The sequence below is a fragment of the Rhodococcus sp. 1R11 genome (assembly GCF_004563845.1).
Taxonomy (GTDB): domain Bacteria; phylum Actinomycetota; class Actinomycetes; order Mycobacteriales; family Mycobacteriaceae; genus Rhodococcoides.
Genome location: NZ_SPNG01000001.1, coordinates 397660 through 453882 on the forward strand (window position 1 = coordinate 397660; position 56223 = coordinate 453882).

At 64.9% G+C, this 56223-nt stretch carries 60 protein-coding genes and 1 pseudogene (2 of these 61 cut by a window edge); 26 read left to right on the top strand and 35 right to left on the bottom strand.

Going from position 1 to position 56223, the window contains the following annotated elements; all coding sequences use genetic code 11:
• The 3 genes in view from E4P29_RS01975 to aspA are tightly spaced (at most 4 nt apart) and all read right to left on the bottom strand, a layout consistent with a single transcriptional unit that may run on beyond the window.
• A protein-coding gene (locus E4P29_RS01975) for an asparaginase (protein ID WP_135041444.1) crosses the window boundary here: on the bottom strand, positions 1-141 show its 5' portion. 780 nt of this gene lie to the left of the window's left edge; 141 of the gene's 921 nt are visible here — the first part of the coding sequence; its start codon is at positions 139-141; its stop codon lies beyond the left edge, outside the window.
• The gene (locus tag E4P29_RS01980) at positions 134-1567 is read right to left on the bottom strand and encodes an amino acid permease (protein ID WP_135041446.1); all 1434 of its coding nucleotides are present in this window, start codon (positions 1565-1567) and stop codon (positions 134-136) included. Before E4P29_RS01980 ends, E4P29_RS01975 begins: the two co-directional genes overlap by 8 nt.
• 4 nt (positions 1568-1571) lie before the next feature.
• Entirely contained in the window at positions 1572-3011 is a 1440-nt protein-coding gene (aspA, locus tag E4P29_RS01985) for an aspartate ammonia-lyase (RefSeq protein WP_135041448.1), read from the bottom strand.
• A gap of 102 nt (positions 3012-3113) precedes the next feature.
• On the opposite strand from aspA, the gene E4P29_RS01990 reads away from it, so the two are divergent.
• Together E4P29_RS01990 and argG are read left to right on the top strand one after the other, a co-directional pair.
• Complete coding sequence (locus tag E4P29_RS01990; protein WP_135041450.1) at positions 3114-3821, top strand: FadR/GntR family transcriptional regulator; 708 nt, start codon at positions 3114-3116, stop codon at positions 3819-3821.
• 73 nt (positions 3822-3894) lie between these two features.
• On the top strand, positions 3895-5310 hold the full coding sequence (gene argG / locus E4P29_RS01995) for an argininosuccinate synthase (protein WP_135041452.1): 1416 nt from the start codon (positions 3895-3897) through the stop codon (positions 5308-5310).
• Positions 5311-5384: 74 nt separating this feature from the next.
• On the opposite strand, the gene ligD is transcribed toward argG, so the two are convergent.
• Both ligD and E4P29_RS02005 read right to left on the bottom strand, forming a co-directional pair.
• The gene (gene ligD, locus E4P29_RS02000; RefSeq protein WP_135041454.1) at positions 5385-6332 is read right to left on the bottom strand and encodes a non-homologous end-joining DNA ligase; all 948 of its coding nucleotides are present in this window, start codon (positions 6330-6332) and stop codon (positions 5385-5387) included.
• A gap of 72 nt (positions 6333-6404) precedes the next feature.
• Positions 6405-7871, bottom strand: coding sequence for a helix-turn-helix domain-containing protein (locus tag E4P29_RS02005; protein ID WP_135041456.1), 1467 nt, complete (start codon positions 7869-7871; stop codon positions 6405-6407).
• A 150-nt stretch (positions 7872-8021) separates the two neighbouring features.
• On the opposite strand from E4P29_RS02005, the gene E4P29_RS02010 reads away from it, so the two are divergent.
• Genes E4P29_RS02010 through E4P29_RS02025 form a run of 4 tightly spaced genes read left to right on the top strand, consistent with a single transcriptional unit; the run spans position 8022 to position 11247 of the window.
• Positions 8022-9065 (top strand): amidohydrolase family protein, encoded by a 1044-nt coding sequence (locus tag E4P29_RS02010; protein WP_135041458.1) that lies wholly within the window; start codon positions 8022-8024, stop codon positions 9063-9065.
• Position 9066: 1 nt separating this feature from the next.
• Complete coding sequence (locus E4P29_RS02015) at positions 9067-9846, top strand: iron-sulfur cluster assembly protein (protein WP_245154110.1); 780 nt, start codon at positions 9067-9069, stop codon at positions 9844-9846.
• Positions 9847-9851: 5 nt separating this feature from the next.
• Entirely contained in the window at positions 9852-10877 is a 1026-nt protein-coding gene (locus E4P29_RS02020; protein ID WP_135041894.1) for an NAD(P)-dependent alcohol dehydrogenase, read from the top strand.
• Between the two features lie 46 nt (positions 10878-10923).
• Positions 10924-11247 (top strand): putative quinol monooxygenase, encoded by a 324-nt coding sequence (locus E4P29_RS02025; protein ID WP_032382260.1) that lies wholly within the window; start codon positions 10924-10926, stop codon positions 11245-11247.
• Positions 11248-11256: 9 nt separating this feature from the next.
• Here E4P29_RS02025 and E4P29_RS02030 read toward each other — a convergent pair whose 3' ends face one another.
• Positions 11257-12159, bottom strand: a complete 903-nt coding sequence (locus E4P29_RS02030; protein ID WP_135041462.1) for an alpha/beta hydrolase — start codon at positions 12157-12159, stop codon at positions 11257-11259.
• Between the two features lie 34 nt (positions 12160-12193).
• Positions 12194-12982 (bottom strand): RsiV family protein, encoded by a 789-nt coding sequence (locus E4P29_RS02035; RefSeq protein WP_135041464.1) that lies wholly within the window; start codon positions 12980-12982, stop codon positions 12194-12196.
• 112 nt (positions 12983-13094) lie between these two features.
• Between E4P29_RS02035 and E4P29_RS02040 the strand changes: the two genes are divergently transcribed.
• The gene (locus E4P29_RS02040) at positions 13095-13448 is read left to right on the top strand and encodes a VOC family protein (protein WP_135041466.1); all 354 of its coding nucleotides are present in this window, start codon (positions 13095-13097) and stop codon (positions 13446-13448) included.
• Between the two features lie 115 nt (positions 13449-13563).
• Here E4P29_RS02040 and groL read toward each other — a convergent pair whose 3' ends face one another.
• Complete coding sequence (gene groL / locus E4P29_RS02045) at positions 13564-15189, bottom strand: chaperonin GroEL (protein WP_008713461.1); 1626 nt, start codon at positions 15187-15189, stop codon at positions 13564-13566.
• A 406-nt stretch (positions 15190-15595) separates the two neighbouring features.
• Between groL and E4P29_RS02050 the strand changes: the two genes are divergently transcribed.
• Positions 15596-17077, top strand: coding sequence for an amino acid permease (locus E4P29_RS02050; protein WP_135041468.1), 1482 nt, complete (start codon positions 15596-15598; stop codon positions 17075-17077).
• A 68-nt stretch (positions 17078-17145) separates the two neighbouring features.
• Here E4P29_RS02050 and E4P29_RS02055 read toward each other — a convergent pair whose 3' ends face one another.
• The 3 genes from E4P29_RS02055 to E4P29_RS02065 are packed head-to-tail and all read right to left on the bottom strand — an operon-like array spanning position 17146 to position 18828.
• On the bottom strand, positions 17146-17493 hold the full coding sequence (locus E4P29_RS02055) for a hypothetical protein (protein WP_135041470.1): 348 nt from the start codon (positions 17491-17493) through the stop codon (positions 17146-17148).
• Positions 17490-17864: a helix-turn-helix domain-containing protein gene (locus tag E4P29_RS02060; RefSeq protein WP_135041472.1), complete on the bottom strand. Its 375-nt coding sequence runs from the start codon at positions 17862-17864 to the stop codon at positions 17490-17492. Before E4P29_RS02060 ends, E4P29_RS02055 begins: the two co-directional genes overlap by 4 nt.
• Before the next feature lie 46 nt (positions 17865-17910).
• Positions 17911-18828 carry a serine/threonine-protein kinase gene (locus E4P29_RS02065; RefSeq protein WP_135041474.1) on the bottom strand — a complete coding sequence of 306 codons (918 nt, stop codon included), beginning with the start codon at positions 18826-18828 and terminating at the stop codon, positions 17911-17913.
• Between the two features lie 263 nt (positions 18829-19091).
• Between E4P29_RS02065 and E4P29_RS02070 the strand changes: the two genes are divergently transcribed.
• A complete protein-coding gene (locus E4P29_RS02070; RefSeq protein ID WP_135041476.1) occupies positions 19092-20957 on the top strand; it encodes a BCCT family transporter in 1866 nt (621 codons plus the stop codon).
• Positions 20958-21006: 49 nt separating this feature from the next.
• Here the strand turns inward: E4P29_RS02070 and E4P29_RS02075 are convergent, their stop codons facing one another.
• Entirely contained in the window at positions 21007-21336 is a 330-nt protein-coding gene (locus E4P29_RS02075; protein ID WP_135041478.1) for a helix-turn-helix domain-containing protein, read from the bottom strand.
• A 79-nt stretch (positions 21337-21415) separates the two neighbouring features.
• On the opposite strand from E4P29_RS02075, the gene E4P29_RS02080 reads away from it, so the two are divergent.
• A complete protein-coding gene (locus E4P29_RS02080) occupies positions 21416-21763 on the top strand; it encodes a DoxX family protein (protein ID WP_027498451.1) in 348 nt (115 codons plus the stop codon).
• On the opposite strand, the gene E4P29_RS02085 is transcribed toward E4P29_RS02080, so the two are convergent.
• The 6 genes and pseudogenes from E4P29_RS02085 to E4P29_RS25830 all read right to left on the bottom strand — a co-directional run bounded on the left by E4P29_RS02085 (position 21743) and on the right by E4P29_RS25830 (position 26772).
• Positions 21743-22345 (bottom strand): DJ-1/PfpI family protein, encoded by a 603-nt coding sequence (locus tag E4P29_RS02085; RefSeq protein WP_135041480.1) that lies wholly within the window; start codon positions 22343-22345, stop codon positions 21743-21745. The genes E4P29_RS02080 and E4P29_RS02085 overlap by 21 nt on opposite strands.
• A gap of 7 nt (positions 22346-22352) precedes the next feature.
• Positions 22353-23030, bottom strand: a pseudogene (locus tag E4P29_RS02090) (GPP34 family phosphoprotein).
• An 80-nt stretch (positions 23031-23110) separates the two neighbouring features.
• Positions 23111-23455, bottom strand: coding sequence for a UBP-type zinc finger domain-containing protein (locus E4P29_RS02095; RefSeq protein ID WP_032382254.1), 345 nt, complete (start codon positions 23453-23455; stop codon positions 23111-23113).
• Positions 23452-24885, bottom strand: coding sequence for an ATP-binding protein (locus E4P29_RS02100; RefSeq protein WP_135041482.1), 1434 nt, complete (start codon positions 24883-24885; stop codon positions 23452-23454). The genes E4P29_RS02095 and E4P29_RS02100 overlap by 4 nt, the downstream gene beginning before the upstream one ends.
• On the bottom strand, positions 24882-26537 hold the full coding sequence (locus E4P29_RS02105) for an FAD-dependent oxidoreductase (protein WP_027498456.1): 1656 nt from the start codon (positions 26535-26537) through the stop codon (positions 24882-24884). Before E4P29_RS02105 ends, E4P29_RS02100 begins: the two co-directional genes overlap by 4 nt.
• 97 nt (positions 26538-26634) lie before the next feature.
• A complete protein-coding gene (locus tag E4P29_RS25830; RefSeq protein ID WP_167735339.1) occupies positions 26635-26772 on the bottom strand; it encodes a hypothetical protein in 138 nt (45 codons plus the stop codon).
• A gap of 198 nt (positions 26773-26970) precedes the next feature.
• On the opposite strand from E4P29_RS25830, the gene E4P29_RS02110 reads away from it, so the two are divergent.
• The 6 genes from E4P29_RS02110 (at position 26971) to E4P29_RS02135 (ending at position 32730) form a co-directional block, all read left to right on the top strand.
• A complete protein-coding gene (locus E4P29_RS02110) occupies positions 26971-27798 on the top strand; it encodes a DUF1206 domain-containing protein (RefSeq protein WP_135041484.1) in 828 nt (275 codons plus the stop codon).
• 187 nt (positions 27799-27985) lie between these two features.
• Positions 27986-28450, top strand: a complete 465-nt coding sequence (locus E4P29_RS02115; RefSeq protein ID WP_135041486.1) for an SRPBCC family protein — start codon at positions 27986-27988, stop codon at positions 28448-28450.
• A gap of 87 nt (positions 28451-28537) precedes the next feature.
• A complete protein-coding gene (locus E4P29_RS02120) occupies positions 28538-28807 on the top strand; it encodes a GlsB/YeaQ/YmgE family stress response membrane protein (RefSeq protein ID WP_027498459.1) in 270 nt (89 codons plus the stop codon).
• Between the two features lie 139 nt (positions 28808-28946).
• Positions 28947-29663, top strand: coding sequence for a phosphatidylserine decarboxylase (locus tag E4P29_RS02125; RefSeq protein ID WP_094717243.1), 717 nt, complete (start codon positions 28947-28949; stop codon positions 29661-29663).
• A gap of 7 nt (positions 29664-29670) precedes the next feature.
• Positions 29671-30525, top strand: a complete 855-nt coding sequence (locus E4P29_RS02130; RefSeq protein WP_027498461.1) for a phosphatidylcholine/phosphatidylserine synthase — start codon at positions 29671-29673, stop codon at positions 30523-30525.
• 21 nt (positions 30526-30546) lie between these two features.
• A complete protein-coding gene (locus tag E4P29_RS02135) occupies positions 30547-32730 on the top strand; it encodes an AAA family ATPase (protein WP_135041488.1) in 2184 nt (727 codons plus the stop codon).
• A 53-nt stretch (positions 32731-32783) separates the two neighbouring features.
• On the opposite strand, the gene E4P29_RS02140 is transcribed toward E4P29_RS02135, so the two are convergent.
• Entirely contained in the window at positions 32784-33536 is a 753-nt protein-coding gene (locus E4P29_RS02140) for an isocitrate lyase/phosphoenolpyruvate mutase family protein (protein ID WP_032365137.1), read from the bottom strand.
• Positions 33537-33596: 60 nt separating this feature from the next.
• Complete coding sequence (locus E4P29_RS02145) at positions 33597-34007, bottom strand: NUDIX domain-containing protein (protein ID WP_209205268.1); 411 nt, start codon at positions 34005-34007, stop codon at positions 33597-33599.
• 245 nt (positions 34008-34252) lie between these two features.
• Here E4P29_RS02145 and E4P29_RS02150 point away from each other — a divergent pair, with 245 nt between their 5' ends.
• Genes E4P29_RS02150 through mnhG form a run of 6 tightly spaced genes read left to right on the top strand, consistent with a single transcriptional unit; the run spans position 34253 to position 40646 of the window.
• Positions 34253-37102, top strand: coding sequence for a Na+/H+ antiporter subunit A (locus tag E4P29_RS02150; RefSeq protein WP_135041490.1), 2850 nt, complete (start codon positions 34253-34255; stop codon positions 37100-37102).
• Positions 37099-37770, top strand: a complete 672-nt coding sequence (locus E4P29_RS02155) for a Na(+)/H(+) antiporter subunit C (protein ID WP_135041492.1) — start codon at positions 37099-37101, stop codon at positions 37768-37770. The genes E4P29_RS02150 and E4P29_RS02155 overlap by 4 nt, the downstream gene beginning before the upstream one ends.
• Positions 37767-39410, top strand: coding sequence for a Na+/H+ antiporter subunit D (locus E4P29_RS02160; RefSeq protein WP_027498466.1), 1644 nt, complete (start codon positions 37767-37769; stop codon positions 39408-39410). Before E4P29_RS02155 ends, E4P29_RS02160 begins: the two co-directional genes overlap by 4 nt.
• Positions 39411-39412: 2 nt before the next feature.
• Positions 39413-40054 (top strand): Na+/H+ antiporter subunit E, encoded by a 642-nt coding sequence (locus E4P29_RS02165; protein ID WP_245154133.1) that lies wholly within the window; start codon positions 39413-39415, stop codon positions 40052-40054.
• Positions 40051-40308, top strand: coding sequence for a monovalent cation/H+ antiporter complex subunit F (locus tag E4P29_RS02170; protein WP_094622782.1), 258 nt, complete (start codon positions 40051-40053; stop codon positions 40306-40308). The genes E4P29_RS02165 and E4P29_RS02170 overlap by 4 nt, the downstream gene beginning before the upstream one ends.
• Complete coding sequence (gene mnhG, locus E4P29_RS02175; protein ID WP_094622783.1) at positions 40305-40646, top strand: monovalent cation/H(+) antiporter subunit G; 342 nt, start codon at positions 40305-40307, stop codon at positions 40644-40646. Before E4P29_RS02170 ends, mnhG begins: the two co-directional genes overlap by 4 nt.
• On the opposite strand, the gene E4P29_RS02180 is transcribed toward mnhG, so the two are convergent.
• From E4P29_RS02180 to E4P29_RS02200, 5 genes are all read right to left on the bottom strand, one after another.
• Positions 40612-41826, bottom strand: a complete 1215-nt coding sequence (locus E4P29_RS02180; RefSeq protein WP_245154134.1) for a phosphatase PAP2 family protein — start codon at positions 41824-41826, stop codon at positions 40612-40614. The two genes, mnhG and E4P29_RS02180, sit on opposite strands and share 35 nt — an antisense overlap.
• Before the next feature lie 113 nt (positions 41827-41939).
• Complete coding sequence (locus E4P29_RS02185; RefSeq protein WP_245154111.1) at positions 41940-43070, bottom strand: glutamate--cysteine ligase; 1131 nt, start codon at positions 43068-43070, stop codon at positions 41940-41942.
• Between the two features lies 1 nt (position 43071).
• Positions 43072-43794 carry a superoxide dismutase family protein gene (locus tag E4P29_RS02190; protein ID WP_135041496.1) on the bottom strand — a complete coding sequence of 241 codons (723 nt, stop codon included), beginning with the start codon at positions 43792-43794 and terminating at the stop codon, positions 43072-43074.
• 96 nt (positions 43795-43890) lie between these two features.
• Positions 43891-44424, bottom strand: coding sequence for a LytR C-terminal domain-containing protein (locus E4P29_RS02195; protein WP_245154112.1), 534 nt, complete (start codon positions 44422-44424; stop codon positions 43891-43893).
• A 103-nt stretch (positions 44425-44527) separates the two neighbouring features.
• Complete coding sequence (locus tag E4P29_RS02200) at positions 44528-44866, bottom strand: DUF3263 domain-containing protein (RefSeq protein WP_032391276.1); 339 nt, start codon at positions 44864-44866, stop codon at positions 44528-44530.
• Positions 44867-45161: 295 nt separating this feature from the next.
• Between E4P29_RS02200 and E4P29_RS02205 the strand changes: the two genes are divergently transcribed.
• Genes E4P29_RS02205 through E4P29_RS02215 form a run of 3 tightly spaced genes read left to right on the top strand, consistent with a single transcriptional unit; the run spans position 45162 to position 47556 of the window.
• Positions 45162-45764, top strand: a complete 603-nt coding sequence (locus E4P29_RS02205; RefSeq protein WP_135041498.1) for a peptide deformylase — start codon at positions 45162-45164, stop codon at positions 45762-45764.
• Positions 45765-45799: 35 nt separating this feature from the next.
• The gene (locus E4P29_RS02210) at positions 45800-46744 is read left to right on the top strand and encodes a GNAT family N-acetyltransferase (protein ID WP_135041901.1); all 945 of its coding nucleotides are present in this window, start codon (positions 45800-45802) and stop codon (positions 46742-46744) included.
• A gap of 11 nt (positions 46745-46755) precedes the next feature.
• Entirely contained in the window at positions 46756-47556 is an 801-nt protein-coding gene (locus E4P29_RS02215; RefSeq protein ID WP_135041500.1) for an exodeoxyribonuclease III, read from the top strand.
• On the opposite strand, the gene E4P29_RS02220 is transcribed toward E4P29_RS02215, so the two are convergent.
• The 3 genes from E4P29_RS02220 to E4P29_RS02230 form a co-directional block, all read right to left on the bottom strand.
• On the bottom strand, positions 47526-48122 hold the full coding sequence (locus tag E4P29_RS02220; protein WP_135041502.1) for a hypothetical protein: 597 nt from the start codon (positions 48120-48122) through the stop codon (positions 47526-47528). The two genes, E4P29_RS02215 and E4P29_RS02220, sit on opposite strands and share 31 nt — an antisense overlap.
• 85 nt (positions 48123-48207) lie before the next feature.
• Positions 48208-48564: a GNAT family N-acetyltransferase gene (locus E4P29_RS02225; protein WP_135041504.1), complete on the bottom strand. Its 357-nt coding sequence runs from the start codon at positions 48562-48564 to the stop codon at positions 48208-48210.
• 132 nt (positions 48565-48696) lie between these two features.
• Positions 48697-49023 carry a GNAT family N-acetyltransferase gene (locus E4P29_RS02230; protein WP_027498479.1) on the bottom strand — a complete coding sequence of 109 codons (327 nt, stop codon included), beginning with the start codon at positions 49021-49023 and terminating at the stop codon, positions 48697-48699.
• A 301-nt stretch (positions 49024-49324) separates the two neighbouring features.
• On the opposite strand from E4P29_RS02230, the gene thiD reads away from it, so the two are divergent.
• Positions 49325-50179: a bifunctional hydroxymethylpyrimidine kinase/phosphomethylpyrimidine kinase gene (gene thiD / locus E4P29_RS02235; RefSeq protein ID WP_135041506.1), complete on the top strand. Its 855-nt coding sequence runs from the start codon at positions 49325-49327 to the stop codon at positions 50177-50179.
• Here the strand turns inward: thiD and E4P29_RS02240 are convergent.
• The 7 genes from E4P29_RS02240 to thiO form a co-directional block, all read right to left on the bottom strand.
• Entirely contained in the window at positions 50141-50962 is an 822-nt protein-coding gene (locus E4P29_RS02240; protein WP_135041508.1) for an adenylate/guanylate cyclase domain-containing protein, read from the bottom strand. The genes thiD and E4P29_RS02240 overlap by 39 nt on opposite strands.
• A gap of 36 nt (positions 50963-50998) precedes the next feature.
• On the bottom strand, positions 50999-52465 hold the full coding sequence (locus E4P29_RS02245; protein ID WP_135041509.1) for a M28 family peptidase: 1467 nt from the start codon (positions 52463-52465) through the stop codon (positions 50999-51001).
• Between the two features lie 25 nt (positions 52466-52490).
• Positions 52491-53261 carry an ABC transporter permease gene (locus tag E4P29_RS02250; protein WP_135041511.1) on the bottom strand — a complete coding sequence of 257 codons (771 nt, stop codon included), beginning with the start codon at positions 53259-53261 and terminating at the stop codon, positions 52491-52493.
• Positions 53261-54223, bottom strand: a complete 963-nt coding sequence (locus E4P29_RS02255; protein ID WP_027498484.1) for an ABC transporter ATP-binding protein — start codon at positions 54221-54223, stop codon at positions 53261-53263. The genes E4P29_RS02250 and E4P29_RS02255 overlap by 1 nt, the downstream gene beginning before the upstream one ends.
• 266 nt (positions 54224-54489) lie before the next feature.
• Positions 54490-55254, bottom strand: a complete 765-nt coding sequence (locus E4P29_RS02260; RefSeq protein WP_135041513.1) for a thiazole synthase — start codon at positions 55252-55254, stop codon at positions 54490-54492.
• Between the two features lie 4 nt (positions 55255-55258).
• Positions 55259-55474, bottom strand: a complete 216-nt coding sequence (thiS, locus tag E4P29_RS02265; protein ID WP_135041515.1) for a sulfur carrier protein ThiS — start codon at positions 55472-55474, stop codon at positions 55259-55261.
• Positions 55471-56223, bottom strand: the 3' portion of a protein-coding gene (gene thiO, locus E4P29_RS02270; RefSeq protein WP_135041903.1) for a glycine oxidase ThiO. The gene runs 330 nt beyond the window's last position; only the last 753 of its 1083 coding nucleotides appear in the window; the start codon falls outside the window, past its right edge; its stop codon occupies positions 55471-55473. Before thiO ends, thiS begins: the two co-directional genes overlap by 4 nt.

Here is a 56223-nt window from a genome sequence, read left to right on the forward strand (position 1 = left end):
GTCCATGTCGACGCCCACGCCTGCGACCGGCCGAGAAACCCCGTGCTCGTCGCGACTACTGGCGATCGTCCCACCGGTAGTCAACAACGCGACGAACTCAGAACCGTCCGGTCGTTCCTGCAGGCTCCACTCCTCATTCATTACGGGCGGCCACCTCTCGAATTCTGTTGCGGCACATGTACCATCCGGCGATCAGCATCGGCGCGATGAGCAGGATGGACGCCACGGTCCACGTACCGACGGGTTTGTCGAAGGCCATCAGCACGATCACACACGCCAGAAAGCCTAGCGTTGCGTAGCCGGTGTACGGGGCACCGAACAGCCGGAACGCCGGCCGAGTGACAGCGCCGGTCTTGGACAGCGACCAGAATTTGAGCTGGCACGCCACGATGACGGCCCACGCGCTGATGATGCCGAGCGCGGCGAGGTTCAGCACGATCTCGAACGCCTGCGCCGGCACGACGGCGTTGAGGACGACGCCGAGCAGCGTCACCACCGACGTCAATGCGATGCCGCCGTACGGAACTCCCTGCTTGTTCATGCGGGCCGCGAATTTCGGTGCCGAACCGGCGACCGCCATCGAGTGCAGGATGCGACCGGTGGAGTACAGCCCGGCGTTGAGAGACGACAGCGCCGCGGTGAGCACGACGAGGTTCATGATCGCGTCGGCACCCTCGACGTCGATCGCTCCGAAGAACGTGACGAACGGACTCTCACCGGCCTGATACGCGGTGTACGGCAGCAACAGCGAGAGCAGCAGCACCGAGCCGACGTAGAAGACGACGATGCGGACGATGACGGTGTTGATCGCCTTGGGGATGACCTTCTCGGGGTTCTGCGTCTCTCCGGCGGCGGTACCGACCAATTCGATGGAGGCATAGGCGAATACGACGCCCTGGATCACGACGATCGCCGGAAGCAGTCCGTTGGGGATGAGACCGCCGTTGTCGGTGAGGACGCTCAGACCGGGAGCCTGACCGTCGATGGGGGTACCGAATATGACGTAGTAGGTGCCGATCGCGAGGAACGTCACCAGGGCCACGACCTTGATGAGCGCAAACCAGAATTCGAGCTCACCGAACACCTTGACCGACACCAGGTTCAGACCGAGAACCAACACCAGGCCGGCCAGCGCGAACACCCACTGATCGACGTTGCCCAGTGGTGCCCAGTACTTCTTGAAGAAGTTCATGTACAGCGCCACTGCCGTCACGTCGACGACGGCCGTCATCGCCCAGTTCATCCAGTAGAGCCATCCGGCCGCGAACGCGACCTTCTCGCCGAAGAACTCGCGGGAGTACGAGACGAACGATCCCGAGGACGGGCGGTGCATGACCAACTCACCCAGTGCGCGCAGGATCAGGAACGCGAAGAATCCGCACAGTGCGTAGACCAGAACCAATGCGGGCCCGGCGTCGCGCAGTCGCCCACCGGCACCCATGAACAGGCCGGTGCCGATCGCGCCGCCGATGGCGATCATCTGAATCTGGCGCGGAGCCAACTCTTTTCGATACCCCAGGCCCTCTTCGCTGAAGGCCTGCTTCTGGGTCGGGTTCTCGGTGCTCATCGCATTACCTCGTCGACGTCTCGGGAGCAACGGAATGCTCGGTGGGAGCCACCCGCAGGTTCGCGAGATGCTCGGGGCTCAGCAAACGATCCAGTTCTTCCCGGGCCAGCAGGCCCTTCTCGAGCACCAGGTCGACGACATTTCGGCCGGTGACCAGTGCTTCCTGCGCAATGGCAGTCGATTCCACGTATCCGAGGTACGGGCTGAGCGCGGTGACCAGACCGATCGAGTTCTCCACCCGCTCACGCAGCAGATCGACGTTCGCGGTGATGCCGTCGACGCACCGATGCGCGACGGTGCGGCAGGCCGCACTCAGATGCGCCATACCGTCGGACAGAGATTTGACGATGATCGGCTCGAAAGCGTTGAGCTGCAACTGCCCTGCCTCGGCAGCCATCGTGATGGTGACGTCGTGACCGATCACCTCGTAGGCAACCTGATTGAGAACCTCGGGAATGACGGGGTTGACCTTGCCGGGCATGATCGACGAACCCGCCTGCATCGGAGGCAGATTGATCTCGTTGAAGCCCGCGCGCGGCCCGGAGGACAGCAGCCGAAGGTCATTGCAGATCTTCGACAGTTTCACTGCGACGCGCTTGAGCACACCCGACAGATGCACGAACTGGCCGACATCCTGCGTTGCCTCGATCAGGTCCGTTGCGGTGACCAACGGCAGGCCGGTGATGGTGCGCAGGTGCGCGACGGCCGATTCGGTGTATCCGGCAGGGGCATTGAGCCCGGTGCCGATGGCCGTGGCACCGAGGTTGATCTCGTGCACCAGCAGCGCGGCTTCCTCCAGACGTGAGCAGTCCTCGTCGATCATGATCGCGTAGGTGCCGAACTCCTGGCCGAGTGTCATCGGCACCGCGTCCTGCAGCTGGGTGCGGCCCATCTTGACGACAGTGGCGAACTCGCTTGCTTTGCGGGAGAACGAATCTCGCAGCACCTTCATCGATGCGATCAGCTCGTGCACAGCGAAGATGGTCGCGATGTTCACCGACGTCGGATACACGTCGTTGGTGGACTGCGAGGCGTTCACATGCTCGTTGGGGTGCAGCATCGAGTAGTCACCGTGCGCGTGGCCGAGGATTTCCAACGCCCGGTTGGCGATGACCTCGTTGGCGTTCATGTTGGTCGACGTACCCGCGCCGCCCTGAATGACGTCGACGACGAACTGCTCGTGCCACTGACCGTCGAGAATCTCCTGGCACGCGGCCCGGATCGCTTCCCCGCGGGTGGCGTCGAGAATTCCGAGATCCTGATTGGCCGCCGCGGCCGCCCACTTCACAGCTGCGAGCCCGCGTACGAGGTGTGCGTTGGTGGAGATCGGCCGCCCCGTGATGGGAAAGTTCTCCAGCGCACGCAGGGTATGGATCCCCCAATAGACGCTCGTCGGAATCTCGCGTTCGCCGAGAAGGTCTTTCTCGATGCGGGTATCGGCCACGGTGGGTGCGCTCCTTCATGGGGTGTCCAGCTGTCCGGCTGTCTGACAGGTAGAGTGTGGCGCAGAACACCTCGTCGGTCAACCCCGGGATAGGATCACTGCATGAACCTGTCGGACAGCTGGGCAGTCAGTGCGCCCACCAATGCCCGCATGAGCGCCGCCGAAGCAGTGTTTGCCGACCTGCGTGCCGCGATCTCGTCGGGCAAACTCCCCGTCGGGCAGAAGCTCCCGTCCGAGGCGGCGCTGGCCGCGAGGCACAGCGTCAGTCGTTCGGTCATCCGCGAGGCGCTGCGCTCGTGCCACGCGCTCGGTCTGACCGAAACCAAGACAGGACTCGGCACCTTCGTCGTCCGCGACCGAGTGGGTAGCGACCTCGACATCGGCAACTACGAGGCACGCGAACTCATGGAGGCCCGCCCCCACGTCGAGGTACCCGCAGCCGGGTGGGCGGCCGAACGACGCACCGACGACGAATTGGCGGTGCTCTCCGGCCTAGCCGACGAAATGCGTTCCGAGGACGACCACGAGGCCTGGGTCCTGTTGGACGCGCAGTTCCACACCGCGATCGCGCGGGCCAGCAGGAACCGTGTGTTCGAGTCGATCGTCGTCGACATCCGAGATGCCTTGACGCGGCAGTCCGAAACGTTGAACCTCGTCGCACACCGACAGCAGCAGTCCAACATCGAACACGACGCCATCGTCGCCGGCATCCGATCCGGCGAGTACGACGCAGCGGCCCGCGCCATGACCGCGCACCTCGACGCCGTCCGGGGTGCAGTGGAGTCGCTCGCCGATCGGGCCGACCACTAGTGACTCGGCCCGGGCGGCCTACGACTAGGCCGGGAGTGAAGCCTGCGGAACGACCCCCACTAAGCTGCTGGCCGTGACGAAGGTACTGAACTCTCTCCCGGTCGGTGAACGAATCGGCATTGCATTCTCCGGTGGTCTCGACACCTCGGTGGCCGTGGCGTGGATGCGCGAGCACGGCGCGATCCCGTTTGCCTACACCGCCGACATCGGCCAGTACGACGAGCCGGATCTGTCCGACGTGCCCGCCCGCGGCCTCGCGTACGGCGCCGAGCAGGCCCGGCTGATCGACTGCCGCGAACCGCTGGTCGAGGAGGGTCTCGCGGCACTGACCTGCGGAGCGTTCCATATCCGATCGTCGCTGCAGACGTACTTCAACACCACTCCCCTCGGCCGCGCCGTGACCGGCACGCTGCTGGTGCGCGCGATGCAGGAGGACGGCGTCTCCATCTGGGGCGACGGCTCGACGTACAAGGGCAACGACATCGAGCGGTTCTACCGCTACGGCCTGCTCGCCAACCCCGAGTTGCGGATCTACAAGCCGTGGCTCGACGAGGCATTCGTCGCCGAGCTCGGCGGTAGGCACGAGATGTCGCAGTGGCTCACCCAGCGCACCCTCCCCTACCGTGACTCGGCGGAGAAGGCGTACTCCACCGACGCCAACATCTGGGGTGCCACCCACGAGGCGAAGAGCCTCGAATACCTCGACACCTCCCTCGAGATCGTCTCGCCCATCATGGGTGTCCGATTCTGGGACCCCGAGGTCGAGATCGCACCCGAGGACGTCACCGTCGACTTCGAGCGTGGCCGTCCCGTCCGCATCAACGGCAAGACCTTCGACAGCGCCGTCGACCTGGTGATGGAAGCCAATGCCATCGGCGGACGTCACGGACTCGGCATGTCCGACCAGATCGAGAACCGGATCATCGAGGCCAAGAGCCGTGGCATCTACGAGGCCCCGGGTATGGCACTGCTGCACATCACGTACGAGCGGCTCGTCAACGCCGTCCACAACGAGGACACCATCGCCTCGTACCACAACGAGGGCCGCCGCCTCGGACGCCTGCTCTACGAGGGCCGCTGGTTCGATCCGCAGGCACTCATGCTGCGCGAGGGCCTGCAGCGCTGGGTCGGCAACGTCGTCAGCGGCAGCGTGACGGTTCGTCTGCGCCGCGGTCAGGACTTCACCATCGTCGACACCCAGGGCAGCAACTTCAGCTACCACCCCGAGAAACTGTCGATGGAACGCAGCCAGGGCCAGGCCTTCTTCCCCGGCGACCGCATCGGCCAGTTGACGATGCGCAACCTCGACATCGCAGATTCGCGCAGCAAACTCGAGCAATACGCTGCCCAGGATCAGCTGACCGCCTGGGGCGACCTGATCGGCGAACTCGCCCCCGGTGGAGCCGACGCCATCGCCGCCAGCAGCGCCGAAAACTCGGTGGACTCCGCAGCCCTCGACCACGCAGCAATCGAGTCCGGCACCGACTAGAGCTGTCTTGTTGCTGCCGAACTCGCAGTTATGTACGGATTTCCGCGGATCTCCCTACATAACTGCGAGTTCGGCTATTTCTCCGGGTCGCTCAGCCCCTCGTGCTCGTCGCGCTCCGCCCATTCGAGTAACTCGTCGATAGCGAACACCGCGTCGTCGATACCCGCATGCAGGTCGCCCAGTTCGGCGAATCTGGCCGGCACCGTGAAGATCGTGAACTCACCTGGATCGACGTCGGACACCTCGGCCCATGAAATGGGCGTCGACACAGTCGCTTTCGGGTTTCCCCGCACCGAATACGCGCTGGCGATCGTGTGGTCGCGCGCATTCTGGTTGTAATCGACGAACAACTTCGACGGGTCGCGATCCTTGCGCCACCACGTCGTCGTCACGTCCTCGGGTGCGCGGCGCTCCACCTCCCGCGCGAATGCCAGTGCAGCCCTTCGTAAGTCCTTGAACCCGTGGGCGGGGTCGATGCGAACGTAGATGTGCAGACCGTGACCGCCCGAGGTCTTGGGCCAGCCGACGGCACCGAGATCTCCCAAAACTTCGTGCACCACCCCGGCGACGCGCTGCACCCGATCGAAGGGGCAGTCGGGCATCGGATCGAGGTCGATGCGCCATTCGTCGGGCATCTCGACGTCGGCACGGCGTGAGTTCCACGGATGGAACTCCACCGTCGACATCTGGACCGCCCAGACCACGTGCGCCAATTCGGTCACGCACAACTCGTCCGCGGTGCGGTTGTAGCGGGGAAACGTCACCTCGACGGTCTCCAACCACGGCGGGGCTCCGTGCGGCACCCGCTTCTGGTGCACCTTCTCACCGGCGAGGCCCTTGGGGAAGCGATGCATCATGCACGGCCGTTCCCGCAACGCGCGGACGATGCCGTCGCCGACGCTCAGGTAGTAGTTCACCAGGTCCAACTTGGTGGCACCGCTCTCGGGAAAGTACACCCGATCGGGGTTGGAGATGCGCACCGTGCGCGTGCCCACCTCGAGTTCTATTGCCGGAGATGCCATACCAGCGACACTAGATGTACCCGCGGCCGCGCGGGCTCGGAAGTCGGAGTTTTTCTCGCAGGTCCACCGACGCTACGTGTGGGAACGCAGCGTGATGCCGTAGCGGTCTCGCTTGCGGTAGATCGTGGCCCGACTCATTCCCAGTTCCTCGCCCGCCTGATTCATCGTGATGCCGGGCCGGCTGAGTACTCGAATCATCTCGTCGCGTTCGAACGTCTCGATTCGTGTCAGACGCTGCGTGGTCCGCGAAAGCACCTCGGGCGGCAGGTGGTTCACGCCGACGACGTCGGCGCGGACCGCCGCCTCGTGCATCACCGTCGCCAACTCGGTGACGTTCCCCGGCCACGAATATCCGACGAGGGCTCGTTCGGCGTCGACGGTCAGGCTGACCTCGCGTCCACGCGCCCGCAACGCCAGATGCCGAGCGAGCGGAGAGATGTCCTCGGGCCGATCGCGCAGCGGCGGGACCTCGACGACCGAACGCACCAACTGCGCCAGGGCAGCGGGAACAGCGTCGTAATCGGAGGCCGTCAGCGTGACGGGAACGCCGTCACCGACGCGAGAGATCAGTTCCGCCAAAGCGTCTGCCCCTCGCGCCGGAAGCCGGTCCACGTCTCGGACGATGACGGCGGTGTCCGGCTTGGGCAGCTCGGGCGTCCACAGGTCCAGCCAGGCATCGACGTCGCGTGCCGCCGGAACTCCGGCACTGAGGATTCGTCCCCGTGGGCGGATGGTACGGAGCGCTCGGGCCAGAATCGTGGCACGTCCGGCGCCCGGCTCTCCCACCAGTAGGACCGAATCATGTTGGCTCAGAGCTTTTTCGGAGGACGCGAGAGCCTGGTTCCACCGCGTCGACAGCGTCGGGACGCTGCCCGCACCCGGCCGACCCGATGACGCTTCGACGCGAAAGACCGTCCCACGTGGTGCCGGACGCGCGTGCTGTCCCTGCGCTCGCGCGAGCATCATTGCCGCGGTGTTCCCTGCCGCCGACTGGGCAAGGGCCAGCAGCAGATCCGTCGACGACTCCGACCACGTGGTGAGGTTGACGCAGCCCTCCACGGTGCCCGTCATCGGATTCAGTACCGGTGCCGCGGCGCAGGTGTATCCGGTGAGCGAGAGCGAGTAGTGCTCCGAGGCACGCACCACTGCGGGAATTCGATCGGCGAGTGCGAGGGCGAGGCCGTTGGTGCCCGCTTGATTCTCGCCGTACGAGAAGCCTGGGGCCAGATGGACGCGGTCGAGCGCTGCCAACAGCTCGCGGTCCGCGCTCACCCGATCGAGCACCAGGCCCTCGGCGTCGGTCAGCATCATCGACACCGGCTCGTTCGCCAACGTGTCGCGCAGACCGTCGAGCACCTCGCGCCCACATCGGTAGAACAGCGATTCGCCGTCGTAGGTGCCCGAAAATGCGGGCGCGACGTCTTCGAGCGGCACTCCGAATTCCTGGCTTCGGTGCCACGATGCGAGCAACCGATGCGACACGGCAGCGAGAGGCTCCGAATGCAAGCGGGCCCGTACGAGACCCTCGGAATCTCCCATGTGATCCAGGTTACATTCGCCGGTTGCCACGTATCGGGAACCAGCGTCTCGAATTGAGACATCGCGCCACGTCGCCGAGCCTCCGCCGCGCCTACCGTCGTCGACAGATCACTTGTGACAGACGTCACGCACAGTCTCTGGAGGTCAGCCATGTACAGCAAGAACGGCGAAAACTACTTCATCGTGGATGCCCACGTCGCGCTCTGGGATGCGCGGCAGGAGAACCAACGCAACATCCACGGCAAGCAGTTCATCGACTGCTTCTACGACTATCACCGCAACCTCTCCCCCGAGAGCGAGCTGTGGACGTACGACGAGTACCTCTACCAGGGCGGCGAGCGGCTGATGCACGACCTGTTCGAGATCGGATACGTCGATCACGCGATCTTCCAGCCGGCGCACCTCGGGGAGTTCTACAAGACCGGGTTCGGGCAGACGGAGGAAGCGTCGGCGCTGGCTGCAGCTCACCCGGACAAGTTGACCTACAACCATCACTTCGACCCGCGTAACGGCGAGCGTGGACTGGACCAACTGCGCGCGGATGCGGAACGCTTCGGGCTGAAGGGCGTCAAGCTGTACACCGCCGAGTGGCACGGTGATTCTCGCGGTTACAAGCTCGACGACGACTGGACGCGGCGCTACCTCGAAGTGTGCCGCGAGGTCGGCATCAAGAACATCCATGTGCACAAGGGGCCGACCATCCGTCCCCTGGACCGCGACGCGTTCGACGTCGCCGATGTCGATCACGTGGCCACCGACTTCACCGATCTGAACTTCGTGGTCGAACACTGTGGCCTGCCGCGGCTCGAGGATTTCTGCTGGATCGCGACCCAGGAGCCCAACGTGTACGCCGGCCTCGCCGTGGCCATTCCGTTCATGCACACCCGTCCGAAGTACTTCGGGCAGATTATGGGCGAGTTGCTGTACTGGCTGGGCGAGGACCGCATCTTCTTCTCCTCCGATTACGCACTGTGGACGCCCAAGTGGCTGGTCGAAGGGTTCGTCGACTTCCAGATCCACGAGTCCCTGGACGAATACGCACCGATCACACTCGAGCAGAAGAAGAAGGTGCTCGGACTCAACGCCGCCAAGCTCTACGACATCCCGGTGCCTGCAGAACTGCAGCTGCCCGACGCCGACGAGACCGAGACCGGACCGCGCCAGCCCGAACGCGCCGACCTTGCGGCGGTGTGACGTGACGACTGCTGTGACCACCAGGAAGGACGAGGCGTACACCGCCCTCGGTGTCGTCCTGGATCCCGAATTGGACGAGCCCATCACCGATCTCGGCTTCGTCCGGTCGCTCGAAGTCGACGAGGGCACCGTCCACGTTCATCTACGGTTGCCCACGTCGTTCTGCTCACCGAATTTCGCGTACCTGATGTCGGGGGATGCGAAGGATGTGTTGACGGCGCTGCCGTGGACCGAGCACGTTCTCGTCGAACTGGACGATCACCACGACTCGGACAAGATCAACGCCGGGCTCGCCGCCGACGCGGGCTACCGCGGCACTTTCGGTCACGAGGCCGAGGAGGATCTCGACGAACTACGAGCGACGTTCCGCCGCAAGGCCTATGTGGCGGCGATGGAACGGTCGCTCATGGCATGGTTGCGCGCCAATCCCGACTCGACCGAAAATGACTTGGCTGCAGTGGTTCTCGGAGATCTAGCGGACGATCGCACCTCGACCGCGCTGCTTCGCCGACGTGAGGCACTCGGGCTGAGGGTCGACCCGGCCGCTCCGGCACTGGTCGATCATGCAGGTCGCCCGCACACCGGCGACCTGACGATGGTGATGCGACGCGCCCGCGCCACCCGCGTCTCGATCGACGGTAATGCGCACTTCTGCCGCGGATTACTGCAGACCCGCTACCCCGGCGCAGAGGAACAACAAGTCCCTCGCGAGGAGGGCGCGTTCGTTCCTCTTACCACTCTCACTGTCCCCCTCCGCACTACACAGGAGCATGTTTCATGAGTTCGATGCGCGCCGTCCAGGTCGTCGGATATCACAAGAATCTGGAGATGACCGAGGTTCCGATTCCGGAAGTACAGGGTCCACTCGACGTCATCGTCAGGATCGGCGGTGCCGGCGTGTGCCGTACCGATCTGCACATCCTCGAAGGCCAGTGGGCCGAGAAGTCCGGCGTCACACTGCCGTACACGATCGGGCACGAGAACGCCGGGTGGGTCCACGCCGTCGGCTCGGCCGTGACCAACGTGCGCGAGGGCGACAAGGTGATTCTGCATCCACTCGTCACGTGCGGGTTGTGCCGCGCCTGCCGATCCGGAGACGACGTCCATTGCGAGACGAGCGATTTCCCCGGCATCGACACCAACGGTGGATACGCCGACTATCTGCGGACCAATGCTCGAACCGTCGTCAAGATCGATGATTCGCTCGAACCGTCTGCGGTCGCTGCGCTCGCCGATGCCGGCCTGACGGCCTATCACGCGGCCGCGAAGGCGGCCCGGCGGCTGACTCCACGCGACAAGTGTGTCGTCATCGGAGCAGGCGGCCTCGGCCACATCGGCATTCAGGTACTCGAAGCGCTGTCGCCCGCCGAGCTGATCGTCATCGACCGCAATGCCGATGCCGTGAAACTCGCGCTCACATTGGGGGCCGATCACGCGGTGGTCGCCGACGGCAGTCAGGTCGATCAGGTCATGGAACTCACCGGCGGCTTCGGAGCCGAGGTGGTTCTCGACTTCGTCGGCGAGAACGGTTCCACGGCAGAGGGATTGGCGATGACCAGGCGGGCCGGTGACTATCACGTCATCGGGTACGGCGAGAACGTCGACGTGCCGACGATCGACCTGGTGTCGGCGGAGAAGAACATCGTCGGCAATCTCGTCGGGTCCTACAACGACCTGTGCGATCTGATGTCCCTCGCCGCACGCGGTGCCGTCAACCTGCACACGCAGACCTACTCACTGGACGACTTTCAGAGCGCCATCGACGACCTCGACAACGGACGGGTTCGCGGCCGCGCGATTCTCGTACCCTGAAATCGGGTACAACCCACCGGCATAACCCCAACTACGAGGAGCAACGTTGATCTTCATCACCGCCAAGTTCAAGGTCAAGCCCGAGCACGCCGACAACTGGCCCGAGATCTCACGCGATTTCACCGAAGCGTGCCAGGCCGAGGAAGGTTGCCTCTGGTACTTCTGGTCCCGCACCCTCGACGACCCCACCGAGTACGTCCTCGTGGAGGCATTCAAGGACCCGGACGCCGGTGCCGCACATGTGAATTCGGATCACTTCAAGCAGGCCCAGAAGGATCTCCCGCCGTACCTGCAGGAGACGCCGAAGATCATCAGCCAAGAGGTCGACGGCACCGACTGGAACGAACTGGGCGAGCTCGCGGTCGACTAGTTAGTTCAGCTAGGGCCGTTGCCGATCCCGGACCACCTGGCCCAGCGTCACGATGGCGTCGGCGAACTGCCCGGGCAACTCCTGAGGCGGGTTGTGGCCGCACTCGACCTGACGAACATCGATCAGATCGGTGAAGTGCGCCGGGTGGTCCGGGCTGCCGTACAACGAGGCAACGGTGTCCTCGGTCGGATCGATCACGACCGTGGGCACCGTGATCCTCGGCTGCTGTGTCAGCAACTCCTGCGTTTCTGCGTAGGCGGCGTCCCCGCCCTCGATGCCGTATCGGTGCCGATACGAGTGCACGGACACGTCCACGAAGTCGGGGTTGTCGAACGAGGGTGCAGTGGCCGCGAATTCGGAGTCGCCGAACCGCCATGTAGGCGACCAATCCGTCCACAGCGTTTGTGCGATCTCTGCGCGGTAGGCCGCCAGCCCGGCTCGGCCCCGCTCGGAGTGCAGGTAGTACTGATACCAGTACCGCTTCTCGAGGTGTGGCAGCACCGGCGTCGACACAGCCGCAGCGATGTCCTGTACGAGGTACCCGGACACGCTCACCAGACCCGACACCAGCTCCGGCCACATGGCAGCAACGACGCATGCCGCTCGCCCACCCCAGTCGTAGCCGGCGACGATGGGCCTGTTCAGTTTCAGCGCGACGATCAGCTCACGGAGATCGTGGCCGATCGCGGCCTGTTCACCGGAGCGCTTCGTGTCGGCGTCGACGAACCGGGTCGGTCCGAAGCCGCGCAGGTACGGCACCACGACGTCGTAACCGGACTCGGCGAGCAGCCTGGTGACGTCGTCGTAGGACCTGGTGTCGTAGGGAAACCCGTGCAGCAGCACCACTGCGTGGCCGGACGGATCACCGAAGCGGTCGTACGCAACCTCCAGCACCCCTGCGCGAATCATCATGGGTCCATGCTCGCATTGCGGGGTGAGCCGACATTCAGCTACTCAAAACAGCCTGCATGCCGGGAGCGAGGACGTCGGACAGGTCGGTCCACGGGACCGTGATCGTGATGAGGCCGATGCCGTAGGACCCCACCTGGTAGTCACCGAAGTGAATGTTCATTCCCTCCGGCGATGCCGTCCAGTTCGCGAAGTTGGCCACCGTCGGCTCGATGCCCGAGCGCTCGAAACTTTCGCCCGCGCGGGTGGTCGGAAGAATCTCCGCTGCTCGTTCGGACAGCCGCGACAGACCGGCATCGAGGTCGGTGAAGGCATCACCGAGGGAGATCGGTTGCGCGGTGTCGGCGTCGATGGTCACGGTCGCAAGCAGTGAATTACCGTGCGCTCCGGGCGGTACGGCGATCCAATCGGTGATCTGTTCGGCACTGATCACGCGCCGCCCGACGTAGGTCGTACCCGTCGAGTAGCCGTCGCTGAGGGCGAAGTCGTTCCCGTAGTCACCATCGATCTGATCCTGGAGCGCGGCGCGCATCGACTCGTTGAACTCCGTCGTCACAGCGGGATTTCCACCACTGAGCTGCGGAATTGCGACGTCGTAGGTGGCATGTTCCGTGGATCCGGTGACCCTGGTGCTGCCGACAACGTACGGCTCGGCGGCACTCGAGGTAGTGGTCGGCGTTGTAGACGTCGGCTCGGCGCGCTCGGTGGTGACCGTGACTTCGGTGGTCGTCGGTGCCGACGCCGGCGTGGCGGTTCCCGAGGTGGAGCAGCCCGCTAAGGCCGCGGTCACGGCAAGTGCGGCGGCCATTGCGCGGAGACGAGTCATGAACGACCCTAACCACAATGCGGCGGCTCACTCAACCACCGATCAGTGGGCAACTACGCTGCTAGCGTCGAACCTCCACGCTGTCGATCGATCCGTGCATGAAGGAGCTTCGATGAGAACGACGAGCATCATCACCAATCTGCGGGTTCCGAACGTCGACGCTGCCAAATCGTTCTACTCCGAGTTTCTCGGGCTGCGTTCGGAGGAGTTCGACATGGGGTGGGTGACGCGGCTGACGTCACCCGACCGCCCGGTCAGCGTTCAACTGGTGACCGGAGATGCCAGCGCACCGGAGGATTCGGTGATGTCGGTGCTCACCGACGATGTCGACGGCGCGTACGCCGAAGCGCAGAAACTGGGCTACGAGATCGTGTACCCGTTGACCACCGAGCCGTGGGGTGTGCGCCGCTTCTTCGTTCGCGCTCCCGACGGCAATGTCATCAACATCGCGTATCACCGGGACTGACTGCTTCGGAATCGGGTGCAGCTGACCGCGCTGAGCGCGGCTGGTTGCACCCGATTCGAACGAAAAAGCCCGACCCCGCGGAGCGGAGTCGGGCTTTTTCAGCGAGGGGCTGGACTCAGAAGTCCATGCCGCCCATGCCACCGGTCGGATCGCCTGCGGGCGCTCCGGCCTTCTCGGGCTTGTCGGCGACGACGGCCTCGGTGGTGAGGAACAGAGCCGCGATGGACGCTGCGTTCTGCAGTGCCGAGCGGGTGACCTTGACCGGGTCGTTGATGCCTGCAGCGAGCAGGTCCTCGTACTCGTTGGTCGCGGCGTTGAGGCCGTGACCGGCGGGCAGGTTGGAGACCTTGTCCGCAACGACGCCGGGCTCGAGGCCGGCGTTGAATGCGATCTGCTTGAGCGGAGCGGACAGTGCGACGCGAACGATGTTCACGCCGGTTGCCTCGTCACCGTCGAGCTTGAGGTTGTCGAGTGCGGGCGCTGCCTGGAGCAGTGCCACGCCGCCACCGGCGACGATGCCTTCTTCGACGGCTGCCTTGGCGTTACGCACTGCATCTTCGATGCGGTGCTTGCGCTCCTTGAGCTCGACCTCGGTTGCCGCTCCGGCCTTGATGACTGCAACGCCACCGGCCAGCTTGGCCAGGCGCTCCTGCAGCTTCTCGCGGTCGTAATCGGAATCGGAGTTCTCGATCTCGGCGCGGATCTGGTTGACGCGACCGGCGATGGCGTCGGAATCTCCCGAGCCCTCGACGATGGTGGTCTCGTCCTTGGTGATGACGACCTTGCGTGCCTGACCGAGCAGCTCGAGTCCGGCGGTCTCCAGGGAGAGGCCGACCTCTTCGCTGATGACCTCGCCACCGGTGAGGATGGCGATGTCGGCGAGCTGTGCCTTGCGGCGGTCACCGAATCCGGGAGCCTTGACGGCGACGGACTTGAAGGTGCCACGGATCTTGTTCACCACGAGGGTGGAGAGAGCTTCGCCCTCGACGTCCTCGGCGATGATGACGAGCGGCTTGCCGGACTGGATGACCTTCTCCAGCAGCGGCAGCAGGTCCTTGACGGTGCTGATCTTGGAGCTGACGAGCAGGATGTACGCGTCTTCGAGGACGGCTTCCTGACGCTCTGCATCGGTGGCGAAGTACGCCGAGATGTAGCCCTTGTCGAAGCGCATGCCCTCGGTGAGCTCGAGCTGCAGGCCGAAGGTGTTGGACTCCTCGACCGTGATGACGCCTTCCTTGCCGACCTTGTCCATTGCCTCGGCGATGAGCTCGCCGATGGACGGGTCGCCTGCGGAGATGCCAGCGGTAGCAGCGATCTGCTCCTTGGTGTCGATCTCCTTGGCGGACGCGAGCAGCGACTCGGTGACGGCTGCAACAGCCTTCTCGATGCCGCGCTTGAGGCCGAGCGGGTTCGCGCCGGCTGCGACGTTGCGCAGGCCTTCACGGACGAGTGCCTGAGCGAGAACGGTAGCGGTGGTGGTGCCGTCGCCTGCGACGTCGTCGGTCTTCTTGGCGACCTCCTTGACGAGCTCGGCACCGATCTTCTCGTAGGGATCTTCGAGCTCGATCTCCTTGGCGATGGAAACTCCATCGTTGGTGATCGTGGGAGCTCCCCACTTCTTTTCGAGTACGACGTTGCGACCCTTGGGGCCCAACGTCACCTTTACTGCGTCGGCGAGGGCATTGAGGCCTCGCTCGAGGCCACGGCGTGCCTCTTCGTCGAACGCGATGATCTTGGCCATTGCGAAGTGATCCTCCGGATTGGGGGTGACACATTGCTGGCCGAGCTCGGTGCCCGCGACGGACGACCAGGGGTGTCGTTGATTCCCCGGCCTCACCGTGTCCCGACCTGGCACTCACGTGTCGAGAGTGCCAACTGCATTTCTAGCACTCGCCCATGGCGAGTGCAAGGTCGTCCGCCTCGAGCGAACCACCACCGCCCCTGTGCCCGACGCCACCGCACGAGGCAGTCCTCGAGCAGATGCTCAGCCGAGCCGGTATTCGTCACGCACTGTTCACACCCGTACGCATTGTTTACATTCGAATACCGTGCATCGAACCCTTGACGCCAATACCGTTGAGTGACATCAGCTTCGACGTCAAAAAATTCGGACAAAACCCTACAAATCCGACAGCAAGGATCGAAACATGTCCGATACGGTCGACACCTCGTACGACAACTCGGCGATGGACCACGAGGAAGAGGGCTATCACAAGACCCTCAAACCTCGGCAGTTACAGATGATCGCGATCGGCGGCGCAATCGGTACCGGCCTGTTCCTCGGCGCGGGCGGACGCCTCGCCAGCGCCGGACCCGGCCTCTTCCTCGCCTACGCCCTTTGCGGAATCTTCGTCTTCTTCATCCTGCGCGCCCTCGGCGAGTTGGTGCTGCATCGTCCGTCCTCGGGCAGCTTCGTCTCGTACGCCCGGGAGTTCTTCGGCGAGAAGGCAGCGTTCGTCGCAGGCTGGCTGTACTTCCTGAACTGGGCGATGACGGCCATCGTCGACACCACCGCCGTCGCGACCTACATGCACTACTGGGGCAGTTTCGAAGTGATCCCTCAGTGGGTCATCGCGTTGATCGCGTTGGTCATCGTCATGAGCGTGAACCTGGTCTCGGTCAAATGGTTCGGCGAGATGGAATTCTGGGCAGCGATCATCAAGGTCGTCGCTTTGGTGACGTTCCTGATCGTGGGCATCGTCTTCCTCGCCGGACGCATCCCGGTGGGCTCGCAGATGCCGGGTATCAGCCTCATCACCGACAACGGGGGCTTGTTCCCGACCGGCGCCTGGCCGCTGGTCATCGTCATCTCGGGTGTTGTGTTCGCCTATGCCGCAGTCGAACTCGTCGGAACTGCGGCCGGCGAGACCGAGAACCCGGAGAAGATCATGCCGCGGGCGATCAACTCGGTCATCGCCCGCATCGCCCTGTTCTACGTCGGTTCACTGGTATTGCTGGCCCTGCTCATGCCGTACACCGCCTACCAGGCCGGCACCTCGCCGTTCGTGACGTTCTTCTCGAGCATCGGACTCGGCGGTGCGGGCACCATCATGAACATCGTGGTGCTGACCGCGGCGCTGTCTTCCCTGAATGCCGGCCTGTACTCGACCGGCCGCATCCTGCGGTCGATGGCAATGAACGGCAGCGCGCCGGAGTTCACCAAGAAGATGACCAAGGGTGGAGTGCCGTTCGGCGGCATTCTGCTCACCTGTTTCATCACCCTGTTCGGTGTCGCGCTCAACGCCATCGCCCCCGGTGAGGCTTTCGAGATCGTGCTGAACATGTCTGCACTGGGCATCATCGCCAGCTGGGCGACCATCGTGCTGTGCCAGATCCAGCTGTATCGCTGGTCCAAGAAGGGCATCGTGGAGCGACCCAAGTTCCGCCTGTTCGGGGCGCCGTACACCAGCTACGCGACGCTGGTGTTCCTGTTCGGCGTGCTGGTGCTGATGGCCTTCGACGCTCCGATCGGATCGTGGACGATAGCCACCCTGGTGGTCATCATTCCCGCACTGATCGGTGGCTGGTTCCTGGTACGCACCAAGGTGCTGTCCGTGGCCGAGGAACGAATGGGCTACACCGGTCAGTACCCGGTGGTGGCAAACCGTCCGACCGAACCGGAGCAGTGAGTCCGCCTCACCCCGAGCCGCTGGGCCCCGCATCGACTCGATCCGGGGCCCTGCTCATGGAGGGTCGATCACGCGGCCGCCAGGTTGATCTGCCGTACCACTGCACGCGGATCGTCGACAGACAGAATGAGCCGCTGATACTTCTCGTCCTGCAGTTCGATCACGATCGTGTCCCTGCTCCCCGTCACGTTGTAGAACGTCTTGACGCCGTCACGATGAAAAGTGCCGGCGGTCTTGCCCGGCAAGCCCAGCCCGGGGGCCCGGATTCCCTTGGGCTCGTCGGCAGCTCCTGGATCGTGGGTCGCGCCGCGAACGTGCGTCAACGGTATCCGTAGTCGACGGGTGAACGACCACAGCTTGTCCAGCCCTCTCGGCTCGACGATCAAAGCGGCATCGACGACGGTGACAGTGTTCATTGATCTTCTCCTTCGATGGCGGCAGACAACGTGACGTGGGCGCGCCCGAGCAAGCGTTCGCCGAGCATCTGGGCGGCGTCCTCGGCGTCGAGTCCGCGCAGGCTCCGCGCACATATCTCACGCACGTGGTCGTCCGAGGGCGCGAGTTCCAGCAGAGCCACCAGTAGTAGATCCAGATCCCGTTCGGTTCGGGTCAGCGCCGCGAGGAACACCCCTCGCTTGCTACCGAAAGCCTGGTAGAGGCTGCCGCGATGCAGTCCGGTGACCCTCAGCAGGTCGTCGAGCGAGGTTGCCTCGTAGCCGTTGGCCCGAAACTGCTGGGCGGCCGAAGCCACGACCTCGGCCTCGTCGAAACTTCTGGTTCGTCCCACACGTCGAGCTTGTCAGATAGATGACCATTCAGTCAAGAACGATCGGTCAAGAAAACCTGAGCCACCGCGACCGAGTGAACGGCGAGCGTCGCACGGGTGGTTCCGGAATCCCTGCGGCAATGGCGGCAGCGACGGCGTCGGCCAGTTCCACACAGGTCTCGAATCGATCCGCCGGCTCCTTCGCCAACGCGCGTGCGACCACCGCGTCGAGTCCCCGCGGTAGTGATCGCCGCCGCCGCGTCACGGCAGGCGGGTCGGCCGACAGATGAGCCGAGGTGATCGCGAGCGGCGTGGCCAGCGGGTACGGCGTTCTCCCGGTGAGCAATTCGACCAGCGTCGCGCCCAATGCGTAGACGTCGGTCTGCGCACTCAGCACTCCCCCGCGCAGCAGTTCCGGTGCCGCGTAATGAATGGACGCCAGCACCGTTCCACCGACGACCAGCGGCGCCGAGTCGTCGACCAGACGCGCAATTCCCCAGTCGGACAGCAACACCTGCTCGTAGCCGTCCACCCGCTCGGTGGAAATGAGGATGTTCGACGGCTTGACGTCCCGGTGCAGGACGCCGTTCGAGTGGGCGTAGTCGAGCCCCTTGGCTACCTCGGCGACGATGCGCGCCACGCGGGAAACGTCGAGTGCAATCTGTCCGCGGGCGACCAACCGCGCCGCGCTGTACCCGTCGACGTAGTGCATCGACATCCACAACTGTCCCTCGAAACAACCGTGTTCGTGCACCGACACGATGTTCGGATGCACCAGCAGCTCGGCCACCGTGGCCTCGGTCCGAAATTTGGTGCGCAGTCGCGGCGACCGCGAAGCGTCACGGTCGAGGATCTTCAGAGCTTCGAGCCGATCGTGTCCGCGGCCGAGTACGAGGTACACCTCACTCATGCCGCCGACCCCGAGGCGGCGCTGCACCCGGAAACCGGCGAAATCGGTACCCGGCTGCAACCGGCCGGCCGTCATGGAATCACCTGCTGCCCAGCCTCACTCACAGCCCACAGGCTCATGAGAGAGACGATCGGACGGGTCCGCAGCATCGACAGAACTGTAGTCCGCAGAGCACATTCCGGCGACTCGGTGGTGTTGCGGGAGCGTGCGGCAGTTTCGCCACCAGCGACGATGTCCCCTATGGTGTTTACCGGTACTTGACCAAAACAAGAGAAATAGAACGGCACACCGATAGCGGTCGGCCGATCACCTCAACTCGTTCCAAGGAAGTCAAGTAAATGAAAGCTGTGAAGGAAGCGTGGGGAGGACTGCTCAAACCGGTCTTCGTGCCCGCGTCCGTAGTCATTTTCGTCATGATCGCCTTCTCGGTGATCTACGCAGGCACCGCCGCGGATGCGTTCGACAATCTCAACCAGGCCATCACGAACGGCGTCGGTTGGTGGTACATCCTCGTCACCACCGGATTCGTCGTCTTCGCGCTGTACTGCGGACTCAGCAAGGTCGGCAATATTCGCCTCGGACGTGACGACGAAAAGCCCGAGTTCGGCGTCCTGTCCTGGTTCGCCATGCTGTTCAGCGCCGGCATGGGCATCGGCCTGGTGTTCTACGGCGTCGCCGAGCCTCTGTCCCACTACGTCACCCCACCCGAGGCCGGCGGTGTTCCCGGCAGTACCGACCCGGCCGCCCGTCAGGCGATGGAGCTGACCCTGTTCCACTGGGGTCTGCACGCCTGGGCGATCTACGTCGTGGTCGGACTCGGGCTGGCCTACATGACCTACCGCAAGGGCCGCCCACTGTCCGTGCGCTGGTTGCTGGAGCCGCTATTGGGGCGCAAGCGCATCGAGGGCGGAATCGGTCACGCGATCGACGCGGTCGCGATCATCGGCACATTGTTCGGCGTGGCCACCTCGCTCGGATTCGGTGTCCAGCAGATCTCCGCGGGCCTCGACTACCTGGGCTGGGTCGATACCAACAACTGGGTGACGGTCGCCATCATCGCCGGCGTGACCGGCCTCGCGACGTTCTCCGTCGTGTCCGGCGTCTCTCGCGGACTCAAATGGCTCTCGAACATCAACATGGGACTGGCCGCTGGTCTGGCCCTGTTCGTCCTCCTCGCCGGGCCGAGCCTGTTCCTCATGCAGTCCTGGGTCCAGAACCTCGGCGGCTACGTTCAGGCTCTGCCCGAGTTGATGCTGCGCACCTCCCCGTTCTCCGACGACGGCTGGACCGGCGACTGGACCATCTTCTACTGGGGTTGGTGGATGAGTTGGGCACCGTTCGTCGGCATGTTCATCGCCCGCATCTCGCGCGGCCGCACCATTCGTGAGTTCGTGTTCGGCGTCTTGCTGGCACCGACGGTCATCGGCTCGCTGTGGTTCACCATCTTCGGCGACGCGGGCATTCTGCGCCAACGCGAGAACGGCGACTTACTGGTCGACGGTGCCGTCGACACCAACACGAGTCTGTTTCAGCTGCTCGACACGTTGCCGTTGGCCACGATCAGCAGCGTGCTGGCGATCCTGGTCATCGTCTTCTTCTTCGTGACGTCCTCCGACTCCGGCTCGCTGGTGATCGACATCCTCTCCACCGGTGGCGATCTCGAACCCCCGAAGATCACCCGTGTGTACTGGTCCATTCTCGAGGGCGTGGCAGCAACGGTGCTGCTCCTCATCGGCGGAACAGGATCGTTGACGGCCCTGCAGACGATGTCGATAGCCACAGCGGTGCCGTTCTCGATCGTGCTCGTCTTGGCCTGCGTGTCGATGCTGAAGGCCTTCCGCTACGACGTCGCCACCACCCCGCGGTACCTCCACGTCACCGCGACGCCGGACGTCGCGGAGGACGAGCTCGATGCGCCGACGTCGTCACCCACACTGCGTAAGCGCGCCAGCGCCGGAATATCGACCACGTTCTCCGGCTTGGCACCGTCTCGAGAAGGGATGACGACGCCGCGCACCGACGGCAGCCTGGTACTGGCCGTGCGGGAGGTGCCCACCGAACAACTCGAGATTCACCCCGAGACGGGTGCTGTCGAGTACTCAGGCGACAACGCGCCGGTCGATCCTCTGGGCGGCGAAGTGTTCGACACCCAGGAGTTCGCAGATTCGGCCGAAGGCCAGAACGTCAGCAAGAACGCGGACTGATCACCTTCTCACCCACCGACCTCTGGCCCTCGCGACACGATCGCGGGGGTCAGAGATTTTTCGAAGCCCAATCGGTGAGTTCCTGCAGTGACGGCAGCAGCGCCGCTCCGGACTGCGTCAGGCTGTACTGCACCGAGAGCGGCGGTCCGTTGTCCACTGTTCGCTGGACCAACCCGGCTTTGCCGAGCTCACCGAGCCGCTCGGACAGAACCGAATCGCTGATTCCGCCGACGGCCCGCCGCAGATCCGCGAATCCCATCGACCCGTTCATCAGGGTGGCCAGCAGAATTCCGTTCCATCGCTTGCCGAGGAAGCCGAACGCTTTGGTGAGGGCTCCGTCGCAGGCACGAGGTTCGTGAGTGGGTTCGTTCGGGGCCATGACCCCACCGTACCGAAGTGCTACTGTCTGCATTGCCGCTTCTGATTCACTAGTGGCCTCAGAAATGAAAGCAGGGCTCATGTTCATCGCAACAGTCGTCGTGTCGGTGCTGCTGGCCGTGGCACTCACGTTCTCCGCCGTCGGAAAGCTGACGCGCAACCCCTCCGTCGTCCCGATGCTCGAGCAGGTGGGCGTGCCCGCCGACAAGATTCCGTGGTTGGCCTACGCGGAGATACTCGGTGCCATCGGCCTGCTCGTCGGCCTGTTCGCATGGCCGATCGGAGTGGCGGCAGCCATCGGCGTCATCGCGTACTTCGTCGGAGCAGTCGTCGCGCACCTGCGCGTCAAGGACAAGGAATTCGGACCGGCGGCAGGACTGGCCGTATTCGCCGTCGTCGCCCTGGTCCTACGGGTGCTCAGCGCCTGACCAGTCGTAGTCCATCTGGCCCGCGGTGGCGAGAGCCTGATCGGCGCTCGTCCACCGCGCGACCAGGTGCAGCGCGAGGTCCAGGCCCGCACTGATACCGGCCGACGTCGCCAGATCGCCGTGGTCGATGTACCGAACCCCCTCGTGCACGGCCAGCCCGGGCCAGCGCGTGCGCAACAGGTCGAGGTCCTCCCAGTGCGTGGTGACCGGACGCGAATCGAGCAGGCCCGCCGCCGCGAGAACGAACGCACCGGTGCACACCGATGCGACAACTTCTGCGCTGGGTCGAATCCGCTGCAGCCACTGAAGAACTCGGCCGTCCGCTTCGACCGAGTCGACGACACCGCCGGGAACCAGGACGAGGTCGTAGGTCCGTGAATCGTCGATCGTGGTGTCGACGCCGATCCTCATCCCACCTCGCGCGCGTACCGATTTATCGTGAAGCCCGACGAGCGTCACCTCGAAAGGCACCGCGCTACCGGCACGTTCGGCCACCCTGTTGGCCACCGAGAACACCTCGAACGGCCCGCAGGCATCGAGCACCTCGACGTCGTCGAACAACAGAATCGCAATACTTCTCATTTTCGCCTCAGCTGCTCGTGGTCGAAACGATGACGGGCACCATGATCGCTGCCGTCACCGCGGCATTGACGTCCGAGACCGCTTTGCGGACAGCTGCACCCGCCTACTCACCCTCGGCGATCTGTTTGGCCCTGGTCTTCAGCACCTTCTTGTCGGCATCGACGATGACCTTGTGCGTCAGATCGACTGCCGAGATCAGTGAGATCAGGGCAGCCGAGTGCGGCGTCGGCGTCGTGCCGTCGACAAGAGCGCTGCGCAGTGCATCCCGCAGCACCTTCTCCCGCGAGGTGTCGCGAGCCGGCCACGTCGTCGTCGGGAAGAGCCCCCAGACCTTGTCCTGCTTCTCGGTGACGAAGCCCTGCGAGACCAGACGCGCAGCCAGTTCCTTCGCCAGATTCTTCTGCGACTTCTCGATCACCTTCTGCGGCTTCATCGGCCGCGACGCCGTTGCCACCAGATCGAACACCCGCCGCAGCAACGGGTCTGCGGGCGGATCTCCCGCGACGACGACGTGGTCCTTCTTGGTCTGCTCACCGGGACCGGTGATGCGGAGCGACCCGCCCAGGGCGAGCTCGACGACCAGCGCACCCGCGAGAACCCGGGGCAACTTGGTGGAATCGGCCGATGGCTTGCCCGATTCGTCGTCGAGCAACAACAGCAGCAGGTCCTCCGCAATCACGGTCATGCTGCGAGATTACCCACAGTGCGCACTCGATTTGCGGTGTTCATCCGGGCGAAATCGACTGTTCAGTCGGCCCAGCCCACTCAGTTGATCAGACTCTGCCAATTCGAGGGCACCCGTTCACGAGGGCCCGGAACCGTCTGATCGAGCGGATGATGTTGCGGCGGAGCAAGTTCGGGCCCGTCGTACATCTGCTCGTCCTCGTAGTTGTAGAACCAGTCCTCACCGGGCTCGTAGCTGCGAACGAACTGGTGCCGAGTGGATTCGGCGTGCTTGCTGGCGTGCTGCGACGGAGACGAATCACAGCACCCGATGTGCCCGCACTGCGCACATCGCCGCAGATGCACCCACCACCCCTGCGTCTGCGTGCACTCCACGCAGCCCGGGCCGGACGGCGGGACTGTCGGATCAATACCGTCGATCGTCATGATGCCTCCTCGATTGCTGGATGAACGGGCAGTCGCACGATGAATCGGGTGTCTCCCGGCCGAGACACCACTCGCAGATCGCCTTGATGCTTCTTCACCACGATCCGCCACGAGATGTCCAGACCCAGTCCCGTGCCTTCACCGACGGCCTTGGTGGTGAAGAACGGCTCGAAGATTCGCGACCGAATATTTTCCGGCACACCGGGTCCGGTGTCGCACACCTCGATCTGCACCTGATCGTCGTCGAGAAGTGTGCGGACGGTGAGCGTGCCGCGGCCCTCCATGGCCTGCACCGCGTTGTCGATCAGATTGGTCCACACCTGATTGAGCTCGGCGGCATAGGCGGGAATGGGCGGCACCGACGGGTCGTATTCCTTCACCACGCGGATATCGTCACCGATCTTGCGTCCCAACATGATCAGCGTGCTGTCGAGCAGTTCCCGTACGTCGACGGTCTGGTAGGGCGCTCGATCCATCTGCGAGTACTGCTTGGCTGCGCCGACCAGAGTGGAGATCCGAGTGGTCGAATCCGAGATCTCGTTCATCAACAACTCGGTCTCGACCGTGTAGTTGAGCCACCTGATCGCCCCTTCGAGCATGGCCGGATCCCCCACCGTCGCCGACACCCGATCCAGCCACGGCACGTCGAGACCCGCCGAGACGAAAGTGGGGGCCAGATCCCATCCCCCGTCGATTCCGTTGTCGTCGAACCACTCTCCGAGCTCGTCCTCCCGGTCCGACGCCTCCATCGCGGTCAGCTTCGGAGCCTTGGCCACCAGTTCGACGGCCTCGTTCTGCAGTCCGACCAGATGCGACAAGCTCGAGCGATCGAGGGTCCCGCCGGCGATCATCGCCAACTTCTGCCGCATGTGCGCCACCCGATTCCGCAACGCGGACGTCGCCCGCACCGCAGCCGCGGCCGGATTGTTCAGCTCGTGCGTCAACCCGGCCGACAGAGAACCCAACGCCAACAAGCGTTCTCGCTGCTCGACGACCTGCTTGGTGTTCTGGTTTCCGAAGAACAATCCCTCGAGCAGATGCAGGGCCATCGGGAACCACTCGCGCACGATCGAGGCGAAGCAGTCGGCATCGAGGACGAAGAACCGGGACTGCGCGGTCACCCGCATCGAACCCTGGTAGGTCTGCGGTACCCGATCGCCCAGATATGCCTGCCACGCACCGGCATACACCCCGCGCTGCGAGGTGCGATTGACCACCAGGTCTTCCCCGCCCGACAGCTTCGAGAGCACCACCGACCCCTCGATCAACACGTAGAAGCACGTGGCTGGGTCGCCCTCCGCGTACACCGGTCCCGGCTCGATCGTCTCGATGCGGCCGTCACGACACAGCTCGGCGAGCTGCTCGTCGGTGAGCTGCTCGAACAAGAACAGTGTCCGCAACTCCTCCGGATCACACAGGGGCGCGTTCACGGGTTCGCCAGGTATCTGTGCACCAACATCACGGCCATCGCTCCTTCTCCCACTGCCGAGGCAACCCGCTTGGCCGAGTCCGACCGGACGTCCCCGGCCGCGAACACCCCCGGCACGCTCGTCTCGAGGTGATGCGGCAACCGCGCGGGTGTCCACCCGGCAGGACCGCGGCCGTCGACCACCAGATCGGGGCCCGTCACCACGAATCCGTGATCGTCACGCACGAGCACGCCGTCGAGCCAATCGGTACGCGGTGCCGCGCCGATGAAGAGGAACAGGTACTGCGCGTCCACCGTCGTCGTCTCGTCGGTTGCCCTGTTGTGCAGCACGATCTGCTCGAGGTGCCCGTCACCGGAGACGCCGACGACCTCGGTACACGGCCGAACGCTGATCTTCGGGTTCTCTTCGATCTGCTTGATGAGGTAGTACGACATCGATGCCTCGAGGGACGCCGCGCGGATCAGGATCGTCACCGACCTCGCGCCCCGCGAGAGATACACCGCTGCCTGGCCTGCCGAGTTCGCGCCGCCGACGATGAAGACGTCCTGCTCGGCGCAGCGAGCTGCCTCGGTCATCGCCGATCCGTAGAACACTCCGCGACCGGTGAAGTCGTCGATTCCGGGGGCCTCCAACCGGCGGTACGCGACGCCGGTGGACAGAATGATCGTCTGGGCGCTGATGCTACGGCCGTCGGCGAACCGCACGGTCCGCGCAGCGCCGTTTGTCTCCAAGGCCACGACGTCCTGCGTGGTGACCACCTCGGCACCGAACTTCAGTGCCTGCCGCCGAGCCCGCTCGGCGAGTTGCGCGCCCGAGACGCCGTCGGGAAAGCCGAGGTAATTCTCGATGCGTGAACTCTGCCCGGCCTGCCCGCCCGTCGCAGTGCGCTCGATCAACGTGGTGCGCAGCCCTTCGGACGCGCCGTAGAGCGCAGCGCCGAGACCGGCCGGGCCGCCGCCGATGACGACGAGGTCGTAGAACTCCTCGGACGGCGAGACCGTCAGCCCCAGGCGGTTGCCGAGCTCGGCATCGGACGGCTCGATCAGCGCGTCACCTTCGGTGGTGATGACCACCGGGAGGCGGTCGTCGGCCACTCCGGCCGCCGCCAACAGCCGCGCACCCTCCGATTCGTCGGACATGTACCAGCGGTACGGCAGTTGATTGCGGGCGAGGAACTCCCTGATCTCCGAAGACCGCGCAGACCAGCGGTGGCCGACGATCTTGGTGTCCTCCACGGCCCGGTGGTCGTACGCACACCAGGCTTCGAGCTGAGCGTCGAGGACGGGGTAGAGCTTCTCCTCGGGTGGATCCCACGGCTTGAGCAGGTAGTAGTCGAGATCGATGACGTTGATGGCGTCGATCGCAGCGTCGGTGTCGGCATAGGCGGTGAGCAGGATTCGCCGCGCCGTCGGAAACAGGTCCATCGCCTGTTCGAGAAATTCCATGCCGCTCATGTTCGGCATGCGGTAGTCGGCCAACAGGATCGCGACCGGAGTGCCGCGCAACGTCAGTTCCTTGAGCGCATCGAGCGCCCCGGCACCGGATTCCGCCCGGACGATGCGGTACTGCTCGCCATACCGGCGGCGCAGGTCGCGGGCGACCGAGCGCGATACTCCGGGATCGTCGTCGACGCTGAGAATGACCGGTTTCATGACCCTCCAGGACTGGTGCTCGTCAACCTCATGAGCATGCCACCACGGGGCCCGATATGGGAGGTGAGTGACGGCGTCGAGCCTGGGAACAACAGGGTCAGATTCGGCCGCGCCTGATCAGATCGATCTCCTGCGGGGTGAGCAGACGCTCGAGCTTCTCGGCCGGCCAGGTGCGCGGGCTGCCGCTCATCTTGGCGGTCTTCAACAGGGGCAGATCACTGCTGGTACGACGCATTATCGACTGTAATTTCACGGTGGATCACTCCGAACAATTTCTTCGTTGGTCCCGACACTCCGCTTGCTACATCGATCAGTGTCCGCCCGGCGTTAACGCCGGGCTGGGATCTCGTACGGCGTTTCGCGCCGAAAGACCGTTTCCCCTCGCCATACGTGGGGTAAACCTCGGCCCACATCAACTGATCGGGGAACGTTCGTGAACACGTCGGGAAAATCCACGTCGGGGCATTCGGCAACAGGTAAATCTTTCGCCAATTCGGTCCAGGACAACGGTGCATTCGAGAAGGCGGCCCGGGCCGGCCACTTCGTCAGCGGAGTGCTGCACATCCTGATCGGATACATCGCCGTCCGATTGGCGTTCGGCCAGGGCGGAAACGCCGACCAGTCCGGTGCACTCGCCGAACTGGCCGACAAGCCCGGCGGAAAGATTGCACTGTGGGTTGCCGTCGTCGCGTTCGTGGCGCTGGCCCTGTGGCGCATCGTCGAAGCGATCGTCGGCAAGAAGTCCGATTCCGACGAGGGCAGCGCGATGGACCGACTCAAGGCGGCCGCGCTGGCCATCGTCTACATCGCATTCGCATTCTCCACCTACGGCTTCGCGACCGGATCCGGTAAGTCCAGCGGACAACAGAACGCGGGCTACTCGGCGCGACTGATGGAATCCGGTGGCGGCAAACTCGTATTGATCGTCATCGCCCTGGTCGTCATCGGTGTCGGCGGATACCACGTCTACAAGGGCGTCTCGAAGAATTTCCTCGACGACCTCGAGGGCAGCCAGAGCGGAGCGGTCGTGAAACTCGGCATCGCCGGATACGCGGCCAAGGGCACGGCGCTCGTGGGAGCGGGAATCCTCGTCGTCGTGGCGGTACTGCAGTCCGACCCGTCGAAGGCCACCGGAATCGATGGTGCTGTCAAGACCCTGGGAGCCCAGCCGTACGGGCAGGTTCTGTTGATCCTCGCCGGCGTGGGAATCGCTCTGTACGGCCTGTATGCGTTCGTCCTGGCTCGCCGCGCTCGCATGTGAGCGGGGAGCTCGCTCCGCTCGCATGTGAGCAGGAGTGGAGCCCGCGGAACGACCCAGGTGAGTGGAAGTTCGTAGTGGGCTACGAGCTTCCACTCACATGGTGGCCGAGTGTGGTCACGGCCACATAGGATGCACACAATTGGTGTGACGATCAGTTGCAGCTATTCCCACTACCCGGAGGCCCCCGTTGAGCAAGACCCTCGAAGCCACGATCGACATCGATGCCAGTCCGCAGGCCGTGTGGTCGGTCGTGTCGGACCTGCAGCGCATGGGCGAGTGGAGCCCACAGTGCATGAAGATGAAGGTCTTCGGCGGACCCGTCGGCAAAGGAACCAGAACGCTCAACATCAACCGCAAAGGCCTGCTCGTCTGGCCGACCAGCGCCAAGGTCGTCACCTTCGAGCCGAACAAGGCGCTGGCGTTCCGCATCGTCGAGAACAAGACGATCTGGTCGTACACACTCACTCCGACGGCAACCGGAACCACCGTCGTCGAGAAGCGGGAAGCCCCCAGCGGCACCTCGGCCGTGTCGTCACTGCTGGTCAAGCGGATCCTCGGCGGGATCGACGAATTCGATGTCGAGTTGGTCGAAGGCATGAACAGCACGCTCCGACGAATCAAGACCGAAAGCGAAAAGTCGAGCCGTAAATAACTTTTCTCAGGAAGGTTTCAGGTTTGTTGCCCCTGGGCATCCGTGGTTTCGACAAGCAATCGAACACACGGAAAGTGGGGGCAACACATGTTGGGTCTCGGAATCATCGGCTGGATCATCATCGGCGGGCTCGCAGGCTGGATCGGCAGCAAGATCATGAAGACGGATGCTCAGATGGGCATCATCCTGAACATCGTCGTCGGCATCATCGGCGGCCTCATCGGTGGATACCTGCTCAAGGTCTTCGGCGTCGACGTCGAAGGTGGCGGCCTGATCTTCAGCTTCATCACCTGCATCCTCGGTGCATGCATCCTGCTGTTCCTGGTCAAGCTCGTGACCGGTCGCAGCCGCGTCTGATTTCACTCGCACTTCCCGACTGCCGGGGCCGCTCACGTACTCTGTGAGGGCCCCGGCAGTCGTTTTGTTCGCCGTCCGGTCCGTCCCCGGCGTCCGATCTCTGCCCGCATCCGAGCTCGCCCGACAGTAAGAGGAGACCGTGGCACGCCGTCCCGCCCCGATTGATCAACCACCCCGCACGGGAGTGGCTCACATCGTCGACCTGGTTCGCGAAACGGTTCCACCGCTGCACCCCGCCGGACTGCCCTTCGTCGGTGGTCCCCTGGCCGTCGCAGTGCTCGGCCGTCGGTCGAAGTGGGTCCGCAATGCCGGGCTCGTCGCCGCCGGAGCCTGCGCCACCTTCTTTCGCCACCCGTCGCGTGTGCCACCGAATCGGCCCGGCGTCGTGGTCGCTCCCGCCGATGGCCTGGTCACCCTCGTCGACACCGCCGTCCCGCCTGCCGAGCTCGATCTCGGTGCACAGCCCGTGCCGCGAGTGAGCATCTTCCTGTCCGTTCTGGACGTGCACGTGCAGCGCGTTCCCGTCGGCGGACGCGTGGTCGAGGTCGTGCACCGTCGCGGCCAGTTCAAGTCCGCAGACCTGGCCGAGGCCAGTGAGGTCAACGAGCGCAACAGCATGCACATCGAGACCGAATCCGGTCACCACGTCGGCGTGGTTCAGATCGCCGGTCTCATCGCTCGACGCATCGTCAACAACGCGAAGGTCGGAGACGTGCTCTCCATCGGCGACACGTACGGCCTGATCCGATTCGGCTCCCGCGTCGACACCTACTTCCCGGCCGGGACGACACTGCTCGTCGAACGCGGCCAACGAGCGGTCGGTGCCGAGACGGTACTCGCCGAGCTCCCCCAGTAGAAACGACATGATCACCAGACGCGCCAAGCCGCCTGCTGCTATCCGTCTGCTTCCGTCGGTCGTCACCATTCTCGCGTTGTGCTCCGGGCTGTCGGCGGTCAAGTTCGCCCTCGACGGTCAACTCGGAACCGCGCTCGCGATGATCGGTGCCGCTGCGATCCTCGACGCACTGGACGGCCGCATCGCTCGACTGCTCGACGCCACCAGCAAGATCGGTGCCGAGCTGGATTCATTGTCCGATGCAATCTCGTTCGGTGTCGCGCCGGCCTTGGTGCTCTACGTGACCCTGCTCGAGGGCAGCAGTGGCGGTTGGATCGTCGCACTGGTGTACGCCGTGAGCATCGTGCTCCGACTCGCGCGGTTCAACACCCTGCTCGACGAGGACGACACCCCGGCGTACGCCCGCGAGTTCTTCACCGGGGTCCCCGCACCCGCAGGTGCACTCATCGCGCTCGCCCCGATCGCTGCGTTCGAGGAATTCGGCGACGGCTGGTGGGCCTCGTTCTACGTCGTCGCCGGCTGGTCGATCCTCACCGCAGGTCTGATCGTCAGCACCATCCCCACGCTTGCGCTCAAGACCGTCTCGGTGCCGCCGCGCTTGGCCGCCGGTTTGCTGGTGCTGGTCGCGCTGCTCGCTGCCGCGCTCATCACCTTCCCGTTGGTCCTGCTGATGGGATTGGTGTTCGCCTACCTCGTGCACATCCCGTTTGCGGTGCGCTCGCAGCGCTGGACGGCTGCACGCCCGTACACATGGGATGCGAAGCCCGCCGAGCGTCGCGCGGAACGGCGCGCCATTCGACGGTCACCCGGCAATGCGCGCCGGTCGCAGGCGCGTCTGGGACTACGCCGACCGCGCAGCTGACGACCCCATTAGGTTGGACGTGTGACCGAATCCCGAACGCCCGAGCTCGTTCTCACCACCCGATTGAACACCTCGGCTGCCGACGCCAGACGAGGCGTCGTCCGGCTCCATCCCGAGGTCTTGGCGGCGCTCGGTCTGCGGGAGTGGGATGCAGTCTCGCTGATCGGTTCTCGGCGTACGGCTGCGGTGGTTGCCGAGGCTCCCAGCGGAGTCCCGCAGGGTACCGCGCTGCTCGACGACGTCACGCTCTCCAATGCCGGGCTACGCGAGAATGCTTCTGTGGCAGTCGCTCCCGTGACGGTCTACGGGGCGAGAACCGTCACGGTCACCGGGTCGGCCCTGGCCACCGGTTCCATTTCCGACGCCACCCTGCGCCAAGCGCTGCTCGGTAAGGTCCTCACCGTGGGCGACACCGTGTCGCTCCTCCCCCGGGATCTGGGACCGGGCACATCGACGTCGACGGCCACGCAGGCACTGTCGCGAACGTTCGGGGTGGCGTGGACGACCGAACTGTTGACGGTCTCGGTCGTCGAACCCTCCGGCGGTCCCGTGAGCGTACAACCCAATTCTGCGGTGAGCTGGGGCCGCGGCGCAGTCACCTCGGGATCACCTGAATCGGTCTCGGCCACATCGGTTCCGACGCTCGGAGCTGCGGCGCCGCCACGCGTCAGTGCGGCCGATCTGGTGGGCGTGAGCGCTGCGCAGGCCAAACTCACCGAGTGGCTACGCCTGGCGCTCGACGAGTCGGAACTGCTCGCCACCCTCGGTGCCTCTCCGCATCTGGGCGTGCTGATCACCGGCCCGGGCGGAGTGGGCAAGACGACGTTGGCTCGAGCCGTCATCGGCGAACGGCGAAGCGTCGTGCTGGACGGTCCGTCGATCGGCGCATTGGAGGCGTCGGCTCGCGTCGAACGCGTCACTGCTGCGGTGGACGAACTGACCGGCGCGGGGGTGTTGCTGATCACCGATGTCGACGCGTTGCTGCCGTCCGATCCGGAGCCTGCGTCGACGTTCGTCCTCGATGTGCTGCGCCGGGCCGTCGACACTCCCGGCTTCGCACTGATCGTGACGACGGCACATCCCGAGGCCACCGACGCCAGATTACGCGGGCAGGATCTGTGCGATCGCGAGCTGACCCTCACTCTCCCCGATGCCGCCGGTCGCAGAGCGTTGCTGGAGCATCTACTGAAGAAGGTTCCACAGGATGACGTCGACCTCGTCGAAATAGCCTCACGGACACCGGGTTTCGTTGTCGCCGATCTCGCCGCCCTGGTGCGCGAAGCGGCGCTCCGAGCGGCTGCGCGGGCATCCAACGATGCCACCGCCGCCTCGCTGATGCACGACGACCTGATCGGCGCGTTGCAGGTGATCCGGCCGTTGTCGCGCTCGGGTGCCGAGGAATTGGCAATCGGCAGCCTCTCCCTCGAGGACGTGGGAGACATGGTCGAGACCAAGCAGGCCCTGACCGAGGCCGTACTGTGGCCGCTGCGTCATCCGGATTCGTTCGCGCGCTTGGGCATCGAGCCACCGCGAGGGGTTCTGCTGTACGGCCCACCCGGATGCGGCAAGACGTTTCTGGTCCGCGCCTTGGCCAGCTCGGGCCAGCTCAGCGTCCATTCGGTCAAGGGCGCGGAACTCATGGACAAGTGGGTCGGGTCCTCGGAAAAGGCTGTGCGCGAACTGTTTCAGCGCGCCCGAGACTCCGCCCCCTCGCTCATATTTCTCGACGAGGTCGACGCCCTCGTCCCGCGTCGCGGGCAGAGTTCGGATTCCGGTGTCGGCGACCGAGTGGTCGCAGCTCTGCTGACCGAGCTCGACGGCGTCGAACCACTGCGCGACGTCGTCGTACTCGGCGCAACGAACCGGCCCGATCTGATCGACCCGGCTCTACTGCGGCCCGGCAGGCTCGAGCGCCTGGTCTTCGTCCCGCCGCCGGATGCCGATGCGCGGGTGGACATCCTGAAGGCGTCGGGCAAATCGATCCCACTTGCCGACGACGTCGATCTCGAATCCCTCGCGCACGATCTCAACGGCTACTCCGCCGCGGACTGCGCGGCCCTGCTGCGCGAAGCCGCACTGACGGCGATGCGTCGGTCGATGGACGCAGCGGACGTCACCGCCGACGATGTCGCCACCGCTCGGGCGACGGTCAAACCGTCACTCGATCCCGAGCAGGTGGCGCATCTGCGGGCCTACGGGTCGTGAGCGGAAACTCGTAGCAGGCTACGAAGTTTCACGCACGTGCGGCGAAGCCGCTCTCACTTCCAGCGGGCGAGAACTTCTTCGGCGCGCTTGGCGAGCACCATCTGGAAGATCGGCCCGAAGCTGATGCGACCGACACCGAGGGATGCGAAGTGCGACAGGTCGCCCTCGGCGGGGTTGGCGATGGCGTTGATGGGTAGCGGGAGTTCCTCGGCGAGACGCTTGTAGTCGTCGTCGTTGTGGAAGCCGACGGGGTAGAGCGAGTCGGCTCCGGCTGCGGCGGCCAGCTTCAGGCGTGCGATGGCGCGGTCGACGCGATCGTTCTCGTCACCGATCTGCTTGACGAACAGGTCGGTGCGGGCGTTGATGACGACGTGGACGTCGGTGGCGTCGGATGCCGCGCGGAGGGCTCCGACGAAGTCGGCGTGTTCCTGTGCTTCGCGGAGTCGGCCGCCCTCGCTGTGGACGGTGTCTTCGATGTTGAGGCCGACGGCTCCGGCGGAGATCAGTCCGTCGATCAGGCGCTTGGGGTCCTCGCCGTAGCCGGACTCGATGTCGACCGAGAGCGGTGCGTCCACGGCGGCGGAGATCTGGGAGATGCGGGTGAGCAGTTCGTCGAAGGTGATGCCCTCGTTGTCCGGCTTGCCGATCGAGTCGGACACGGGGTGGCTGCCGACGGTCAGTGCGGTGAAGCCGGCGGACACGGCGAGGTTGGCGGACCAGGCGTCCCACACGGTCGGCAGGACGACCGGGTTGCCGGGCTGGTGCAGCTCGAGCAGGGTTGTGGCCTTCTGGGACAGGTCGGTCATGGAGACTCCTTCGCGGCGGTTGTGGAGAACGTACGTTCTCCCACACCCAACATACCCGCTTCAGTCGATCAAATCGAGGGCTTTCATTCGGTCGAACACCATCAGTGACCCCGGGGCGACATCGGGCATAGCGGCGTACTCGTCGCGAGTGAAGTACCGGATCTCGGCGATCTCGCTGGTCGGCGTCGGCTCGTTCGACAGATCAGCGAGGAAACACGTGATCTCGAGCGGGGTACCCGTCGGATGGCCCCAGGCCTGGCACTCGAATACTCCGAGCAGCCGCACGTCGATGACCGCGGCGTCGAGCTCTTCCCTGATCTCGCGGTGCAGCGCCTGCTCGGGCGACTCGCCGGGATCGATCTTGCCGCCGGCCATGTAGAAGGCGGACTTGCCCGTCGACCGCGCCTGAAGCATGCGGCGGTGGCGAACGTACGCAAGGCCGGCGGTGCGAATGGGTCTCGGATCACTCATCGACGATCGACTCTCTTTATCGGAAACGTCCGGTTTGTACCGCATGGCACGCCGTCGACCACGCAAAGTAGGATGGAATCCGACAAACGTGCCCGCCACCGTTCGGTGGCCGGTTCGTATTTCTCAAAGACCGAGTCCTCGAAGATCCAGGTCTATTTCACACAATTTCACGACCCTACTCATCGCCGCCCTACGACCACCGCCCCGGCCCGAAAGCCGAGGCGACCGAGACGACGGAGTGATTTTTGCTCGCTATTCTTCTTGCGCACGCCGCCGCCGCGCTGCTCGCGCCGCTCCTCGTCCGGTGGTGGGGACGCACTGCATTCTTCCCTCTGGCACTGGTGCCACTGCTCAGCCTGATCTGGGTGTTCGGCAACTGGAACACCGACCAGAGGCTGCACATCGAATGGGTTCCCGGCCTGTCGATGGACATCGACATGCGCTTCGATTCGCTCGCCGCCATCATGTCGTTGCTCGTTCTGGGCATCGGTTCGCTGATCCTGCTGTACTGCGCCCGCTACTTCGAGGACGACGAGCCCAGGCTGGGCCTGTTCGCCGCCGAGATGGTCGCGTTCTCCGGAGCCATGTTCGGCCTGATCACCAGCGACAACATGCTCGTGCTCTACATCTTCTGGGAAATCACGACGGTGTTGTCGTTCCTGCTGGTCGGCCACTACGCAGAACGCGCATCGAGCAGGCGCGCCGCGACGCAGGCTCTGCTCGTCACCACCGCAGGTGGTCTGGCGATGCTGGTGGGCATCATCGTCCTGGGCCAGGCCGCCGGGTCGTACAACCTGTCCGAGGTCGTCGCGAACGCCCCGGGTGGCTGGCTGCCCGGAGTGGCGATCGTGTTGATCCTCATCGGCGCCCTGAGCAAATCGGCCATCGTGCCGATGCACTTCTGGCTTCCCGGTGCCATGGCCGCGCCGACGCCGGTCAGTGGATACCTGCACGCCGCCGCGATGGTCAAGGCCGGTATCTACCTGGTCGCGCGCCTCGCTCCGGGTTTCGCGGACTCCGGTCCGTGGCGCGCCACGGTCATCAGCCTCGGATTGCTGTCGATGATTCTGGCCGGCTGGCGAGCACTCCGCGCCTTCGACCTCAAACTCATTCTGGCGTTCGGCACGGTCAGCCAGCTGGGCTTCCTGATGGTCCTGGTCGGCATCGGATCCGAGAAGGCCATGTTGGCCGGTCTGACGATGGTGATCGCGCACGCGATGTTCAAGGCCACGCTGTTCATGGTGGTCGGCATCATCGACCACACCACCGGCACCCGAGACATTCGTAAGCTCGCCCACCTGGGTAAGAAGGCCCCGTGGCTCGCCGCGATAGCCGCGCTGGCCGCGGCCAGCATGGCTGGACTACCACCGATGATCGGCTTCGTCGGCAAGGAAACAGCCCTGTCGGCCGTGATCAGTACTCCGACGCTCGACCCCACGGTCGCCGCGGTGGTCGTCGCAGGCCTGGTGATCGGCTCGATCCTGACGGTCACCTACAGCATTCGGTTCGTCTGGGGCGCGTTCGCCCGCAAGCAGCTCAAGCGTCCGAGCCCGTCCGTCAGAGCAATGCACGCACCCTCCGCATTGTTCCTCGCCGCGCCCGCGTTTCTCGCCGTTCTGGGTCTGATCGCCGGATTCGCCTCCTCGGTCGTCGACCACATCGTCAGTCCCTACGCCCGAACCCTGCCGTCGTACGGGCAGGAGCCTTACCACCTGGCGTTGTGGCACGGGTTCAACCTGCCGCTGGCGTTGACCGTCGTCGTGGTCACCGGCGGCGTCGGGCTGTTCATCGCACATCGGGTGGTCAACCGACTCAAGTTCGAGCATCCACCGCTCGGCAACGCAGACCGCATCTACGACAACGTGCTCAAGTCCATGGACACCCTGTCCATCCGCCTCACCGGCACCACGCAGCGCGGTTCGCTCCCCCTCACCCAGGGCACCATCTTGCTGACCCTGGTGCTGCTGCCGATCATCGTGTTGCTCGTCGGGCAGAAGCCAGGCCTGGAGTACACCCTGTGGAACACCCCGCTCCAGTTTGTCATCGGAGTGATCATGATCGCGGGTGGCCTCGGCGCAACTGTCATGCGAAACCGTCTGGCCAGCGTCATCCTCGTCGGACTCACCGGCTACGGCTGCGGCGTCATCTTCGCCATCCACGGTGCACCCGACCTCGCCCTGACTCAGTTCCTCGTCGAGACGCTGACCCTCGTGGTCTTCGTGCTGGTGCTGCGCAAGCTACCGGCCGAGGTCGACGACCGCGGCTCGGCCGGATCCCGCGGACCCCGTGCCGCGCTCGCCGTCGCCGTCGGTGCCACGGTCAGTGTGTTGGGCGCGTTCGCAATGAACGCCCGCAGCGCCGCCCCGGTGTCGCTGCAGTTCCCCGAGGCCGCGTACGAGCTGGGCGACGGGAAGAACATCGTCAACGTGATCCTCGTCGACATCCGCGCCTGGGACACGCTCGGCGAAATCTGCGTACTCCTCGTCGCCGCGACCGGCGTGGCCAGCCTGGTGTTCCGCAACCGCCGGTTCGGCAGCGCTCCGCGGGTGTCCGACGCCCCCGCCTCGTCGTCGGACACGAACGACGCGGCGGAGACGACGTGGCTGCTCGGCGGCGATCTGATCGATCCGCGGCATCGTTCGTTGATTCTCGAGGTCACGACGCGGTTGATCTTCCCGACGATCATGGTGCTGTCGATCTACTTCTTCTTCTCCGGGCACAACGCCCCCGGCGGCGGTTTCGCCGGTGGACTGACGGCGGGCTTGGCGCTGGTGCTGCGGTATCTCGCCGGCGGCCGGTACGAGCTCGGTGAGGCCGTTCCGATCGACGCAGGCAAGATCCTGGGTCTCGGGTTGATCTTCGCGGCCGGGACCGCGGTGGCGTCGATGTTCCTCGGCGCTCCGGCGCTGTCGTCGGCGACGTTGGAAGTGACACTTCCTCTCCTCGGTGACATCAAGCTCGTCACCGCATTGTTCTTCGACCTCGGTGTCTATCTCATCGTGGTCGGGTTGGTACTCGACGTGCTCCGCAGTCTCGGCGCGCGTCTCGACGCACAGGTGGAAATGCAGAGCCAAGGCCGAGTGAGTGCCCCATGACCGCAGATGTCGGAATGCTCGTCATCGTCGGCGTTCTCGTCGCATCGGGTGTGTACCTGCTGCTCGAACGCACTATCACCAAGATGCTGCTCGGTCTGCTGCTGTTCGGCAACGGAGTCAATCTGTTGCTGCTCACCGTCGGTGGCCCGGCAGGTACGCCGCCCATCGTCGGTCGGGACAACTCTCTGCACCAGAACATGGCCGATCCGTTGGCTCAGGCCATGATCCTGACGGCGATCGTCATCACCATGGGTATCGCTGCCTTCGTGCTCGCGCTGGCGTATCGATCGTTCACGCTCAACACGAAGGACGACCTGGAGAACGACCCCGAGGACACCAAGGTCTCCCAGCGCCGTTCGATGGCCGAAGCACCGGACCGCGACCGTTCCGACGACCCGGTCACCGGTGAACCGAGCTTCGGGGGCGACGCCTTCGACTCGAAGGGCAATCCGATTCCACTCGAACAGATCAGGAACCTCGAAGATCTCGAGTGCTACGAGGATCTGCACGACGGCGACTTCGACAACGACGACGACAACCCCCAGCTGCGCGGTCTCGACGGCCTCGACACGGCCGAGAAAGACGACAGCCGACCTGAGCACCCCAGCACTGACGACTCCAGCGCTGACGACTCCAGCACCGACGACACGAAGGGAGACGACAAGTGACGATCTCCCCGGGCGTGATCGATGCCCTGACCCCGCTGCCCGTGCTCATCCCGATGCTCGCGGCGGCACTGACGCTGGTGCTGGGACGTCGGCCCCGCGCGCAGCGTTTCATCACTCTCGCCGCGCTGACCGCGGTGGTCGCGATCTCGTCGATGATGCTCTATCTCGCCGACCGCGACGGGACCAGCGCACTGCAGGTCGGTGGCTGGGATTCACCACTGGGCATTTCGCTGGTGGTGGACCGGCTGTCGGCGATGATGCTCGTCGTCTCGTCGATCGTGCTGCTGGCCGTCATGGTGTACTCGATCGGACAGGGTATTCGCGACGGCAGCGAGAATCAGCCGGTATCGATCTTCCTGCCCACCTATCTGGCCTTGACCGCAGGCGTCTGCAACGCGTTTCTCGCCGGCGACCTGTTCAATCTGTTCGTCGGCTTCGAGGTACTGCTCGCCGCCTCGTTCGTGTTGCTGACGCTCGGTGCGAGTGCCGACCGGGTTCGCGCCGGTGTGTCCTACGTGATGGTCTCGATGGTCTCCTCGCTGATCTTCCTGATCGGCATCGCACTGGTCTACGGTGCCACCGGAACACTGAACCTGGCCCACATCGCCGTGCGGATGGACGACATCCCGTCCGGCACCCGCACCGCCATCTTCGCGGTGTTGCTGGTCGCGTTCGGCATCAAGGCCGCGGTGTTCCCGCTGTCCACGTGGCTACCCGACTCGTACCCCACGGCCCCGGCTCCGGTCACCGCGGTGTTCGCCGGCTTGCTGACGAAGGTCGGTGTGTACGCGATCATTCGCGCACACACGCTGCTGTTCCCGGACGGCTCACTCGACAACGTTCTGATGGTCTGCGGCCTGCTGACGATGCTCGTCGGCATCCTCGGCTCCATCGCACAGAGCGACATCAAACGACTGCTCTCGTTCACCCTCGTCAGCCACATCGGCTACATGATCTTCGGTGTCGCGCTGTCGACTCAATCGGGATTGTCCGGCTCGATCTATTACGTTGCGCACCACATTCTGGTGCAGACGACGCTGTTCCTCGTCGTCGGCCTGATCGAGCGCCAAGCCGGTTCGTCGTCCCTGCGACGGCTCGGCGGCTTGGCCGCGGCCAGCCCGGTGCTGGCCATTGTCTTCCTGGTGCCGGCCCTCAATCTCGGTGGTATTCCACCGTTCTCGGGGTTCATCGGCAAGGTCGCCCTGCTGCAGGCCGGCAGCGACCAGGGCAGCGTACTGGCCTGGTTGCTCGTGGCCGGCGGCACCGTCACCAGCCTGCTGACGCTGTACGTGGTTGCTCGTGTCTGGACCAAGGCGTTCTGGCGAGCCCGCGCCGACGCACCCGAAGGCGATCTCGCGGACAACAGCCCCTCTGCCCTGCTCGACGATTCCTCGGACATCCAGTTCGGTGACCGCGAGGATGTGGGCCGGATGCCCGCCTTCATGTTGATCCCGACGATCGGCCTCGTCGTCGTCGGTTTGGCGATGACGGTGTTCGCCGGCCGCATCATCGACATCAGCGATCGGGCGGCGGCGGATCTGCGGGATCGCTCGGTGTACATCGACGCCGTGCGGGGAGCCGAGTTCGTCGGCGATCAGGCCTACGAACAAGCACGAGCGGATGAGGAGGGCACCCGATGAAGATGAACCGTTCCTTCCTGCTGCGAATCTGGACCCTGGCATGGCTGACGGCTATCTGGGTTCTGTTGTGGGGCAACGTCTCTGCTGCCAATATCCTCGGTGGCCTCGCGGTCGGCCTGCTCATCATGGTGCTGTTGCCGTTGCCGCGGGTGCCGGTCGAGGGCCGCATCCACGTGTTCTCGCTCGTCAAGCTTGCAGTCGTATTCCTTTATTACGCAGCCGAATCCAGCGTCAGTGTGGCGTGGTTGGCGATCCGCCCGAAGGCACCGCCGGTCACCGGTGTGCTGCGCTGCCGCATCGCCATCAAGTCCGATCTGGTGCTCACCCTCTTCGTCGACGCGATGAATCTCGTTCCGGGAACGATGGTCCTCGAGATCGATCGCACCCGACGCCTGCTGTACGTGCACGTGCTGGACATGGGGACGCAGAAGGCCGTGGACGGCTTCTACGCTTACGTCCGGAACCTGGAGAAGCTGTTCGTCGCGGCCTTCGAGCGTGACTCCGACTGGAAGCCGAGCCCCCTGCATTACCAGGAGTACGAGCAATATCACGGGGTTCTCGGCGACGATCCCGAATCGGGCGACCTCGATACCCCGCGCGACGACAAGATGACCGACGACAACAGGAAGGGGGACTGGTCGTGACCGTCGTATTGGCGATCGCAGGCGCGCTGCTGCTCGCCGCCGCGATCCTCACCGCATTCCGGCTGCTCGACGGCCCGAGCACCTTGGACCGGTTGGTCGCGATGGACACCATCCTCGCCGTGTCGATGTGTGGGCTCGGTGTGTGGGCCGTCTACAGCCGCGACACCACGCTGGTGCCTGCCATCGTTGCGCTGTCCCTGGTCAGCTTCGTCGGGTCGGTCAGCATCGCGCGATTCAGAGTGAGGGACGAATGAGCACGGTAGCCCAGGTCATTGCCTCGATCTTCATCCTGATGGGAGCTCTGCTGGCTTTCACGGCCGCCGTCGGCATCGTGCGCTTTCCCGACACCCTCTCGCGTATGCACGCGGCCACCAAGCCGCAGGTGGTCGGCTTGATCATGGTGTTGGTCGGCGCGATCATCAGCCTGCGCGGCAATGTCGATATCTGGATGCTGGTGCTGGTCGGCATCTTCACGCTCGTCACCGCTCCGGTGATCGCGCACACCGTGGGACGCGTCGCCTACCGGGAACAGCGCGGGCGCGACGGCCTGCTCATCGTCAACGAGATGGAACCGAACGAACCCGATCAGTGAAGCGCGAGCGATCGGCGAAGAACGCGGTATGGAATCCGAACGCCATGCCGATCAGAATTCCGAGCACGAGCGGACCGAACACCAGTGGGTTCGCGGCGAACTCCTCGGCGAGGTAGCGGTAGCTCAACAGTAGTACGGCCATCGCGACGCAACCGTAGGTCACCAGCGTGATCCGGTCGCGGTCCCATCCCCGTTCCGGGTCGCGCAGCAACGATTCGATGGTGAGGCACAGTATCGCGCCCGCGACCAGGTCGACGCCGTAGTGGTAACCGAATCCGAGCGTCGCGGCCAGTGTTCCCACCAGCCACAGTGTGCCGCCGGTGCGCAGCCACCAGGGACCGCGTCGGGAATGGATGAAGATGCTCAGTGCCCACGCGGTGTGCAGGCTGGGCATGCAGTTGCGCGGCGTCTGCGAATCGAACGGGATCTCGCCGAGGGTGCCCGAGAGCGGAACCGACTGCATCGGCCACGACTCGAACGCGAACATCGGGCCCACCACCGGAAACAGCAGGTAGAACACCGGTCCGACGAGTCCGATCAGCAGGAACGTGCGGAACAGGAAGTGTTTCGGCCACGCCGAGCCCGCGGCGACCCCACGCAGTTGGTACAGCGCAACGATGATCGCCGCGACGGGGAGCTGAATGTAGATCCAGTGCAGCGTTCCCTCGGCGACCGGGCCGAGTCGGTCCAGAATGCTGCCGAGCACCCAGGACGGATTTCCCAGCGCATGATCGGCGGCGTATGCGTATTCGTCGAGAACGTAGGGCCGGACCAAGGTCGTGATGTGCAACCAGGCATCACCCGCCTTGGTCGCGAGCAACAACAGTGCGCCGAGGGCGACGCCGCGCATCGCCCGAGCGTCATGCCGCCGGACGACATGGAACGCGAGCGCGACCAGCACCAGCGACGGCCCGTTCCCGACGGTCGGCGGCACATCGAACAGATACCGGCCGCCCAGTACGACGGCGTCGAGCGCAGCAGCGACGGCCAGTACGCGCAGGCGGGTGGAGTTGTTCAGACCTACCGTGGCCAGGACGAGCGCCGCCCACGGCAGCGACATCGACTTCGGTGTTCCGAACATGTCGTTCCACATGCTCGGCAGCGGGCCGGGGAAGGCCCACTTCCACGCGACGACCTGCAGCGTGAGCAGGAACGCCGCGACGAGGACGGCACCGACGATGAGAGGACGAACAGAGTCCTCACGTGTCGCGTCGACCTCGACGCTCTCGACGTCCCCCTGTAGCACGCCGTTGATCGTAAACGCTGAGTGAACGCAAAATTAAATACAGAGGGTCACGATTGGAGATCGGTGACCAACGACTCCACGACGGCACGCAGATCGCCGCCGGATTTCGCGGCCACGGCACGCTGGCGTTGATACGAGGCCCCGAGTCGGGGAATGTCCGCCACCGCGGCGAGTTCGTCGACGCAGTTCAGCCTTACCGCCGTCGGCGTCAATTTCTCCAGTAGGTCGTGCAGATCATCGGTGACCAGCCGCTCGTTGCTGTCGGCGTCGAGAATGATCTCGGCGTCGAGGCCGTACCGGGCAGCTCGCCATTTGTTCTCCTGAACGTGCCACGGCGGAATCGTCGGCAGAGTCTCGCCCGCTTCGAGTCGTTCGTCGAGATACACGATGAGGCAGTGCGTCAACGCGACGAGGGCTGCGAGCTCGCGCTTGGTCGATGCCCCGTCGCACACCCGGACCTCGATGGTTCCCCACTTCGGTGCGGGGCGGATGTCCCAGTGCATGCCCCCGAGCTGCTCGATGACGCCGGTCTTGAGCTGATCACGAACGAATCCCTCGAACTGCGACCAGTCGTCGAACTGAAACGGCAGACCGGCCGTCGGCAACTGCTGAAACATCAGTGCTCGGTTGCTGGCGTATCCGGTGTCGTTGCCCGCCCAGATCGGCGAGGACGCCGACAGTGCCAACAGGTGTGGGTACTGCAACAGCAACGAGTTGAGGATGGGAAAGACCTTGTCGGGAGAGGACACGCCGACGTGGACGTGCACGCCCCAGATGAGCATCTGCCGACCCCACCACTGGGTACGCGCGATGAGTTCGTCGTAGCTCGGGGAGCTGGTCAGCTGCTGCGTCGACCATTCGGCGAACGAGTGCGTCCCGGCCGAGAACAGATCGATCCCCAAGGGATCGGCCGCCCGACGAACGAGCGAGAGCGATCCACTGAGATCCTCCATGGCCTCCCCGACGTTCTCGCACACTCCGGTGACGAGTTCGACGGTGTTGCGCAGCAGTTCCTTCGTCACCCGAGGGGTGTCGCCGGCGAGGTCACGAACGCCGTCCATGACTGCCTCGGCGGAGTTGACCAGATCCCGCGTGCTCTTGTCGACGAGCGCGATTTCCCACTCCACGCCGAGCGTGGGTTGCGGAGAGCTCGCGAAGTCGATCCGGGGAGCGTTCAAACTACTTCAGTACCGCGCACGCCGCCCGAGCACCGGCATCACCGGTCATCAGGGTCGCCATGTCGGGTACCGCAGCACCGTCGGGCAACGTGTACCGCGGCGGGATGTTGGCGAAGTTGTCTGCTCCCTCGTGCACGATGACCGACGTTCCGGCACCACCGGCACGCAGGTCGTCCAGCGTGATCGCATCGGTGGTGGTGACCAGGCGGCCCGTGCCGTCCTCGCCCACCTGGATCGACGACAGGTCGCCGCTGGAGGGGTGTTCGGTGCGTCCGTCGACCTGCAGGTGACCACCCGCAGAGAGGAAATTGCCCGGCTCGCCGCCGGTCGGCGCCACCGAGTTGGGCTCGCAGGCCCCGACGGTGTGGACGTGGAAGCCGTGGAAGCCCGGCGTCATGTTCTCGACCTCGGCCGTGACGGTGAGCTTCTCGCCCTCCGACGCGAACGACACGGTGCCCACCTCGGCACCGGACGCGTTGCGGAGCACGCCCTCGATCATGTTCTCGGAGCTGCCTTCCGAGCCACTCTCTGCCCGACCGTCACCGGCGACTGCGGCCGCGGACGGGTCTGCTTCACCGGTCCACACCGGCGGCACCGTGCCGGGTGCGTCGGACGCGACCTCGCCGTTGCTGCAGGCAGAGAGCCCGAGAGCGGCGATCGCGAGGACCGGGGCCACGTAACGCAAAGAGCGGGTCGCAGCAGTGCGTCGCTTGAACAGGTCCATCGAAGAGTGCTCCTCTTTCGGGCAGGGTGAAGGGCTTGCAAAATCATAACGTGCCGACCGATTCGGCCGAACCGGACAGGTTGTCATGCCGGCGAGTTACTGGGTCACGATGACGACGACACCCGCGGTGGATTCGAGTGAACTGGGTTTGGGCTCGGCCGGGATGCCGAGTTGGGTGGCGATCGTCTGCGCTGCTTGCTGCTCACCGGTATCGGTGCCGTAGTACACCGCGGTTTGGGCGAACTGGGCTTCGCTGAAGTTGCCGGTCTCGGCAACGGTCCAGCCCTCGGCGGTGAGTGTGCTCGCAGTGCCGGCGGCGAGCCCGGAGACGTTGGAGTTGTTGAGCACGCGCACCTCGACATCGGCGGCGGCGCGGGAGGTGGTTGCTGCGGAGGACGTGGTCGACGACGCAGCGGCGGGAGCTTGGGTACCCGGAGACTGCGCGACCGGAGCTTGCCCGGCCGCAGTCGTCGTCGCGGCCGCAGCGGGGGGCTCTGCGGCGGCATCCTCGGAATCCGAGCCGGTCAGCGACAATGCACCGATCGCTGCGAACAGGATCGCGAGCGAGATCAGCACCATGGCCAGAGCACGGAGGGGTGGCCCGGTCTGTTCCGGGTTGGGGCTGCTCACGTACTCGACCCTAGCCGACCGTCGACCGAGACCTTTTCAACGGAGCTCGCACGTTCCCCACGGAGCAACAGCCCTCGGCAGAGTCGAAACCTGACGCGGGCGCTCAGACGTCGAAACCGAGCCGACGTGCGGCGCGGGCCTTCTGCCTGCTCGCGCGCAAGCGGCGCAGTCGCTTGACCAGCATCGGGTCTGCGGCAAGAGCTTCGGGACGGTCCACCAACGCGTTGAGGATCTGGTAATAGCGGGTTGCCGACATCGAGAAGAGTTCCTTGATCGCCTCTTCCTTCGCCCCGGCGTACTTCCACCACTGACGCTCGAAGGACAGGATGTCGTGCTCTCGTCGGCTCAAGCCGTCCGCACCGACTTCGTTCGGATCCTGAGAGCCGTCCGATTTTCCCGGTTGCTGAGACTGGTTCGAGTCACGCGCTGCTGCGCCGTCCATCCCACTCCTCGACTTCTCGACTCCCCTGGGCCCGTGCGACAACCGACCCCGAGGAAATCTGCTTCCCCCAGTGCTGCCGGCACCCGTACGAGTACCGACCGAACTTCGAGCGAATTACACAGTTGTACTTCGGGGATCATTCAACCACGTTCGACCGCCCGGACCCGGCTCCCGCGAAGTACTCGCGCGTGGCGTGTTCGTAGACGACCGAACCGTCGGTGCGACACTCGTCCACCGGCTCCGCTCCCGACGGGCCGGTGGGTAGGCCGGGGGCCACCCACTATCCTTGTCGACCATGGCAATTCTTCCCATCCGGATCGTCGGCGATCCGGTGCTCCACACTGCGACCGATCCCGTCACCGAGTCGCCGGCCGAGCTCGCCGAGCTGATCGCCGACATGTACGAGACGTTGGCGGCTGCCAACGGCGTCGGACTGGCGGCGAACCAGGTGGGCGTCGGTAAGCGTCTGTTCATCTACGACTGCCCCGACCAGGGCGCGGACGGCAAGGTTTTCCGCCGCCGCGGAGAAGTCGTCAACCCGGTGCTCGAGACGTCCGAGATTCCCGAAACGATGCCCGATCCCGACGATGACGACGAGGGGTGCCTCTCGGTCCCCGGTGAGCAGTACCCCACCGGTCGGGCCGAGTGGGCGCGAGTGACCGGTACCGACGCCAACGGCGATCCGGTGGACATCGAGGGCCGCGGGTTCTTCGCCCGGATGTTGCAGCACGAGGTGGGTCACCTCGACGGCTTTCTCTACACCGATGTGCTCATCGGTCGCCACGCGCGAGCGGCGAAGAAGGTGATCAAGCGCTCCGGATGGGGCGTCCCCGGCCTCAGCTGGGTTCCGGGCACCGTCGACGACCCCTTCGGCCACGACGACGAGGACGAGGATTGATCGCTGCCGTGACCGTTCCGCCGGGGACGCGGGTGATGCTGAGGTACCGACTGCCACCCGGCCACACCCACCCGATGACGGACGTCATCGGGGAATTGGTGTCGGCCGACGCGGTCGCGGTGTCGGTCCGTGCCAAGGACGGCGCTCTGGTACAGGTGGCCGCCGATCGCGTGGTGGCGTTGAAGCCGTTGGGCCCCAAGCCTGTTCGCGCCTCGGAGATTCGGGCTCTGGAGGCGGCCGCGGCCGACGGGTGGCCGGGAACCGAACAGGAGTGGATTGCCGGCTGGCAGTTGCGTTTCGGGCACGGCTTCACTGGACGCGCCAATTCGGCGGTACCCCTCGAGCCCGGCGCAGCAGCGGATTCCGAGACGGTGGCTGCGATCTCCGCACGCTACGACGCACGAGGCCTGTCGCCGATTCTCGCCCTCCCCGACCGTCTCGCGACCGCACCGGCAGGTTGGTCGACGTTCAACGAGACCGTCGTCATGGCGGCGGATATCTCGAATCTTGTTCTACGCGAAGGCGACTCGCCTGTCGTCGTGTCCCCGGGACCGACCGCCGACTGGTTGCGCTCACTGCGCTACCAAGGCCGTGAGGCGTCGGCTGGTGCTGCCGAGGTGGTCTCGGCCGTACACAACGGAACCCTCGGCTTCGGGGCGATCGGGAACGCAGGAGTCGGATCGATCGCAGTGGGCCGAGCGGCCGTCACCGCGGCCCCGGACGGTCGGACGTGGGTGGGCTTGACCTCGCTCTGGGTGTCCCCCGAGCATCGCCGCAACGGTCTCGGCACGCTGATGTGCGGCGAGTTGGTGCGGTGGGGACGCGAGAACGGTGCAACGCACGCATACCTTCAGGTGGCCGTCGACAACACCGATGCCCAGGCGCTCTACCGCGATCTGGGATTCGGCGAGCATCACCGCTATCGCTACGCGCGCCCGGACGACGCGATCGGCCGCGAGCCTGTCGGACGCGTTCTATAGGGTTCCTTCCCGTGCGCTTTGCTACCTGGAATGTGAACTCCGTCCGCTCTCGGCAGGATCGAATCGTCGATTGGTTGCAGCGATCCGACGTCGACGTACTGGCGATGCAGGAAACCAAGTGCAAGGACGCACAGTTTCCGTACGAGCGATTCACCGAGATCGGCTACGAGGTTGCCCACGTCGGGCTCAGTCAGTGGAACGGCGTGGCGATCGCGTCGCGCGTCGGCTTGGACGATGTGCAGGTCGGCTTCGAGGATCAGCCCGGGTTCAGCAAGGATCCCGAGGTCGAGGCCGCAGACGAGGCTCGCGCCATCGGAGCGACCTGCGACGGGGTGCGCATCTGGAGCCTGTACGTGCCGAACGGCCGCGAGCTCGCCGATCCGCACTACACCTACAAGCTCGAGTGGCTCGCGGCACTGAAGGCCGACGCGCAGGCGTGGGTGGCGGCGGACCCACAGGCGCAGATCGCGCTCGTCGGCGATTGGAACATCGCGCCCACCGACGACGACGTGTGGGATCCCGCCCTGTTCGAGGGCAAGACACACACCTCGCAGCCGGAGCGTGATGCCTTCGCCGCGTTCGCCGACGCCGGGTTCACCGAGGTGACGCGGCAGTTCACTCCCGAGCCGAGGACGTTCACCTACTGGGACTACACCCAGTTGCGATTTCCGAAGAAGCAAGGTCTGCGCATCGACATGGCGTTGACCTCACCTGCTCTGACGGCTCGCGTGACCGGCGCATCGATCGATCGCGAGGAGCGTAAGGGCAAGGGTGCCAGCGATCATGCTCCGGTGATCGTGGAGATCGGCTGAGTAGGGCGGACCGAACTGCCGGCCACCGCTCGCGCAGCGATGATCGCTCCCACGGCAATCAAGATTCCGTGGGCGATCCGCACGGCCGGTGGGGTGTAGAACTGCGGGAGATACAACACGAATCCGGCGGCCAGCACCATCGCATAGCGGTTCCGTAGAGCGAACATCACCAGCCCGACGGCGATCGACACCAGTCCGAGGCCGAACATGACCGTTTGCACGATCGAGTAGCGAATCGGATCGACAAGGTCGAGCAGCCCGGGGTTCGAGTTCGCGGCGGCGTCGATGCCCAGCGCGTGCAGCGCGAACGTCTCCGCACCGTAGTACGGCAGAAGCAGTCCGACGCCGATCCAGGTAGTGACCACTGCCGGATCGGACCGTCGACCGCCGTAGAGCACAACCAGTCCGAGTGCGATGAAGCCGAGCATCGCGAAGGTATGGGCCGTCACCCAACTCGAGGATGCGAAGGCGTCCGCTCCTGCACTGCCCATCTCGTCCGAGTAGGGGCGCAATACGGGGTAGAGGCCGAACATGAGGCCGACGAAGACATACAGAGCTGCACGCATCGGGAGTACCCAACCTTTCGAGAGCGGCGCTCTCTACAGGGAGCAGTATTCACCCTCGACACAATCCAGGCAAGAGCAGTGCTCTCTATTCGACCACCAGGTCCAGGAACTCCGGGTGCTGCGCCAGGTAGCGACGGACGTAGGTGCAGATCGGAACGATGCGCCAGTCGCGGTCGCGCGCGGTGTTCAGCGATGCGCGAACCAGCACTCCCGCCCAGCCGCGGTCGCCGTATTCCTCTTTGACGACCGTGTGCATCAGCGCGACGACCGATTCGTCGCCGGCTGCGTCGTCGCCAACGCCGAACCGATAGCCGAGAATGCCGACGAGATCATCGTCGACGAACAGATCGAATCTGTTGTGGTCGGCGTTGTCCTCGATGCGGACCGAGGGGCGCTCGACCGGGATTGCCGCGTCGGAGCGGCGGGGAATGATGTGACTCATGTCACCAATGAGACCAGTGTTGGCCGAGTGTCGCGGGGAAAGTGCACCGATCGACGCCGAGTCGAGTCCTTAACGTAACCAGCCTTAACGTAACCAGCCCTGATGTGACCGGCGGGGCTGTTCGAGCAGCACTCAGAGAGCGACGAGCATGTCGTTGTACTCGGGGTTGGCTGCCGCGAAGCGCTGGACGTAGGTGCAGACCGGCTTGACCTTCCAGCCGTAGGACCGCGCGCTGTCGAGGGCGCGGCGAACCAGAATGCCGGCCAGGCCCTGATGACCGAAGTCCTCGGTGACGACGGTGTGCATGAAGGAGACGACATGCGTTCGTGTCGCGCGGGCTCCGTTTCCTTCGACTTCGAAGAATCCGACGATGCCGACGAGGTCGCCGTTCAGTCGAAGCTCGAAACGGTTCTGGTCTTTGTTGATCGAGACATCAGCACTGGGAGAACTCGCAAGCATGGACGCCTCCTTTGCTGGGTGTGGAGTGGTGGAGGAACTTCGCAACCGACACGAGATGTGACGTGCACCACTATTAAACATGCGCGCGGTGGGTCTGTCACCTTTTCTACCAACAAACCTTCGGATGCGTAGGTTTGTCCATCGATCCGGAACCGGATGCTGGTACAGCTCATAAGTGTCCCCGTGCGCCGTTGTGATACAACAACATTCAAAGTGTCACCATGTTTTCACCAACATTCGCCTTCGGCGTCTCGCCTGCCGAGAACCTGCCGATCGCGGCCCGCCGGTACTGTCGTCTCTCGTGAAGTTCCTACCGCTCACGCCCAACGGCGAGACTCCCGTCCGCGCGCTGACGATCGCCGGAACCGACTCCGGCGGCGGTGCCGGAATCCAGGCGGACAGTCGCACGATGGCCATGTTGGGCGTGCACGCATGTGTTGCCGTCGCGGCGGTGACGGTCCAGAACACCGTCGGCGTGACGGGCTTCCACGAGATCCCGCCGGAAATCGTCGCGGCTCAGGTTCGCTCGGTGGTATCGGACATCGGCGTCGGCGCAGCGAAGACCGGGATGCTGGCGTCCACCGCGATCATCGAGGCGGTCACGGCAGTGTGCACCGAGGTGGGTATCGGCCGCGACCACCCGGTTCCGCTCGTTGTCGACCCGGTGTGCGCGTCCATGCACGGTGACCCCCTACTGCACGCCGAGGCGCTCGACGCGATACGGCACACGCTGTTTCCCATCGCCTCGCTGGTGACTCCCAACCTCGACGAGGTTCGGTTGATCACCGGCATCGATGTCGTCGACGATGCCAGCGCGCATCGCGCCGCCGAGGCACTACACGGATTGGGCGCGCAATGGGCCCTGGTCAAGGGCGGTCACCTCCGCACCTCGACCCACAGCACCGATCTACTGTTCGACGGCGACACCTTCCTCGAATTCACCAGCGAACGCATCGACACCGGCAACGATCACGGCGGCGGCGACACCCTCGCGGCATCGATCGCGTCGGCGCTGGCCCACGGATACTCGATGCCCGACGCGGTGGCGTTCGGCAAAGAATGGGTCACCCGTTGCCTGGCCGCGTCCTACGACCTCGGTGCCGGCCACGGCCCGGTGTCACCGCTGTGGCGACTGCACGAGTCGGAGAATGCGTAGGTCGTCGGGTGCGCCCTTGATCTTCGGCGCGAAGAAGCTGCGCCGATAAGGCTTGGCGACCACGCGCAACGCGTCGAGCACCTCCGGTGACACGGCGTCGAGTGCGGCGGCAGAGATCATGATGTTGCCGTTTCCGCCGGTCTGCATCACCCGCGCTGCGACGGTGACGTCGACACCGAGCCAGTCGGAACCGACCTGACGCGGGCTGCCGGTGTGGATTCCGACGCGCATCGTCGGGGTGTAACCGTCGACGTTCACGCTGCTCAAGGCCTCGCGCGCTGCGAACACGGCGTCGACAGCTTTGCCCGCGTCGGCGAACACGGCCATGATCCCGTCGCCCAGCCTTTTCACGACGTGACCGCCGCGGAACACGACCTCGGGTTCGACGGCTTTGGAGACTTGGCGGAGCAACGTCAATGTGGCGGTATCACCGGCGCGCAGCGACCACGACGAGAATCCGACGAGGTCGGTGAAGACGATCGTGACGTCCTCGTCGCCGCGGCCCCGGCCGGCTCGCTCGAGGATGGCCTGCCAGACCTGCAGAGCACCGAGGCCGAGTTCGCGGGAGGCACCCGGCTCGTCGTCGAGTCCGTTCGTTGCCAGGAACCGATCCGCCACGCGCGCGACGGCCAGTGCGCGTCCCGGACCGTCGATCGACAGCGGATCACCGAACGTGGGGTCACCGGGTAATGCGCGACGCACACGCCGAACCGCCCCGACGACGGTGGGCGCTCGGTTGGTGGTGCGGACCCACTCCACCACCGAGGAGACGACTGCGTTCACAGCATCGAGCGTAACTCACGGTTACACATACTTCCCTTACCCTTCGGCGCGCGCGGCCTCGCGCGCAGCCCCGACCGGTACTCCGTTGGGGCCTTCCACCGACTGCGCGTAGACACCGATGCCGTATGCCACGGCGGCACCGTTCTTCACCAGCGCCACGCGGTCGACGTTCGCCAGGGTGTCCTGATCGGTGTGGTAATTCTCGTCGAACGTCTGATCGGCCGTGCCACCCCACTTCGCGGCCTGCTCGGCAGTCTTGTTCTCGTCCGCTCCGCTGAAGACCCCGCCTGCGGGGATGCCGACCTCGATGAACGGGCCGTAGTCGGACCGACCGTCGAAATCCGTGCCGTCGACGGCGATCCCGTCGGCAGCCGAATGCTCGACGAACGTGCGCTCGATGGCGTCGGATCCGGTCGGTCCCGCAGGCTCACCGACCTTGTCGGAGTCGTCACCGTCGTAGGCGAGGTAGCCGGGGTTGTGCGAGCCGATCATGTCGAAGTTCAAGTACAGCGCGATGTTTCGCTTGTCCTCGTCGGACAGGCCCTCGACGTACTTGGTCGAACCGACGAGCCCGTTCTCCTCGGCACCCCAGAATGCGAACCGGACCGCGTTGGTCACCTCGGGTGCACTGCCCATCTGCAGAGCAGTCTCGAGCACTGCGGAGGTGCCGGTGCCGTTGTCGTTGATGCCCGGACCCTCGGGGACGCTGTCGAGGTGGGCACCCGCGACCACGACGTTCTCGGTCGAGCCGGTGGTGGTCTGCGCGATGATGTTGCGGCTCGTGGTCGACTCGGTCGTCGTGACGAGAGTCAGCGTGACCTCGGGGGCCGCGAGGACCGCTGCGCCGTCCTCCTGACTGACTCCGCCGGTCGGAATTTTCGCGGTATCGGAATCACCGAGCGTTCCCGAATCCAGTGGCCCGGGTTCGTTGTTGACGATGATCGCTGCCGCCGCACCCAATTCGGCGGCGACGGCCTGCTTCGCACCGAAGGGGCACACCCCTCGCGGCACGACTGCCACCGCTCCCGCCAGGTCGAGACCGGCGTAATCGGTTGCCTCGCACCCATCTGCCCCGGCGGGCGCGCCGACGACGCGAGCGGTGATTCCCTCGGCGGACGTGGTGGGCGAGTAGCTGAGCGCGAACACCGGTATCTCGGTGCCCGCGAGGAGGAGGGTTTGCGTCTGCGCTTCGAAGGTGTCGAAATCGAATTCGGGAGTGGTGACGTCGAATCCGGCCGATTCGAGTTGGGAGACAACGTAATCGACACTCGCGTCGTATCCGGCGGTCCCGGCCGCGCGGTTACCGTCGTGCGCGGCGGCGATGTTCTCCAGTTCCTGCAGGTGCCCGACGAGGGCATCCTCGGTGACCGCTTCCGACAGGCCGGACCCGTCGGGTGTCGCGAAAACTCTGGCCGGTTCCTCGTCCCCCGTACCGGAGGAGGACGAGCAACCGGCCAGAATCAGGACAGTGACGGCGCTACCTGCAAGCAAGGAAATCCGCATAGCGGACACCCTACCCAGGCAGGAGTCAGGCGTCCCGGCGATTGACCACGAACACTGCCACTCCGAAGATCACCGCGGTGAAGACGACGAAGTAGATCAGGCTGCCGATCGGACCCCAGTGGAAGTCCGTTCCCGCAGATCCGCCGAGGAAATGGTCGGCGTTCTTGAACGGCAGGAACGGCTGAATCTTCTCGCCGACCTTCGGGATGATCCCCACGAGGTTCTCGATGAGCAACGGCCACAACAACAACACGGCAATGGCACCGGCGGACTGACGAATCAGCGCACCCACGGCAACGGCCAGAACTATCTGCACGAACGCCAGAACTGCGGTGCCGTAGACGACGCGCCAGGTGCCGTCGACGTCGAAGCTCAACAGAGCCCCGGCTTCCTCACCCGCGATGGACTTGGCCAAGAACAATGCGCCGAAAGCCAGTACCAGCGACAGCACAGCCCCGTACACGCCGACGATGAGAGCCTTCGCACCGAGCACCGAGGCCCGGTTGGTGATCGCCTGGAACGTGGTTCGGATCAGGCCGAAGCGGTATTCGCTGGTGACGGTGAGAGCGCCGAGGATCATCAACACCATGATGCCGAGTCCGCCGACGCCGCTACCGACGACGTCGTATGCGGTGGTCGGTGGTAGACCTTCCGGCGCATCGGGGCCGATGGCCGTCTTTGCGGCCCAACCCAGAATGGCTCCGAACCCGAGGCCGAAGACCACCACGATCGCGCTGCACCACCAGGGCGACTTGGTCGAGGTGAACTTGATTCTTTCTGCTGCCAAGACGCCCATCAGAGTGCACCGCCCATTGCTTGCTGAGTGTTCTGGTCTTCGGCTCCCGAGCCGTGATATTGCACTGTGTCTCCGGTGAGTTTCATGAAAGCTTCCTCGAGCGAGCCGCGCTGAGAGGCCAACTCGTGCAGAGTGATTCCGGCCCGGCCGGCGAGGTCGCCGATCGCGTCGGTGGTGGAGTTCAACACCACGAGCGAGGGCTGCAGTTCGTCGGACTTGTCCGGCTCACGCACGGTGAGGCCGGCGGTGGTCAGCACCTGGCGCAGGCCGTCGAGCTGTGGGCTACGCACGCGTACCGAGGCCTCGGAGGCGTGGTCGATGAATTCCTGCACCGAGGAATCGGAGATCAGCTTGCCGCGTCCGATGACGATGAGGTGTTCGGCCGTCTGCGCCATCTCCGAGAGCAAGTGGCTCGACACCAGGACCGTGCGGCCCTCGGCTGCCAAGCGCTGCATGAACTTTCGGATCCAGACGATGCCCTCGGGATCGAGTCCGTTGACCGGCTCGTCGAACAGCAACACCTTGGGGTCGCCGAGAAGAGCGCCGGCCAGACCGAGCCGCTGGGACATGCCGAGCGAGAACCCGCCTGCATTCTTCTTCGCTACCTCGGACAGGCCCACCAGCCGCAGCACCTCGTCGACGCGGGACTTGGGGATTCCGTTGGAGGCGGCCATCCATTCCAGATGTGCACGCGCAGATCGGTTGGGGTGCACCCACTTGGCGTCGAGCAGAGCGCCGACGGTACGCAGTGGCTGCTTCAGGTGGCTGTAGCTCTTGCCCTCGATGGTCGCCGTCCCCGAGGTGGGGCGGTCGAGCCCGAGAATCATCCGCATCGTGGTGGACTTGCCCGCACCGTTCGGTCCGAGAAAGCCGGTCACGATGCCGGGTTTGATGGTGAAGGTGAGGTTGTCGACCGCCGTCACCGCTCCGTACTGCTTGGTCAGTCCTGTCACTTCGATCATGGGACAACTGTCCCTGATCGACGGCGTGTCCACATCGCCCCACAGTCGCGACTTGCATCATCCTTTTGGATGACACAGACCCTGAGACAGCGAAGGCCTGGCTGCGTCGCGTGGTCGCCTGAGCGCGGCCGCAAATGCGCGCGCGTTTGCCAGATGCGCGGGGATTCGCCCTCATTTTCGCCACTATTCTGCGCGCGTTTCGCAAACGCGCTCGCGTTTGCGAAATACGCAGCACCACACAAAGCGCCGCGCCGCCGACGCAGCCGCTACATCGGTGAGCTGGCCTGCGCCCAGAATCGTTTCGGGATGCGGCCTGCATGTCGGGCTTGGTAACCCGCGGCCACCGCATGCTTCATCGCCGACGCCATCAGCGCGGGATCCTTGGCGCGGGTCACCGCGGTCGCGAGCAGCACTGCATCGCAGCCGAGTTCCATCGCGAGGGTGGCGTCGCTGGCGGTGCCGATGCCCGCGTCGAGGATCACCGGCACCCCTGCCGCCTCGACGATCATCTCGATGTTGTGCGGGTTGGCGATGCCGAGGCCGGTGCCGATGGGCGAGCCGAGCGGCATGACGGCCACGCAGCCGATGTCTTCGAGACGCTTGGCCAGCACCGGGTCGTCGGTGGTGTACGGCAGCACCTGGAAACCGTCGTCGACGAGTTGCTCTGCTGCCCTGACCAATTCGATGGCGTCGGGCAGCAGGGTTCGCTCGTCGGCGATCACTTCGAGCTTCACCCAGTCGGTCTCGAGCGCCTCGCGGCCCAGTTGAGCGGTGAGCACGGCCTCGGCCGATCCTCGACACCCCGCGGTGTTCGGCAGCGGGGCGATGTTCAACCGGCGCAGCAGATCGAGCACTCCCGTCCCACCTGCGGCGTCGACGCGGCGCATCGCGACGGTGGTCAGTTCGGTGCCCGACGCCACGAGCGCCTCCTCGAGGACGGCGAGGTTGGCCGCTCCCCCGGTGCCGGTGATGAGCCGCGAGGTGAAGGTGCGATCGGCAATTGTCAGTCCGGAAGTGGTCACGTCCGTCATGCGCTCAACCACCCTGCACTGCGGTGAGAACGTCGATGGTCCAACCCTTTTGGACGTCGGTGGTCTCCCAGCGACTCTTGGGCAGCACAGCACCGTCGACGGCGACGGCAATGCCCTTCTCGGGCAGCCCCAGGAATTCGAGCAGCCGACGCATGGTCATGTCCTCGGTGAGCAGGTGATCCTCGCCGTTGACGGTGATGCCGATGGCAACCTGTGTCATGGTGTCCTTTCGATTCGAGAAGAGTCGATCTGTGGGCTCGAGATGTCCGAGAAGCGTTCGGGTGTGGCGGCTTTCGCCTCGGGTAGCGCCTCGCCCGATATCAGCGCGGCGACGGCGTCTGCGGTGATCGGCGCGAGCAGAATGCCGTTGCGGCCGTGTCCGGTAGCGACGATCACGTTGTCGGCGAGTCTGCCGATCAACGGCAGTCCGTCGGGGCTCATCGGCCGTAATCCTGCAGCGGTCTCGTACAGTTCGTACTCGCCGATGCTCGGCATCAGCCGTTCCGCGTCGGCGATCAGGTCTCGTACCCCCGCCACGGTGACCTGCGTGTCCTCACCGGATTCGTATTGTGTTGCGCCGACGACCAATCCGTCACCGCGTGGCACCAGGTACACGGGGCGGCCGTGCACGGTTCCGCGGATGGTGCGGCTCGGCGGCGGTGCGGCGCTGGGTCGGCGACGCAGCCGCAGGATCTCGCCTTTCACCGGCCGGACGGGCAGTGTCGGCCACAGTGCGGCGCAGCGAGAACCGGCGGCCAGGACCACCTGGTCGGCGTCGGGAATTGCGTCGATCGAGGTTGCCACGAACTCCACTCCGGCATCGAGACATCCCTGCTCGAGCGCGGCGACCAGGGCCCGATTGTCGACGGACAGCTCGGTCGGTGCCAACAATCCGAGCCGAATGTTCTGCGCCAACGCAGGTTCGAGTTCACGCACCTGCGCGCGGCCGAGAATCTCGAGCTCGTGTCC

Bases quoted from the DNA above. Each gene is read 5' to 3' on its own strand.
- E4P29_RS01980 (WP_135041446.1), bottom strand. From the start codon at position 1,567: ATGAGCACCGAGAACCCGACCCAGAAGCAGGCCTTCAGCGAAGAGGGC.
- E4P29_RS02250 (WP_135041511.1), bottom strand. From the start codon at position 53,261: ATGGGCGTCTTGGCAGCAGAAAGAATCAAGTTCACCTCGACCAAGTCG.
- E4P29_RS02030 (WP_135041462.1), bottom strand. From the start codon at position 12,159: ATGATGATTCGCGCAGGGGTGCTGGAGGTTGCGTACGACCGCTTCGGT.
- mnhG (WP_094622783.1), top strand. From the start codon at position 40,305: ATGAGCACGGTAGCCCAGGTCATTGCCTCGATCTTCATCCTGATGGGA.
- E4P29_RS02040 (WP_135041466.1), top strand. From the start codon at position 13,095: ATGAGAACGACGAGCATCATCACCAATCTGCGGGTTCCGAACGTCGAC.
- E4P29_RS02085 (WP_135041480.1), bottom strand. From the start codon at position 22,345: ATGAGAAGTATTGCGATTCTGTTGTTCGACGACGTCGAGGTGCTCGAT.
- E4P29_RS02070 (WP_135041476.1), top strand. From the start codon at position 19,092: ATGAAAGCTGTGAAGGAAGCGTGGGGAGGACTGCTCAAACCGGTCTTC.
- E4P29_RS02230 (WP_027498479.1), bottom strand. From the start codon at position 49,023: ATGCTTGCGAGTTCTCCCAGTGCTGATGTCTCGATCAACAAAGACCAG.
- E4P29_RS25830 (WP_167735339.1), bottom strand. From the start codon at position 26,772: ATGCGTCGTACCAGCAGTGATCTGCCCCTGTTGAAGACCGCCAAGATG.
- E4P29_RS02210 (WP_135041901.1), top strand. From the start codon at position 45,800: ATGCTGAGGTACCGACTGCCACCCGGCCACACCCACCCGATGACGGAC.
- E4P29_RS02050 (WP_135041468.1), top strand. From the start codon at position 15,596: ATGTCCGATACGGTCGACACCTCGTACGACAACTCGGCGATGGACCAC.
- E4P29_RS02200 (WP_032391276.1), bottom strand. From the start codon at position 44,866: ATGGACGGCGCAGCAGCGCGTGACTCGAACCAGTCTCAGCAACCGGGA.
- E4P29_RS02005 (WP_135041456.1), bottom strand. From the start codon at position 7,871: ATGGGAGATTCCGAGGGTCTCGTACGGGCCCGCTTGCATTCGGAGCCT.
- E4P29_RS02075 (WP_135041478.1), bottom strand. From the start codon at position 21,336: ATGGCCCCGAACGAACCCACTCACGAACCTCGTGCCTGCGACGGAGCC.
- E4P29_RS02190 (WP_135041496.1), bottom strand. From the start codon at position 43,794: ATGGACCTGTTCAAGCGACGCACTGCTGCGACCCGCTCTTTGCGTTAC.
- ligD (WP_135041454.1), bottom strand. From the start codon at position 6,332: ATGGCATCTCCGGCAATAGAACTCGAGGTGGGCACGCGCACGGTGCGC.
- E4P29_RS02260 (WP_135041513.1), bottom strand. From the start codon at position 55,254: ATGACGGACGTGACCACTTCCGGACTGACAATTGCCGATCGCACCTTC.
- E4P29_RS02255 (WP_027498484.1), bottom strand. From the start codon at position 54,223: ATGATCGAAGTGACAGGACTGACCAAGCAGTACGGAGCGGTGACGGCG.
- E4P29_RS02080 (WP_027498451.1), top strand. From the start codon at position 21,416: ATGTTCATCGCAACAGTCGTCGTGTCGGTGCTGCTGGCCGTGGCACTC.
- E4P29_RS02225 (WP_135041504.1), bottom strand. From the start codon at position 48,564: ATGAGTCACATCATTCCCCGCCGCTCCGACGCGGCAATCCCGGTCGAG.
- E4P29_RS02010 (WP_135041458.1), top strand. From the start codon at position 8,022: ATGTACAGCAAGAACGGCGAAAACTACTTCATCGTGGATGCCCACGTC.
- E4P29_RS02245 (WP_135041509.1), bottom strand. From the start codon at position 52,465: ATGCGGATTTCCTTGCTTGCAGGTAGCGCCGTCACTGTCCTGATTCTG.
- thiS (WP_135041515.1), bottom strand. From the start codon at position 55,474: ATGACACAGGTTGCCATCGGCATCACCGTCAACGGCGAGGATCACCTG.
- E4P29_RS02105 (WP_027498456.1), bottom strand. From the start codon at position 26,537: ATGAAACCGGTCATTCTCAGCGTCGACGACGATCCCGGAGTATCGCGC.
- E4P29_RS02220 (WP_135041502.1), bottom strand. From the start codon at position 48,122: ATGCGTGCAGCTCTGTATGTCTTCGTCGGCCTCATGTTCGGCCTCTAC.
- E4P29_RS02130 (WP_027498461.1), top strand. From the start codon at position 29,671: ATGATCACCAGACGCGCCAAGCCGCCTGCTGCTATCCGTCTGCTTCCG.
- E4P29_RS02120 (WP_027498459.1), top strand. From the start codon at position 28,538: ATGTTGGGTCTCGGAATCATCGGCTGGATCATCATCGGCGGGCTCGCA.
- E4P29_RS02145 (WP_209205268.1), bottom strand. From the start codon at position 34,007: ATGAGTGATCCGAGACCCATTCGCACCGCCGGCCTTGCGTACGTTCGC.
- E4P29_RS02155 (WP_135041492.1), top strand. From the start codon at position 37,099: ATGACCGCAGATGTCGGAATGCTCGTCATCGTCGGCGTTCTCGTCGCA.
- E4P29_RS02165 (WP_245154133.1), top strand. From the start codon at position 39,413: ATGAACCGTTCCTTCCTGCTGCGAATCTGGACCCTGGCATGGCTGACG.
- E4P29_RS02205 (WP_135041498.1), top strand. From the start codon at position 45,162: ATGGCAATTCTTCCCATCCGGATCGTCGGCGATCCGGTGCTCCACACT.
- E4P29_RS02035 (WP_135041464.1), bottom strand. From the start codon at position 12,982: ATGACTCGTCTCCGCGCAATGGCCGCCGCACTTGCCGTGACCGCGGCC.
- E4P29_RS02095 (WP_032382254.1), bottom strand. From the start codon at position 23,455: ATGACGATCGACGGTATTGATCCGACAGTCCCGCCGTCCGGCCCGGGC.
- groL (WP_008713461.1), bottom strand. From the start codon at position 15,189: ATGGCCAAGATCATCGCGTTCGACGAAGAGGCACGCCGTGGCCTCGAG.
- E4P29_RS02140 (WP_032365137.1), bottom strand. From the start codon at position 33,536: ATGACCGACCTGTCCCAGAAGGCCACAACCCTGCTCGAGCTGCACCAG.
- E4P29_RS01990 (WP_135041450.1), top strand. From the start codon at position 3,114: ATGAACCTGTCGGACAGCTGGGCAGTCAGTGCGCCCACCAATGCCCGC.
- E4P29_RS02055 (WP_135041470.1), bottom strand. From the start codon at position 17,493: ATGAACACTGTCACCGTCGTCGATGCCGCTTTGATCGTCGAGCCGAGA.
- E4P29_RS02020 (WP_135041894.1), top strand. From the start codon at position 9,852: ATGCGCGCCGTCCAGGTCGTCGGATATCACAAGAATCTGGAGATGACC.
- E4P29_RS02065 (WP_135041474.1), bottom strand. From the start codon at position 18,828: ATGACGGCCGGCCGGTTGCAGCCGGGTACCGATTTCGCCGGTTTCCGG.